This is a genomic window from Kitasatospora sp. NPDC048365 (assembly GCF_043200835.1).
Lineage (GTDB): Bacteria > Actinomycetota > Actinomycetes > Streptomycetales > Streptomycetaceae > Kitasatospora > Kitasatospora terrestris.
Window position 1 is genome coordinate 206,952 of sequence record NZ_JBICYJ010000009.1, and the last position, 44,754, is coordinate 251,705.

At 73.8% G+C, this 44,754-nt stretch carries 42 protein-coding genes, 3 pseudogenes and 1 riboswitch; of the genes and pseudogenes, 23 read left to right on the plus strand and 22 right to left on the minus strand.

Annotation, left to right across the window (positions count from 1 at the left end; translation table 11 throughout):
• A pseudogene (locus ACGFX4_RS12080) lies at positions 1-627 on the minus strand (hypothetical protein); the annotation flags it as partial.
• A gap of 142 nt (positions 628-769) precedes the next feature.
• Here ACGFX4_RS12080 and ACGFX4_RS12085 point away from each other — a divergent pair.
• Positions 770-2,008 carry a streptophobe family protein gene (locus ACGFX4_RS12085; protein ID WP_393072294.1) on the plus strand — a complete coding sequence of 413 codons (1,239 nt, stop codon included), beginning with the start codon at positions 770-772 and terminating at the stop codon, positions 2,006-2,008.
• Between the two features lie 33 nt (positions 2,009-2,041).
• Here ACGFX4_RS12085 and dacB read toward each other — a convergent pair whose 3' ends face one another.
• Positions 2,042-3,655 carry a D-alanyl-D-alanine carboxypeptidase/D-alanyl-D-alanine-endopeptidase gene (gene dacB / locus ACGFX4_RS12090; RefSeq protein ID WP_393072296.1) on the minus strand — a complete coding sequence of 538 codons (1,614 nt, stop codon included), beginning with the start codon at positions 3,653-3,655 and terminating at the stop codon, positions 2,042-2,044.
• A 200-nt stretch (positions 3,656-3,855) separates the two neighbouring features.
• Between dacB and ACGFX4_RS12095 the strand changes: the two genes are divergently transcribed.
• Positions 3,856-4,347, plus strand: a complete 492-nt coding sequence (locus ACGFX4_RS12095) for a hypothetical protein (protein WP_393072298.1) — start codon at positions 3,856-3,858, stop codon at positions 4,345-4,347.
• A gap of 8 nt (positions 4,348-4,355) precedes the next feature.
• Here ACGFX4_RS12095 and ACGFX4_RS12100 read toward each other — a convergent pair whose 3' ends face one another.
• Genes ACGFX4_RS12100 through ACGFX4_RS12110 form a run of 3 tightly spaced genes read right to left on the minus strand, consistent with a single transcriptional unit; the run spans position 4,356 to position 8,204 of the window.
• Positions 4,356-5,339 carry a serine/threonine-protein kinase gene (locus ACGFX4_RS12100; protein WP_393072300.1) on the minus strand — a complete coding sequence of 328 codons (984 nt, stop codon included), beginning with the start codon at positions 5,337-5,339 and terminating at the stop codon, positions 4,356-4,358.
• On the minus strand, positions 5,336-5,833 hold the full coding sequence (locus tag ACGFX4_RS12105) for a hypothetical protein (protein ID WP_393072302.1): 498 nt from the start codon (positions 5,831-5,833) through the stop codon (positions 5,336-5,338). The genes ACGFX4_RS12100 and ACGFX4_RS12105 overlap by 4 nt, the downstream gene beginning before the upstream one ends.
• Before the next feature lie 10 nt (positions 5,834-5,843).
• Complete coding sequence (locus tag ACGFX4_RS12110; RefSeq protein WP_393072304.1) at positions 5,844-8,204, minus strand: FHA domain-containing protein; 2,361 nt, start codon at positions 8,202-8,204, stop codon at positions 5,844-5,846.
• Between the two features lie 145 nt (positions 8,205-8,349).
• On the opposite strand from ACGFX4_RS12110, the gene ACGFX4_RS12115 reads away from it, so the two are divergent.
• From ACGFX4_RS12115 to ACGFX4_RS12125, 3 genes are all read left to right on the plus strand, one after another.
• Complete coding sequence (locus ACGFX4_RS12115) at positions 8,350-8,628, plus strand: hypothetical protein (RefSeq protein ID WP_393072379.1); 279 nt, start codon at positions 8,350-8,352, stop codon at positions 8,626-8,628.
• On the plus strand, positions 8,600-10,024 hold the full coding sequence (locus tag ACGFX4_RS12120; RefSeq protein ID WP_393072306.1) for a PQQ-binding-like beta-propeller repeat protein: 1,425 nt from the start codon (positions 8,600-8,602) through the stop codon (positions 10,022-10,024). Before ACGFX4_RS12115 ends, ACGFX4_RS12120 begins: the two co-directional genes overlap by 29 nt.
• Before the next feature lie 78 nt (positions 10,025-10,102).
• Positions 10,103-10,837: a CHAP domain-containing protein gene (locus ACGFX4_RS12125; protein ID WP_393072308.1), complete on the plus strand. Its 735-nt coding sequence runs from the start codon at positions 10,103-10,105 to the stop codon at positions 10,835-10,837.
• Positions 10,838-10,892: 55 nt separating this feature from the next.
• Here the strand turns inward: ACGFX4_RS12125 and ACGFX4_RS12130 are convergent, their stop codons facing one another.
• From ACGFX4_RS12130 to ACGFX4_RS12150, 5 genes are all read right to left on the minus strand, one after another.
• Entirely contained in the window at positions 10,893-11,987 is a 1,095-nt protein-coding gene (locus ACGFX4_RS12130; protein ID WP_393072310.1) for a hypothetical protein, read from the minus strand.
• 17 nt (positions 11,988-12,004) lie between these two features.
• On the minus strand, positions 12,005-13,672 hold the full coding sequence (locus tag ACGFX4_RS12135) for a serine/threonine-protein kinase (protein ID WP_393072312.1): 1,668 nt from the start codon (positions 13,670-13,672) through the stop codon (positions 12,005-12,007).
• Positions 13,673-13,865: 193 nt separating this feature from the next.
• Positions 13,866-14,153, minus strand: coding sequence for a dsRBD fold-containing protein (locus ACGFX4_RS12140; protein WP_393072314.1), 288 nt, complete (start codon positions 14,151-14,153; stop codon positions 13,866-13,868).
• The gene (locus ACGFX4_RS12145) at positions 14,150-14,323 is read right to left on the minus strand and encodes a hypothetical protein (protein ID WP_393072316.1); all 174 of its coding nucleotides are present in this window, start codon (positions 14,321-14,323) and stop codon (positions 14,150-14,152) included. The genes ACGFX4_RS12140 and ACGFX4_RS12145 overlap by 4 nt, the downstream gene beginning before the upstream one ends.
• A gap of 122 nt (positions 14,324-14,445) precedes the next feature.
• Complete coding sequence (locus tag ACGFX4_RS12150) at positions 14,446-14,952, minus strand: phosphohydrolase (RefSeq protein ID WP_393072318.1); 507 nt, start codon at positions 14,950-14,952, stop codon at positions 14,446-14,448.
• A gap of 71 nt (positions 14,953-15,023) precedes the next feature.
• Here ACGFX4_RS12150 and ACGFX4_RS12155 point away from each other — a divergent pair, with 71 nt between their 5' ends.
• Both ACGFX4_RS12155 and ACGFX4_RS12160 read left to right on the plus strand, forming a co-directional pair.
• The gene (locus ACGFX4_RS12155; RefSeq protein WP_393072320.1) at positions 15,024-15,665 is read left to right on the plus strand and encodes a uridine kinase; all 642 of its coding nucleotides are present in this window, start codon (positions 15,024-15,026) and stop codon (positions 15,663-15,665) included.
• A 248-nt stretch (positions 15,666-15,913) separates the two neighbouring features.
• The gene (locus ACGFX4_RS12160; protein WP_393072322.1) at positions 15,914-16,447 is read left to right on the plus strand and encodes a GNAT family N-acetyltransferase; all 534 of its coding nucleotides are present in this window, start codon (positions 15,914-15,916) and stop codon (positions 16,445-16,447) included.
• 100 nt (positions 16,448-16,547) lie between these two features.
• Here ACGFX4_RS12160 and ACGFX4_RS12165 read toward each other — a convergent pair whose 3' ends face one another.
• Together ACGFX4_RS12165 and ACGFX4_RS12170 are read right to left on the minus strand one after the other, a co-directional pair.
• On the minus strand, positions 16,548-18,122 hold the full coding sequence (locus ACGFX4_RS12165) for an asparagine synthase-related protein (protein ID WP_393072324.1): 1,575 nt from the start codon (positions 18,120-18,122) through the stop codon (positions 16,548-16,550).
• 93 nt (positions 18,123-18,215) lie between these two features.
• Positions 18,216-18,374, minus strand: a complete 159-nt coding sequence (locus ACGFX4_RS12170; protein WP_393072326.1) for a hypothetical protein — start codon at positions 18,372-18,374, stop codon at positions 18,216-18,218.
• Positions 18,375-18,590: 216 nt separating this feature from the next.
• On the opposite strand from ACGFX4_RS12170, the gene ACGFX4_RS12175 reads away from it, so the two are divergent.
• A complete protein-coding gene (locus ACGFX4_RS12175; RefSeq protein WP_393072328.1) occupies positions 18,591-19,946 on the plus strand; it encodes a tetratricopeptide repeat protein in 1,356 nt (451 codons plus the stop codon).
• Between the two features lie 13 nt (positions 19,947-19,959).
• Here ACGFX4_RS12175 and ACGFX4_RS12180 read toward each other — a convergent pair whose 3' ends face one another.
• Entirely contained in the window at positions 19,960-20,763 is an 804-nt protein-coding gene (locus ACGFX4_RS12180; RefSeq protein WP_393072330.1) for a DNA-formamidopyrimidine glycosylase family protein, read from the minus strand.
• 78 nt (positions 20,764-20,841) lie between these two features.
• On the opposite strand from ACGFX4_RS12180, the gene ACGFX4_RS12185 reads away from it, so the two are divergent.
• The 10 genes from ACGFX4_RS12185 to ACGFX4_RS12230 all read left to right on the plus strand — a co-directional run bounded on the left by ACGFX4_RS12185 (position 20,842) and on the right by ACGFX4_RS12230 (position 31,700).
• A complete protein-coding gene (locus ACGFX4_RS12185) occupies positions 20,842-21,609 on the plus strand; it encodes an alpha/beta fold hydrolase (protein WP_393072332.1) in 768 nt (255 codons plus the stop codon).
• 54 nt (positions 21,610-21,663) lie between these two features.
• Positions 21,664-21,752: riboswitch (ZMP/ZTP riboswitch) on the plus strand.
• 50 nt (positions 21,753-21,802) lie between these two features.
• Entirely contained in the window at positions 21,803-22,654 is an 852-nt protein-coding gene (locus ACGFX4_RS12190) for a bifunctional 5,10-methylenetetrahydrofolate dehydrogenase/5,10-methenyltetrahydrofolate cyclohydrolase (RefSeq protein WP_393072381.1), read from the plus strand.
• Between the two features lie 66 nt (positions 22,655-22,720).
• Positions 22,721-23,323: a GNAT family N-acetyltransferase gene (locus ACGFX4_RS12195; protein ID WP_393072334.1), complete on the plus strand. Its 603-nt coding sequence runs from the start codon at positions 22,721-22,723 to the stop codon at positions 23,321-23,323.
• 160 nt (positions 23,324-23,483) lie between these two features.
• Positions 23,484-25,358 carry a M6 family metalloprotease domain-containing protein gene (locus ACGFX4_RS12200; protein ID WP_393072336.1) on the plus strand — a complete coding sequence of 625 codons (1,875 nt, stop codon included), beginning with the start codon at positions 23,484-23,486 and terminating at the stop codon, positions 25,356-25,358.
• Positions 25,355-26,158, plus strand: coding sequence for a hypothetical protein (locus ACGFX4_RS12205; protein ID WP_393072338.1), 804 nt, complete (start codon positions 25,355-25,357; stop codon positions 26,156-26,158). Before ACGFX4_RS12200 ends, ACGFX4_RS12205 begins: the two co-directional genes overlap by 4 nt.
• Positions 26,159-27,082, plus strand: coding sequence for a RimK family alpha-L-glutamate ligase (locus ACGFX4_RS12210; RefSeq protein ID WP_393072340.1), 924 nt, complete (start codon positions 26,159-26,161; stop codon positions 27,080-27,082).
• Positions 27,083-27,088: 6 nt separating this feature from the next.
• Complete coding sequence (locus tag ACGFX4_RS12215; protein ID WP_345701183.1) at positions 27,089-27,391, plus strand: hypothetical protein; 303 nt, start codon at positions 27,089-27,091, stop codon at positions 27,389-27,391.
• Between the two features lie 57 nt (positions 27,392-27,448).
• Positions 27,449-28,288 (plus strand): GNAT family N-acetyltransferase, encoded by an 840-nt coding sequence (locus ACGFX4_RS12220; protein ID WP_393072342.1) that lies wholly within the window; start codon positions 27,449-27,451, stop codon positions 28,286-28,288.
• A 470-nt stretch (positions 28,289-28,758) separates the two neighbouring features.
• Positions 28,759-30,114 (plus strand): alpha/beta fold hydrolase, encoded by a 1,356-nt coding sequence (locus ACGFX4_RS12225; protein ID WP_393072344.1) that lies wholly within the window; start codon positions 28,759-28,761, stop codon positions 30,112-30,114.
• The gene (locus ACGFX4_RS12230; protein ID WP_393072346.1) at positions 30,111-31,700 is read left to right on the plus strand and encodes an alpha/beta fold hydrolase; all 1,590 of its coding nucleotides are present in this window, start codon (positions 30,111-30,113) and stop codon (positions 31,698-31,700) included. Before ACGFX4_RS12225 ends, ACGFX4_RS12230 begins: the two co-directional genes overlap by 4 nt.
• 3 nt (positions 31,701-31,703) lie before the next feature.
• On the opposite strand, the gene ligD is transcribed toward ACGFX4_RS12230, so the two are convergent.
• Positions 31,704-32,597, minus strand: a complete 894-nt coding sequence (ligD, locus tag ACGFX4_RS12235; RefSeq protein WP_393072348.1) for a non-homologous end-joining DNA ligase — start codon at positions 32,595-32,597, stop codon at positions 31,704-31,706.
• A 32-nt stretch (positions 32,598-32,629) separates the two neighbouring features.
• Between ligD and ACGFX4_RS12240 the strand changes: the two genes are divergently transcribed.
• On the plus strand, positions 32,630-32,824 hold the full coding sequence (locus tag ACGFX4_RS12240) for a hypothetical protein (RefSeq protein ID WP_393072349.1): 195 nt from the start codon (positions 32,630-32,632) through the stop codon (positions 32,822-32,824).
• Here ACGFX4_RS12240 and ACGFX4_RS12245 read toward each other — a convergent pair.
• Together ACGFX4_RS12245 and ACGFX4_RS12250 are read right to left on the minus strand one after the other, a co-directional pair.
• A complete protein-coding gene (locus ACGFX4_RS12245; RefSeq protein WP_393072351.1) occupies positions 32,821-33,282 on the minus strand; it encodes a VOC family protein in 462 nt (153 codons plus the stop codon). The two genes, ACGFX4_RS12240 and ACGFX4_RS12245, sit on opposite strands and share 4 nt — an antisense overlap.
• Positions 33,283-33,407: 125 nt before the next feature.
• Positions 33,408-34,358, minus strand: coding sequence for a serine/threonine dehydratase (locus tag ACGFX4_RS12250; RefSeq protein ID WP_393072353.1), 951 nt, complete (start codon positions 34,356-34,358; stop codon positions 33,408-33,410).
• A 92-nt stretch (positions 34,359-34,450) separates the two neighbouring features.
• Here ACGFX4_RS12250 and ACGFX4_RS12255 point away from each other — a divergent pair, with 92 nt between their 5' ends.
• Positions 34,451-35,791 carry a PQQ-binding-like beta-propeller repeat protein gene (locus tag ACGFX4_RS12255; protein WP_393072355.1) on the plus strand — a complete coding sequence of 447 codons (1,341 nt, stop codon included), beginning with the start codon at positions 34,451-34,453 and terminating at the stop codon, positions 35,789-35,791.
• Here ACGFX4_RS12255 and ACGFX4_RS12260 read toward each other — a convergent pair.
• The 4 genes from ACGFX4_RS12260 to ACGFX4_RS12275 form a co-directional block, all read right to left on the minus strand.
• Positions 35,767-36,213, minus strand: coding sequence for a luciferase family protein (locus ACGFX4_RS12260; protein WP_393072357.1), 447 nt, complete (start codon positions 36,211-36,213; stop codon positions 35,767-35,769). The two genes, ACGFX4_RS12255 and ACGFX4_RS12260, sit on opposite strands and share 25 nt — an antisense overlap.
• A 101-nt stretch (positions 36,214-36,314) precedes the next feature.
• The gene (locus tag ACGFX4_RS12265; protein WP_393072359.1) at positions 36,315-40,154 is read right to left on the minus strand and encodes an amino acid adenylation domain-containing protein; all 3,840 of its coding nucleotides are present in this window, start codon (positions 40,152-40,154) and stop codon (positions 36,315-36,317) included.
• Between the two features lie 29 nt (positions 40,155-40,183).
• Positions 40,184-41,119, minus strand: coding sequence for an EamA family transporter (locus ACGFX4_RS12270; RefSeq protein ID WP_393072383.1), 936 nt, complete (start codon positions 41,117-41,119; stop codon positions 40,184-40,186).
• On the minus strand, positions 41,116-41,661 hold the full coding sequence (locus ACGFX4_RS12275; protein WP_393072361.1) for a nuclear transport factor 2 family protein: 546 nt from the start codon (positions 41,659-41,661) through the stop codon (positions 41,116-41,118). Before ACGFX4_RS12275 ends, ACGFX4_RS12270 begins: the two co-directional genes overlap by 4 nt.
• 226 nt (positions 41,662-41,887) lie before the next feature.
• Between ACGFX4_RS12275 and ACGFX4_RS12280 the strand changes: the two genes are divergently transcribed.
• Positions 41,888-42,175 (plus strand): DUF3040 domain-containing protein, encoded by a 288-nt coding sequence (locus ACGFX4_RS12280; RefSeq protein ID WP_393072363.1) that lies wholly within the window; start codon positions 41,888-41,890, stop codon positions 42,173-42,175.
• Positions 42,176-42,230: 55 nt separating this feature from the next.
• Here ACGFX4_RS12280 and ACGFX4_RS12285 read toward each other — a convergent pair whose 3' ends face one another.
• Positions 42,231-43,082 (minus strand): S-methyl-5'-thioadenosine phosphorylase, encoded by an 852-nt coding sequence (locus ACGFX4_RS12285; protein WP_393072365.1) that lies wholly within the window; start codon positions 43,080-43,082, stop codon positions 42,231-42,233.
• A 215-nt stretch (positions 43,083-43,297) separates the two neighbouring features.
• Between ACGFX4_RS12285 and ACGFX4_RS12290 the strand changes: the two genes are divergently transcribed.
• Entirely contained in the window at positions 43,298-44,011 is a 714-nt protein-coding gene (locus tag ACGFX4_RS12290; protein ID WP_393072367.1) for an alpha/beta hydrolase, read from the plus strand.
• Between the two features lie 59 nt (positions 44,012-44,070).
• Positions 44,071-44,621: pseudogene (locus ACGFX4_RS12295) on the plus strand (sugar nucleotide-binding protein).
• A 49-nt stretch (positions 44,622-44,670) separates the two neighbouring features.
• Here ACGFX4_RS12295 and ACGFX4_RS12300 read toward each other — a convergent pair.
• Positions 44,671-44,754 (minus strand): annotated as a pseudogene (locus tag ACGFX4_RS12300) (transposase); the annotation flags it as partial.

A 44,754-nucleotide genomic window follows, 5' to 3' on the forward strand; every position in this document is an offset into this window, starting at 1 on the left:
CGGCGGCTCGGCCGCAAACTCCGTCTCCTCGCCCGGCCCACCCGACGGCGAAGCAGCCAGCTCCGTCGGCTCGTGCCCGACCACCGGCCCACCGGCCCCCGGCTCCGACGGCGGCTCGGCCGCAAACTCCGTCGGCTCACCGCCGGCCACCTGTGTCTCCCCGTGCCCGGCCGCGGGCCCACCGCCCGGCACGTCCGCCACCGCGGTCGGCTCGGCTACCGGTGGCGTCCCCACCACCTCGGTCGTCCCGGTCCTCGACCCTGGCCCCGGTACGTCCGGCGGCTCGCTGTCCGCCACCTGCGTGGCCTCGCGCTCCGGCGGTCGCGCCTCCGCTGCCGCCACCACCGGTGTCACGGCCGTGCCCTCGTCGCCCTCGTCGCGTTCGTCCCGCTCGTCGGGCTCGTCGGCGTCGTCGCCCACCGCGTCCGCAGGTCGGCCGACCACCTCGGTGGTGCCGGTCTCGCCGTCCTCGTCGGGTGGCACGTCGGCGACCTCGGTCGGCTGTCCGCTCGCGACGACGCGGGTGGCGTCGTGCTCGGGTCGCGGCGTGGCCGCGCGCCGGGTCGGGTCGCCGTCCGGCTGTTCGGGCGGTTCGGGTGTCTGGTCGGTCGGCGGCTGGGAACTCACCGGACTTCCTCCCGATCGGGGACTCCCCCGCGGGCCCGCGGGTGCGGTCCCGTCTCAATTGTCTGCGCCGATCCGGCCGCCCCTGCAACTCGCCGACGCCCTGCAACTCGCCGACGTCGATCGTCCGGTGGAAGCTGGAAGGGTGCCCGAGAGCTCCCCGGTCGCGCTGCGCGGCTGGTTGTCCGCGCTGCTGGTGACCGTCGCCGCGTTCGCCGCGATGCTGCTTGTCGCGTCGGTCGGCCTCTGGCTGGCCCATGCCGCGGATCTGCCGGGCGGCGGATTCGGTGCGGTGGTGTGCGCGACCGTGCTGATGGCGATGGGTGCGCCGTTGCGGTTGGACGGCGGCGCGGCGTTCGTCGCGTCGGCGCAGGGCGGGGTGACCGCGCTGCCGCTCTCGGTCGGTCTGACGGGCGCGCTGGTGGCGGGTGCGCTGTTCCTGCGGCCGCTGCGCTCGCATGCCGTGGTCACCGCCCGTGAGCTGGGCTTACGCGCCGCGCAGACCGCCGTGGTCTGGACGGTCGCCGTCCTGCTGCTGTCGCTCGCCGCCGGTCACACGTTCACGGTGTCGACGGGTGACCCGCTGCTGGACGAGATCGGCGGTGCGTTCGACGCCGAGCCGGTGGTCGGGTTCAAGGTCGATCCCGGTCCGGCGATCGGCTGGGGTCTGCTGTGGCTGGCGGTGGTGCTGCTGATCGCCCTGGCGGTCTCCCGGCGGGCGCCGCTCCCGGCGCGCCTGGTGCGGTTCCACGTGGGGGTCCGTCCGGCGGCGCACGCGGTGCTGACGCTGGCGCTGGTGTACGTGGTGCTGGGTCTGGTGGCCGGCGTGGTGGCGCTGGTGGTCGGCAGTCAGCCGCGGGAGACCTTGGCGGTGGTCCTGCTGGGCCTGCCGAACGTGGCGTGGCTGGCGCTGGGGGTGGGCCTGGGCGGGTCGTGGCACGGGCATCTGCCGGGCAGTCTGGGGTTGCCGTTCCCGGAGGCCCTGTCGGGTGTGCTGCGTTCCCGCGAGAACGTGACGCTCGATCTGTCGACGCTCGCGGCCCAGGACGCCCGGGCGTGGCTGCTGCTTCCGCTGGCGGGTGTGCTGGTGCTGCTGGCGGGTGCGGCGGTGGCGTGGCGTACGCCGGTCCGGCTGCCGGCCTGGCGGCATGCGGTCCACCTGGCGGTCGCCATGGCGCTGGCGCTGCTCCTGATCAGCGTCGCGACCCGGATCTCGGCGGTGTACGGGCTGTCACTGCTCGGCCTGGTGGGCAGCGACGGCGCGGCGGATCTGACGCCGGACCTGTGGCGGACGGTCCCGCTGGCCGCCGCGTGGGGGGCGGCCGCCGGCTTCGCGGGCGGCGCCCTCGCCAACCGCTTCCGCCGCCCGCCCACCACCGACTGAGCGGCCCCGCGCGCGACGGCGCGGGGCCGACTGTCACTTCCCTGCCCGTGCTCCCCTCGTCCGCTCGCGCTGCGAGGCCTGTTCCTGCAGCAGGGCGGAGATCTGGTTGACGTCGTCGAAGATGCCGATGAAGCTCTGCAGGTCGGCGCTGGTTGCGCCGTTGACGCCGATGTAGAACAGGTGCAGGCAGCCGTCGTCGGTCTGCAGGTAACCGGCCTCCTCCTGGGCGCCGACCTGGATCCGCTGGTTCAGCCGGTCGAGGCCGAGGATCGTGCCGGGTTTGGCGAAGACCTTGCCCTTGGCCGGGCAGTCGGTGGTGCAGGAGATCCCGTTGCTGCCGTCGACGCCGAGGATCGGCAGGGAGAGCCGGAAGGCGTCCGCGTCGGGGGTGCCCAGCCAGTAGCCGAGGATCTGGGTGAGACCGATCGGGGTGGCCCGGTCGGAGGCCACCCCGCCGCGTCCGTCGGCGACGGTGAACTGGGTCGGGTCGACGTGGGCGACGTCGGCGAGGAATTCGTGCTCGATCGGGAAGGCGTCGAAGCAGTCCTTGCTGCCGTGCAGCACGGCCATGTTGCACAGCGCCAGGTTGGCGCCGAGGTTGTGGCTGACCTTGAGGATCAGCTTGGCGTACTGGCTGTACGGCGGGGAGACGTACGCGGCCACCCGCGGGTCGCCGTCGTACGAGGCGGGCAGGGCGCCCTCCGGGTTGGGGCCGGTCGGGGCGGCCGCGACCGTGACGCCGGCCCGGCCGAGGGCCTCGATCAGCGCGGTACGGGCGAAGGCGTTGGGGTCCTGGATCGCGGAGACCTTCAGCAGCGGCTGGGCGTCGGCGGCGATGGTGCCGGTCAGGCTGATCTGGGTGCCGTCGGGGGACGTGGCGACCTGGATGTCGGTCGGCCCACCGGGGGCGACCGTCTGCACGGTGGAGGTGACCTGGTAGGGCGCGACCTGGGGGCGCCACAGCAGCTGGGCGGGCTGCCCGGGCGTGGTGGGGGTGGAGAGCAGGTCGATCAGGTTGTCGTTGACGATCATCGGGACGGGCTGCGGGTCCAGCGCCGGCGGGGTGAACAGCCGGGGGTCGACGATCACGTCCCCCTCGACCCGGGTGAGCCCGGCGTCGCGCACCTGCCGGGCGATCTGGTCCAGGCCGGCGAGCGGGTTCTCGGGGGTGAGGGAGGCACCGGGCAGGCTGGCCTCGGTGTGGTCGATGTCCGTGTAGTCGACCGAGCCGTCGGGCTTGGTGCGGCCGCCCATGGTCAGGTCGCCCTGGGCGACCATCGCGAGGTTCCCGTCGAGCGTCGAGCCGCTGCGGGTGCCGGTGGCGAAGACCGGGGTGGTGAAGCGGTGGTCGGGGCCGAGGGTGTGCCAGGCGGAGGAGATGGTGACCAGCTTGGTGGTCGAGCCGGGGACGAAGAACTGGTTCGCGTAGCGGGAGTGGATCACCTCGCCGGTCGTGGTGTCGATCTCCAGGACGCCCCACTGCGCGTGTTCGTAGCCGGGCTTGTGCATGATCGCCTCGATGGCGGGGCCGAGGTCGTCCTCCTCGTGCGCCGACGCCGGGGCGCCGGAGGCGGCACCGGTCACCGTGAGGAGTGCGGCTGCGACAGCGGCCCAGGCGCGCAGCCGGCCGCGGTTCGTCGGTCTCATGCGTTCCGCCGTTCTCGGATCGGGGCCCGTCGCACGCTGCGCACCGGGCGCTCTCGGCGGCATCGTAGGGACCCTCACCTGCGGATTCCGGCTGCCCGACGGCAAGCTGACGGTGTCCGGCCCGAATGTCATCCGATCGGTCGACCGTCCCGCCGTTGGTTAGGGTGGGCCGTCGAGATCATGAACGGAAGGCGGTCACGATGGCCGAGCACCGGTGGCCGGTGGACGAGACGCCCTGGCCCGAGCAGGCCGCGCTGGCCTACGGCGAGCTGGTGGAACTGACCACGCCGGACCCGCCGGATCCGCGGCTCGGTTGGCTCGGGCCGGACATCGTGGGCACCCGCGGCGTGGTCGTCGGGTGCGTCGTCGACCGGGACGAGCACGACGGCACCGTCGGCCCGCGCTACTCGGTGGAGACCGAGGACGGCAGTCCCTGGGGGCTGCGGCCGGAGTTCCTGGTCTCCCGGGGCGGGCTGCGGCCCGGCATGCCGCCCCGCTACCGCAGCGACCTGCCGGACGGCACCCGGGTCCGCGTCCGCCTGGAGCCGGACGCGGCGGGTGGGCCGACCGAGGCGGTCGGGGAGGTCACCGGCCTCTGGTGGACGGCCTCCCTGGAGCCCCCCAAGGGCTACACCGTGCAGGTCGGCGATTACTCCTACTGCGTCACCCCGGAGCAGACCGAGGTCCTCTGACGGGGCGCTCAGCCCGTCACGCCGAAGACCGGCCAGGCCCAGGGCGGCGGGGGCGGTGGCCCTTCGGGCTCCGGGACCTCGCGGACCACGGCGGTGGGCTCGGGTGCGGCGGTCGCGGCGGCGGGCGACGGGGCGGAGGCCTCGCCGAGGCGCAGCGCGCCGATGAACTCCAGGCAGCTGCCGTAGCGGTCGTCGGGCGCCTTGGCGAGTGCCTTGGCGAGGGCCGTGTCGACGGCCTCCGGCAGGTCGGGGCGGCGTTCGACGAGCCGGGGCGGCGGGTCGTTGAGGTGGGCCCAGAGCAGGGCCAGGTCGTCGTCGCGCTGGTAGGGCGGCCCGCCGGCCATCATCTCGAAGACCACGCAGCCGAGGCTGTAGACGTCGCACCGCCCGTCGACCGGTTTGCCGGAGATCTGCTCGGGGGCGACGTAGTCCAGGGTGCCGACGAACTGGCCGACGCTGGTCAGGCCGGTCAGCGAGAGCGACTTCTTGGTCAGGCCGAAGTCGGTGAGGTAGGCGTGCTCGGGGTGGTCGCTGTCGGTGCCCTCGGCGATCAGGATGTTGCCGGGTTTGACGTCGCGGTGGACCAGTTCGCGGGCGTGCGCGGCGTCCAGGGCGCTGGCCACCTGCATGGCGATCCGCACGGTCTGCCGCACCGACAGCGGGCCCTCCCGGTCGAGCAGGGCGCGCAGGTCGCGGCCGCGGACGTACCGCATGGCGATGTAGAGCACGCCCTCGGCCTCGCCGGCCTCGTACACGGGGACGATGTTGGGGTGGTCGATGGCGGCGGCGATCCGGGACTCGCGGGCGAAGCGCTTGCGGAAGACGTCGTTGCGGGCCAGTTCGGGGGCGAGCAGTTTGACGGCGACGATCCGGCCGAGCCGCAGGTCCTCGGCGCGGTAGACGACGGCCATGCCGCCGCGGCCGATCAGCTTCTCCAGCCGGTAGCCCGCCAGCTGGTGGCCGGTGAGGTCGGTGCGGGCTGCGGTGGTCATGCCGCGCCGTCCTTGTCGACGGTGGCGTAGGTCTGCAGCCGGGTGCCGTCGCAGTAGTACCAGCGGCCCTGGTCGAGGTCGAGGAGCCAGGCGGAGGCGCCGTCCAGGACGGCGCCCAGCCGCAGGTTGCGGGTGCCGTCGCGGAAGGTCTCCAGGTCGATCCGGCCGGCCGCCCAGTCGTCGAGCAGCCGGCGGTAGGAGGCGAGGGAGCGTTCCAGGGCGGCGAGCAGCGGCCGGGGGTCCTCGCCGGTGCCGAGCGCTTCGCCGGTGCCGGGCGGGTGCTGCGGGAGGGCGACCAGGAGCCGGCCGTCGACCCAGGCGGACCAGCCGTTGGAGCACAGGATCCGGGCCCAGTTGCCGCTGGTGGACAGGAGTTGCAGGGGCAGCAGCGGGTCGAGCCGCACCGAGGGGCGGGACGGGTCGGGGCCGGTCCAGGTCTGCAGGCCGTCGCCGGGGGCGACGTGGGTGGGCCGGAACTCGAAGGGTGCGGTCATCCGCCACTCCCTACTGCTTCCGCATCACGGCGGGCTCGTGCCGGCGCAGCAGCCGGGCGACGACCAGGCCGTACACCACGGCCAGGGCCAGCAGCATGCCCATGTCGAGCAGCCAGACGCCACTGGTGTGCCGGAACAGCGGGTCGTCGGTGAGGGTGCCGGGGACGACGCTGGGCAGGTCGATGGTGGAGGCCATGGCGCCCAGTGCCCAGCGGGAGGGGATCAGCCAGGACAGCTGGTTGAGGCCGGGCACGCCGTTGAGCTCCAGCAGCGCGCCGCAGAACACCACCTGGACGATGGCGACCAGGACCAGCAGCGGCATGGTCACCTCTTCCTTCTTGACCAGCGCGGAGATGACCAGGCCGAGCATCATCGCGGTGACCGACAGCAGCGCCACGGCGAGGGTGATCTCCAGCAGCGGCGGCATGAAGTTGCCGCTGGTGCCGGGTGGGAACTTCACGCCGGCGAGGGCGACCATGGTGAGCACCACGGACTGCACCACGGTGACCGTGCCCAGCACGATGATCTTCGAGCAGAGGTACGCCGATCTGGACAGGCCGACGGCTCTCTCGCGCTGGTAGATGGTGCGTTCCTTGACCAGCTCGCGGACCGCGTTGGCGGCGCCGGTGAGCACGCCGCCGACGCACAGGATCAGCAGCGCGTTGAGCGCGGTGGACTCGTCCAGTTTGGAGCCGGCCAGCGCGTGCGCCATGGCGCCCATGACGAACGGCAGGGCGATCATCACGGCGAGGAAGGTCCGGTCGGCGGAGAGCGCGCTGGCGTACCGCCGGCAGAGCGTGCCGACCTGCTTGCGCCAGCGGCGCGGCTTGGGCTTGGCCGGGGCGGGCACGGCGGCCTGCGGGTCGGGTTCGGGCACCGGGATCGCGGCGGGGCGTTCGGTGACGCCCGCGATGTAGCGGCGGTAGGGCGGGGAGGAACGGAACTGGCCGGACCAGTCGCGGTCGCGCTCGTTCTCGAACGCCTCGAACGCCTCCGGCCAGTGCCGGTAGCCGAAGTGCTCCAGGGTCTCGCCGGGCGGCCCGTACCAGGCGATCTTGCCGCCGGGGGCGAGCAGCAGCAGCCGGTCGCAGAGGTCCAGGCTGAGCACGCTGTGGGTGACCACGATGACGGTGCGTCCGTCGTCGGCGAGGTTGCGCAGCATCTGCATCACCGAGCGGTCCATGCCCGGGTCGAGACCGCTGGTCGGCTCGTCGAGGAAGAGCAGCGAGGGCTTGGTGAGCAGCTCCAGGGCGACGCTGACGCGCTTGCGCTGGCCGCCGGAGAGGCTGGAGATCACCTGGTCGGCGCGCTGGGTGAGGCCGAGTTCGTCGATCACCTCCTCCACCCGGGCGGCCCGCTCGGCGGGCGCGGTGTCGCCGGGGAAGCGCAGTTCGGCGGCGTAGGCGAGGGCGCGGCGCACCGGCAGCTGGGTGTGCAGGATGTCGTCCTGCGGCACCAGGCCGATCCGGCTGCGCAGCTCCGCGTAGTCGCGGTAGAGGTCGCGGCCGTCGTAGCGGACGGTGCCGTGGTCGGCGGGGCGCAGGCCGGTCAGCGCGTTCAGCAGGGTGGACTTGCCGGCGCCGCTCGGTCCGGCGACCGCCAGCAGGGACTTCTGGCCGACCGGGAAGGTCACCTGGTCGAGCAGCGTCTTCCCGCCCGCCACCTGGACGACCAGGCCCTCCACGTCGAGGTCGATGTCGCCGGTGTCGACGAACTCCTGCAGTTGGTCGCCGACCAGGGCGAACACCGAGTGTCCGATGCCCACCAGGTCGCCGGGCCCGACCAGGGCCTGGAGTACCGGCTGTCCGTTGACGAAGGTGCCGTTGTGCGACTCCAGGTCGGCGATCTCGTACCGCCCGTCGGCCCGCGCGCGAAGCTCGGCGTGGTGCCGGGAGACCGACAGGTCGCCCACCACCAGGTCGTTGTCCGGCGCACGGCCGATCCGCACCACCTTGGCGGGCAGCGGCCGCACCGTGGTCGGTGGCCGGAACGAGCCGGTGATGGCGGTCAGCGCGGACGGCTGCCGGGGGGCGGACAGCGCCGTGGGCTCGGGCAGCGCGGCCAGCCGGCAGCACGGTCCGTCGGCCGGGCTGCCGAACCACAGGACGGTGCCGGGCCCCACGTCCAGGTGCGCGACCCGGTGCCCCTCGCAGAACGTCCCGTTGGTGGAGCCGTCGTCGTCCAGCACCCAGTGACCGTCCCCGACGTGCAGGACGGCGTGGTGCCAGGAGACCCGTGGGTCGGTGAACACGATGTCACTCGCCGGATCCCGCCCGACGGCGTAGCTGCGACTCGGGCTCATCACCTGTGAGTCGCCGTCGGTCTCGAGTACGAGCTGCGGAGCGGTGAGCGCGAACTCTCGCTCTCCCATACGACGATGCTAGACCCGCCCGTCGGCACCCGCCCGGGGGGCGCTTTTCAGCCGTCCGGGTGACAGCGGGAGCCGCTGCGGCGAGGCTGGGTACCTGTGGGGTCGGTGACCGACGACGCCGAACGGCACGATGGGAGCGGTGCTGGTGAACACTTGGGCGACGTGGACGACGCAGGGCATCCATGCCGGGACCGGCGGGGTGAAGACCGTGGAGATCGGTGTGATCACCGGCGATCTGACGCTGCACACCACCTGGATCGAGGGCGAGGCGCGACTGACCGTCCAGTACAGCGGGGCACTGGACTGGTTCACGGTGGAGGGCAGTCCGGTGCCCGCCACCGACGAGCACACGGCGCGGGAGGTCCACCAGCGGATGGTGGAGGGCATGAAGGCCGGTGGCGGTGCCACGGCGCCGCTGGGCTGAGCCGCTGTCGGCGGGCGTCTGCGCGCTCGCACTGCTGCTCGGCGGCTGCGCCTCCGGCTCCGGCGGCCCGCCCGGGACGTCGAACGGCGGGACGGGCACCTCGCCCGGCCCGTCGGAGCTCACCGCCGGGCCGCGCGGCCCGACGCCCGCCGCGCCGGGCGACTGGACGCAGTACCACCGGGACGCGCTGCGCACCGGCACCGTGCCCGACCTGCCGGCCGCCGGCGCGCCCGTCCGCACCTGGGCCGCCCGCCTGGACGGCGCCGTCTACGGCCAGCCGCTGCTGGTCGGCGGCCGGGTGCTCGCCGCCACCGAGAACAACACCGTGTACGCGCTCGACCCGTCCGGCGGCACGGTCCTGTGGAGCCGGAACCTCGGCGCCCCCGCCCGGGAGTCCGAGCTGCCCTGCGGCAACATCGACCCGCTCGGCATCACCTCCACCCCGGTGTACGACCCGGCGACCGGCCTGCTCTTCGTCCTCGCCGAACTCGCCGGCGGCCGGCATCAGCTCACCGGCCTGGACGCCGCCACCGGCGAGGTGGTGGTCCGCCGCGACGCCGAACCGCCGGTCGGCGACCGGCTCGCCCACCAGCAGCGCGCCGCGCTCGCCCTCTGGGAGGGCAGGGTGGTGATCGCGTACGGCGGCCTGTACGGCGACTGCGGGGACTACCGCGGCACGGTGCTGTCGGTGCCCGCGACGGGCGCCGGGGAGATCCGCGCGTACACCGTGCCCACCGGCCGCGAGGGCGGCATCTGGGCGACCGGCGGACCCGTCGTCGACGGCGGGCGGCTGCTGGTCTCCGTCGGCAACGGCGAGTCCACCGGCGGCGGCTACGACGGCTCCGACTCGGTGCTCTCGCTCACCCCCGAGCTGACCCGCGCCGACTTCTTCGCACCCGCCACCTGGGCCGAGGACAACGCCGCCGACCTCGACCTCGGCTCGCTCGCCCCGGTCCGCGTCGGCCCGTACGTGCTCGCCGTCGGCAAGCGCGGCACGGCGTACCTGCTCGACGCCGCGAACCTCGGCGGGATCGGCGGCGAGAAGGCCCGGGCCGACATCTGCCCCGCGTTCGGCGGCGCCGCGGTCGACGGCTCGACCGTCTACCTGCCCTGCGAGAACGGCCTGGTCCGGCTCACCGTCGGCGCCGACGCGAGCCTGCACGTCGACTGGCGGCTGCCGCTCGGCCGCGGCGGATCGCCCGTGGTCGGCGGCGGCGCGGTGTGGGTCCTCGACTGGCGGGCCGCGACGCTCGACACCGTCGACCCGGCGAGCGGGCAGGTCCTGCACACGGTGGACGTCGGCGCGAAAGTGCCCAACTTCGCCTCGCCCGTCCTGGTCGGCGACCAGGTGCTGGTCGGCACCGCGGACGGCGTCACCGCCTTCCGCACCCGCTGAGCCGTTACTCCAAGTCGGTGTCGTTCGTTCGCAGGGAAACCGCCACACGGCGGAGTCCCCTCGGAACACTCGGAGGACATGGTGAGCGCGCGAGCGATGATCAACCGGGCAGAACACTGGATCGGCTACCGCGAGGGAGCCGGCAACGCCAACCGCTTCTCCGCCGAAGTCGGGCGGCCCGCCGAGAGCTGGTGCGCCGACTTCGTCAGCGCCGTCGCCCGGGAGAGCGGCAACGCCGCGTACTTCCCCGACACCGCGTCCTGCGCCGTCGGCCGCGACTGGTTCCGCCGGCACGGCCGGCTCTCCGTCTACCCCGCCGTCGGCGCCCAGGTCTTCTTCGGCGCCGACGGCAACCCCTGGGGCCCCGGCGGCGAACACACCGGCGTGGTCACCGCCTACACCGCCACCACCATCACCGTCGTCGCCGGCAACACCAACGCCGACGGCTCCCCGCAGGGCGACGGCGTCTACCGCCGCACCTACCGGCGCCGCTCCGACTACGTCGAGTCCTACGGCTACCCCGCCTACCCCGAAGGACTCGTCTGCGCCGACCCCGCCTGGCGCGGCCGCCCCGGCATCACCTACTTCGGCCAGCAGGCCGACATCCGCGACCTGCCCGGCACCCCGTCCCGCACCACCGACCTGCCCGCCCCGGCCCGACCCGCGGACGCCCAGGCGGCCGAGGCCACGACCACGGCCGACGGGCCGCCCGCCCAGCCCACCCCGCCCACCGCCGAGCCCGGCACCACCGACCTGCCCGCTACCGACCTGCCCGGGCCGCGCCGCGACACCAGCCCCGACCACACGGCCTGACGACATGCCGGTGCCCCGCCGCGAGGAGCTTCCTCGCGACGGGGCACCGGTTCGGTCAGCGGCAGGTGTACGTGAAGGTGGTGGCAGCCGAACGGCTCGACGGCGACAGCACCTCCAGGGTGGCGGTCGCCTGCATCTCGCCCTTGCCCTGGAAGGTCCAGCGGAGCACCACGTCCGTACGGTGCCGACCGGCCGACACCTGCTGGCGCAGCGTCCCCGAGTCCGTGCCGTCGCTGCGCACCCAGCGGTACTCCACCACGCCCTGGCCACCGTCGGTCTCCACCGTTCCGGTGATCACCGCGGTCCCGTCGCACGCCGGCCCGGCATCGTCCGTGCGGACCTCGACCGCGGACACCGTGACCGGCTTGCCGTAGCGGTCCCAGCCCAGCCAGCCCAGCACACCCAGCAGCAGCACCAGCGGCAGGATCAGCCACCGGCCGCGGCGCCGCTTCGGCTCCACCGGCTCGGTGGGGGTGTCCGTGCCGTGCCACGCCGCCGCGGCGAGCGGCGGGACGCCGGGGCCGAAGCGGTGCAACTCCTCCTCGGCGGCGGCCGGCGCTGGGGTCGGCGTCGGCGTCGGCTCCGCAACGGGGGTGGTCCACACCTCGGGGTCGAGGTGGGTGGCGCTCTCGAAACCGGCCACGGCGGCCACACCCGCGGCCACCGCACCCGGGTCGAGCCGGACCGTCCCCGCCTCCGAGGCGTCCACGGACCCGGCGGGCGGCAGCTTCACCGTGGCATCGCCGTCCACCGGAACGGCCGGCGGCAGCTTCACGGTCGCCGCCGGGTCACCGAGCTTGACGGTCGCCTCGGGGTCGGAACCGCCGAGCTTGACGGTCGCCTCCGGGTCGGCCCCGCTCAGGCGGACGGTCGACTCGACGTCAACGGGCTTGCCGCCCAAACGGACGGTGGACTCAGGGTCGGTCCCGCCCAGGCGGACGGTCGACTCGACGTCAGCGGGCTTGCCACCCAGCTGAACGGTGTGGTCCGCCTCCGGCACCGGCTTGCCGCCGAGACGGACGGTCTGGTCGGCGGCTTCGGCGGCAGTGAGCTGCGGCGGGACGGCCGGTTCGGCTTCCGGCTTGCGGACCGGACCGAGCGTCAGTCCGGGCGGCGTCGTGCCCTCGGGCCCGGTCGGGGTGGTGCTCATCAGTGGGTCCGTCCCTCTCAGCGGATGACTGTGCAGCTGTTGGTGGTGGAGGCGTTCTGCCCCTTCGTCGCTGCGGCGACACTGGCGCCCCAGGTGTAGCCGACGTAGTCGGAGAACGACCATTCGGCAGTCGCCGTGAACCGGCCGCCGCGGATCGCGGTGAGGGTCACGGGCGTGACGTGGAGGACCTTCTGGCCCGCGCCCAGCGGGACGTAGAAGGTGATGTTGGCGGGAACGCTCCCGGCCGGGGTGATGCTACCGGTGACCGTCGCGACCAGCGTGTACCCCTTGCAGGTGGTGCTGATCGCGATGCTGGTCACGGCCGGCGTGGGCGGCGGCGCCGTGGTGGTGGGCGGGGTCGTGGTCGGCGGGGCGGGCGGGGTCGTGGTGGGGGCGCTGGTGGTGGGCGGGGCCTTCGGGGAGGCGGACGGCAGGCTGGTCGGGCTCGTCGACGCGGAGGCGGACGGCGAGGCGGAGGCCGAGTCGGACGGGGACGCCGACGCCGAGGGGGAAGGGGCGGCGGAGTCGGTCGCGGTCGGGGAGTCCGTCGGGAGGGGGGCGCCGAAGGTGGTGGTGAGTTCGGGGGCGGCGACCTTGGTGGTGCTGTCGGAGGCGTGGCTGCCGGCGACGGCGACGCCAGCGATGCCGCCGGCGATCAGGACGAGGGCGACGCCCGCGCCGATCAGGGGGACGCGGCGGCCGACCCGCGGGAGGCCGGTGCCGCCGCCGGGGCCCGGCTGGGCGCCGGGGGGAAGGACGGTGGTGGCGAAGGAGGTGCCGCCGGCGGCGGGTTCGCCGCCCGCGCCGGGCAGCAGCAGGGGCAGGACGGCGACGAGCGCGGCGAGCTTGCGGCGTCCGCGCTCCTCCCAGTCCTCGCCGTACGCGGCGCCGGCGACGGCCTCCAGCTGGGCGACGAGCGCCTCGGCGCCCTCGGGGCGCTGCTCGGCGGCCTTGGCGAGGCCGGCCCGGATGAGGGGCCGGAGGGCTTCGGGCGCCTCGGTGTCGGGGATCTCCGCCTCGGTGTGCTGGACGGCGAGTTCGAGCACGGTGGTGCCGGCGTACGGCTTGGCGCCGGTGAGGCATTCGAAGAAGGTGGCGGTGGCGGCGTACACGTCGGTGGCGGGCGAGGCGGGCTGTCCGGCCCACTGCTCGGGGGCCATGTAGGCGGGGGTGCCGGCGACGACGGTGTCCTTCTCGCCGCTGCGGACGGCGATGCCGAAGTCGACGAGCTTGGATTCGCCGTCGACGGTGACCAGGACGTTGCCGGGCTTGTAGTCGCGGTGGACGACGCCGGCGCTGTGCGCGGCGGCGAGGCCGAGCAGGGAGCCCTTGAGGACGGTGAGGGCGGCCTCCGGGCCGGTGGCGCCCTCGGCGTTGAGCAGGTCGCGCAGCGAGATGCCGTCGACGAGTTCCATCACGATGGCGGCGCCGTGCGGGCCCTCGACGTACTCGTAGAGCCGTGTGACGTGCGGCGAGTCGAGGGTGGCGAGGAGCTGGGCCTCGGTGCGGAAGGCGGCGTGCTCGGAGCCGGCGGCGGTGAGGTACTTGATGGCGACGGGGGTGCCGGTCGCCAGGTGGCGGGCGAGGACGACGCGGCCGGAGGCGCCTGCGCCGAGCTCCCGCTCGTGGGCGTAGTCGGGCAGCTCCCAGCGGGCGTCCTGGGGTGTCGGCTGGGTCGGGGGCATGTCCTGGTTCACCTGTCTGTCCACCCTGGGCGGCGTCGCGTGGTCCGCACGGGCGCGCGGTCACCGGCAGTGACGCTATCGCGGTCCGGGGGGTTCCGACCCCGCCGGGGTGGCAGGTCACGATTCAGTTGTTTCGCACACTACTTGTCCGCCCGCGGGCAGTCCTTGCCGCGGGCGGATGGGACGTACACGGTCACCCTGTGTCGCGGCGGCGGGCCGTGTCGGCGGCCTCGGCGGCGACGGATCCGGCGCGCAGCAGCTGGTGGCCGAGGTCCATCAGGGCGCGTCCGGCGGCGAGCTCGTCGCCGATCGCGGGGTCGGCGGGGTCGAGCGGGCTGCGGCGCGCCTCGGCGTCGGACTCGACCGTGCCGGCCCCGGTGTCCAGGGCGGCGTGGGCGCGGGTGAGGTCGCCGTCCTCGGTGACCCTCAGCCGGACCGCCCACTCGGTGACGTGCGGTTGGTGGGCGGCGGAGCCGCTCATCGCGCGCCGTCTTCGGCCTGCGGCTCGTCCCACGGCTCGCCCTCGGCGAGCGACTCCTCCTGGGCGTGCAGGTTCTGGTACGAGGTGATGCCCTCTTCGGGGTCGGCCGCGCGGACGTCGTCCTCGTCGCGGTCGGCCTTGCCGTTCATCCGGTCGGACAGGTCGGACATGGTCGGCTCCCGGTGTTCGCGGTTCTGCCGGTCCGGGGGCCGGCCCGCCGCTGGGCGGCATATCCGGCCCGCCGGACGCGTTGCTCCCTACCAGCGTGCTCCCGCGCCGCCCGCGCGGCCACCTACCGGGGCAGTTCCGCCAGCAGTGCGGGGTTGACCCGCCCGACCACGGCCCGGACGTCCTCCACGGCGACCGCCGGCCAGAGCACCGCGCGGGCGGCCCGGTAGCGCTCGGCGAGGCGCAGCCGGTCGGCCTCGGGCAGGTGCGCGGCGCGGTCGGGGTGGGAGTTGTGGGCGTTGTCGGAGATCTTGAGGAGGGTGGCGGAGTGGTCGCGGACGACCTCGCGCAGCATCTCCTCGTACCCCGTGCCGGACACCCGGGTCACCCGGACGACGGTCGTCACCACCGCCGCCGGCACACCCGCGCGCAGCAGGTCGTCGGCGGTCAGCGCGGTGTCCTCCAGGACGTCGTGCAGCAGCGCCGCCATCCGCAGCCCGGTGCCGAACGGGGCGACCCCGTCCGCCACCGCGCGGACGTGCTCGACGTACGGCACGCCGATCCGGTCGGTCTGCCCGGCGTGGGCCTCGGCGGCGAGGGCGTCCACCTCGGCAAGGGTCAGCGTGGTCACGTGGCTCTCCTGGACGGGTCTTCAGCTTCCCCGCAATATAGTCGACTTGACGACAAGGAGTGGATTCCAGCGTGCCCGACGTCCAGGTGACCCCGATCTCGCCCGAACGCCTCGCCGAGCTGCTCGCCGACCGCATCGACGCCCTCGACCCCGGTGACCGGCGGCTGCGGGTGGCGATCGACGGCGCGCCCGCGGCCCGGCCCGGCGAGCTCGCCGACGCGCTCGTCGAGCCGCTGCGACTGCGCGGCCGACCGGTGCTGCGGGTCTCCGCGGCGGACTTCCTGCGGCCCGCCTCCGTCCGCCTGGAGTACGGGAAGCACGACGCCGACGCCTACCACGACCTGTGGCTCGACGACGGAGCGCTGCTCCGCGAGGTCCTCGACCCGCTGGAACCCGGCGGCAGCGGACGCGTCCTGCCCACCTTCCGGGACGCCGCCGCGGACCGCGCCAGCCGCGCCCGGTACGTCGAGCTGGCGCCGCGCGGCGTCCTGCTGCTCGACGGCCCGCTCCTGCTCGGCCGCTGGTTCCCGCTCGAACTGGCCGTCCACCTCTCCCTCTCCCCCGGCGCCCTCGCCCGCCGCACCCCCGAGGACGAGCGCTGGACCCTCCCCGCCTTCGCCCGCTACGCCGACGAGACCGGCCCCACCGACCTCGCCGACCTCACCGTCCGCACCGACGACCTCCGCCACCCCGCCCTGGTCGAACGCACCTGACCGGGATCTCCGCCGTCCGACGCCCCCGCCCGCCTCCGCGGTGAGTACGGCGCGGATGCTCGGGCTGAGGGTGAAGGCCCGGTCGGCGCCGGCGACGGCCAGGAGCGACCGCAACCCCGAGATCGAAGCAATCCACCCGCGCACAGCGCAGAAGCGAAATCCTCGCGATCGGCTGTCCGCGCGAGCCTCGGACTTGATCTTGCGGAAAACCCTAGGCTGCCCTCGGGTGTGCCGAAGGAGACACGATCATGTACGAAATGCGGGCAGCGACGGCCGCGGACAGCACGGCCGTGGCCGAGGTGGTGTGCGAGAGGTCGGCCTGGCTGTCCGAGCGCGGGCTCGGGGAATGCGCGGACCTCGCCGACTTCTTCGCCGCACAGGCCGCCGATCCCGGCCAACCGGTGTGGGTTCTCGAGCACCGGACCGAGGGCGTCGTCGGATTCACCACGGTCCTAGGCACCGACGGTCTCCCGGACTGGGGATTCACCGAGACGGAGCGAGCCGAGTCGTCCCTGTTCCTGGTCACGACCTTCACTCGGCCGAACCCGCACCGGCTCGGTCGGCTGATCGCCTGGTGGGCCCTGGACCGGGCAGCGAGGGACGGAGTTCAGTGGGTGCGCCGGGGAACCGGTCAGGAGCAGTTGTCCCGGTACTACCAAGTGGCCCAGGGCTGGGATCTGCTACGGGTGGCGGACCTGCGCGGGGACAAGGTCTTCATGCTCCAGCGCCGCGCCACCCGCATGCCTGGGCTTCCTGAACTGATGACGGGTCGCGGTCTGTAGCTCCCACGGCGCCGAGGTCAGGTCTTCCATGTTCGTTCGGAAGGCCTGACCGCTGCCCGTGACTCCATGAACAGTCACGGTTCAGGGCCGATCAGGCACGTCAGCGTCTCGTGAGGGCCGAGTCCGCGAGGAGAACAAAGGCCACCTCGTGGTCGGAGGGGAGCAGGAGCCCCCCGCTCTCCAGCCTCGCGGCGACGCCCGACAGCCCGCCCGGATCGAGCAGCCCGGCATCGATCAGGGGAGAACCGTCTGCCAGGATCCTACGGATTCGCGGGGCCCCGTAGCGGCGCATGGCCGGAACAATGACGCCCTCGAAGTTCTCCGGCAGGGGCGGCCGTGCGACGAGAGACGACATGCCCGTACGACTGATGATCTCGCGCATCAATCGCTTGCGGCCACGCCATTCCTTCGGTAGCCACTCGCAGAGCCGAACCAGGGTGGGGTCGGTGAGGGGATGCATCGGCCAGATTCCGCGTCGCAGGAGCGAGGAAGCGGCGACAGACTTCGCCATCAGGGCGGTCTCTGGGACAACTGAGGCAGGAGTGATCCCGGTGTCCACGTCAGGGAGCAAGTCACGGGCCACAGGGCCGAGCCACGGCGGCACGGCCACCCCAGTCCATCCCCAGCCTCCGGGCTCCTCGGCGGAAGTGACAGCCATCAGCTCGTCACCACCGATCCCGGTGAACACGGTGTCGACACCATTGTCCACGAAGTGCCCTGACAAGGCATCGAGTGCGTCCACGTAGATATCTCCGTGCGGAGACTCCAGATGACCCCGCGAGTAACAGGACGCCGCGCCGTACGGCAGGTGGTCCAGTGCGTCCACGGTCACGTCGGACCATCCGGAGCCGATGTAATCGAGGATCATCCGCCGGCGTCTCCGCTGCTGACTGCCCACCTCCCCGTCGAGCGTAACTGCCCCGGCCGTCACGCCTGCACCCTGAACAGCCGTGCGCAAAGCCAGCGCGACCACGGTGGAATCCATTCCTCCGGAGAGTTGGACACCGGTACTCGAGCCCTCCCATGGCAACTTGGCCACTGCCATGTCGAGCAGATCGAGGAACACCGGCACCGGGTCGGCGCCCTCGCTCAGTTCCCGTGCGCGGGTATGGGGTGCAGGTTCCGGGAACCGGAAAACGGTCTTGCCGTCCGGAGTGAAGTGGGCCGTGGCCCGCTCGGTCAGCAGTCGGACGTCTTCCCAGAACGTGGTGTGGGAGTACCTGGTGCGCAGCGCGAGGTGTCGGGTGACGGCCAGCGGGTCCAGCCTGTCCGGGCTCTGCTGATCGCGCAGGCCGACCAAATCCCACGAGCCGTGGAGGACACCACCGACGGCTGCAAGGTACTGCGGGACGGTACACGCGGTGCCGGTGGTGATCATCACCGAACCATCGCGACACGTCTGCACCACCACCCAGTCATCACGGTCCTCGACGAGAGCAGCCACGACCTTGTCGAAGCCCTCTCCGATGACCCCGACCTCGGGACTTCTGCGCGAAGTACCTGTCGTGCGAGTCGCCGAGACGAGCGCGGTGCGCTCACCGTCGGTGAAAGCGACCTGGTCGGTCAGCGGGTGACGGTAAGGAACGATCCAGGAACTGCCACAACTCCATCGGCCGGCCGACCAGTTCCAGGTGTCGCGGGCCAGGTCGGCAGGATTGATCCGAAGGTTGAACATCCGCCTTGCTCCCCTCAGGGACGACGATTCAGGGGACAGCACCTACCGCAGCGGGGGCGGTTCACCTCCGCTGCGGCAGGACCTTCGAGAAGGTCAGACCCGTGTGCTGTCGTACGTCTGGTTGGTGTCGCTGGACCCGGCGATCTTCTTGTACGAGTACCGGTCGGTGGTGTCGACGATGTCGTAGACCGGCTCGTCCCCGAAGAGCCGGCCGGCTGCGTCGAGGAGCATGCGCTCGTCGGTGATGTTCACTCAGATCTCCGTCGCTCGGTCAACGTCGGCCTGTCCGAGTGCACAAGTCACCCGGACAGGCCCAGTACCGGGGTTCCGGCACTGGCTGCGACCCGGCAGGGTGTGCCTCTCATTCGGTCGCCGCACGATCAGTGAACATCCGGTTACTCTTCGCAGGCATGGCAATGAGCCCTCAAGCCCGTTCAATTCGTTCAAGATCGCCTCCGGGGGACGAAGTTGACTGACCACAGGACGCCCAACAGCGCGCTCGCCGGCGTGATCGCCGAAGCTGAATGCACGTACGTCTCCCTCGCCCGGGAGGTTCGCGCGGTGGCCGCCGAAGCCGGAGAGTCCCTGGCCACAGCCCCGTCGGCCATCGCGTACTGGGTATCCGGTGGAACGCCGACCGGACGCACGTCCGGGTTCCTCGCGGAAGCCCTGAGCAGGAAGGCCAGGCGCAAGGTCACGGCCGCGGAGATCGGACTAGGGTCGGAGGAAACCGGGGAGGCCATGTCCGCCGACCCGCTGGCCAGCGCCGCCGACCTCGGGAGAGCAATGATGCAGAGCCGTCGTGACTTCCTTGCCGCCGCTTTTGCCACTGCAGCTGTTGGCCTTCCCCTGACCTACGATCACGAGGCCGTCGCGGCCACGCTGAGGGCGGCCCGGACGGGGGGCCGGGTCGGCGCCGATGAGATCTCCACTGTCCGTCACATCACCGGTGTGTTCACCGCAGCCGATGAACGTCTTGGCGGCGGCCACGGGCTGAGTACGGTGACGACATATCTGACCGACACCGTGGTGCCCATGCTTCAGGGGTCGTACCCGTCGGATTCCGTGAGGCGGGACGCGTACGGTGCAGCGGCAGAGCTGGCCTACCTGGCCGCATGGAAGTACCACGACCTCGGCCGTGAGGGTGTGGCCCAGCGCTACTACCTTCTCGGCTACCAGTTGGCATGCGAATCCGATCCCACAGGTCACGGGGCGTGGATGATGCGGGCCCTGGCGCACCAGGCGCTGAACCTCAACCAACCCGCGTACTGCGTGGAGCTGGCCGAAGAGTCGTTGCGGCGCGCTTCCGGAAAGGTGGACCGGCAGACCGAGGCACTTCTGCTGATCACCAGCGCACGCGCGTACGGCGCCACCGGCCAGGGCGAGAAAGCCGCGCAGGCCCTCCTGGCCGCCGAGAGCGCCGCATCGGACACCTCTGCCCCTGCAGCCACCTTCACGGCCGCCACGGGCCCGGTGGCAGCCACAGTGGCGTCCCACACAGCCAAGACGCTGAGCGAGTTGCGAGACCACAGGGCTGCCGAGCAGCACCACCGCGCCGCGCTCGCAGGACGTGATCCCGAGGCGTACCGCCGCATCCACGCTCTCACCCTCGGGAACCTGGCATTCGCTGTTGCAGCGCAGCGACGGCACGACGAAGCCGTAGTCCTCTGGGGCAGGTCGCTGGACTTCATGGACGGCGTTACCTCGGATCGCCACACGAAGGACCTGAAGAAGATTCGGTCCACGATGGCGACCTGGCAACGCCGCGGCATCCCTGGAGCGGCCGACCTGGCACAACGGGCAACGGAGCTCAGCCTGGGCTGAGGCACAGGGCCGGTCAGCGGCGGGGTGCGGGCGACGGGGTGGGGCCCTGCTGGCAGTGGGGGCACCAGTAGGCGGGGCGGTCGCGGTCGTGGGGGGCGGTGCGGATGCGGGTGCCGCAGCGGCGGCAGGTGTCGCGGGCGCGGCCGTAGACCCAGTGCGTGCGGCCGGGGCGGAGGTCGCCGGTGGTGATGTGGCCGTGGCGCATCCGGTTGAAGTCGAGGAGTTGGTGGGCGCGGGCCACCAGGCGGGGCAGGACGGTGAGGTCGCCGACCGGGGTCCACGGGGTGACGGCGGCGAGGAAGCAGAGCTCGTTGGCGTACACGTTGCCGATGCCGGCGAGGTTGCGCTGGTCGAGGAGGGCCTCGCCGAGCGGCCGCGCGGGGTCGGCGGCGAGCCGGCGGCAGGCCTCGTCGGCATCCCAGTCGGCGCCGAGCAGGTCGGGTCCGAGGTGGCCGACGACGCCGGACTCGTCGGCGGTGCGCAGCAGTTCGACGACGGGCAGCCGGTAGCCGACGGCGGTGTGCTCCTCGGTGGCGAGGACGGCGCGGATCTGGAAGGCCGGGCCGCCGCTCCACTTCTCCCCCGCGCGGAACACCTGCCAGCGCCCGTCCATCCGCAGGTGGGTGTGGAGGGTCAGCCCGCCGTCGAACCGGGTCAGCAGGTGCTTGCCGCGCGGGACGGTCTCCAGCACCAGCCGTCCGGCGAGGTCGGCGGTGGCGTGTGCGGGCACCCGCAGGTCGGCGGCGGTCAGCACCCGCCCGGCCAGCACCTCGTGCAGCCGCGCGGCCACCTGGTACACGCTGTCACCCTCGGGCACGCCCCCATCATGCCCCGGCGGCCGGACACACGGGGATATTCGACGGACGGTCGGGGATCGGTCGTTTAAGGTGCGTCGGTGACTCTTTCTCATGACGTGGCTGGTCAGGGCCCTGCGATTGTGCTGCTCCACTCCTCGGTGTGCGACCGGAGGATGTGGGAGCCGCAGTGGGCGGCGTTGGTGGATGCCGGGTACCGGGTGGTGCGGTGCGACTTCCGCGGGTTCGGCGAGACGCCGATGCCGGACGGGCCGTACGCCGAGCACGAGGACGTGGCCGACCTGCTGGACGGGCTCGGGATCGAGCGGGCCGCGGTGGTCGGCTCCTCGTACGGCGGGCGGATCGCGCTGAACCTGGCCGCGCTGCGGCCCGAGCGGGTGGCGGCGCTGGCGCTGCTGTGCCCGGCGGTGCCGGGGCACGAGCCGAGCGCGAAGCTGCGCGAGTTCGGCGCCCGGGAGGACGAGCTGCTGGAGGCCGGTGACGTCGCGGGCGCGGTGGAGCTGAACCTGGAGACGTGGCTCGGCCCGGAGGTGGACGGGGAGACCCGCGAGCTGGTGCGCACCATGCAGCGGCACTCCTTCGACGTGCAGCTGGCCGGCCCGCAGGACGTCGGCCCGACCCGGCCCGAGGTGGACCTGGCGGACGTGCAGGCCCCGGCCCTGGTGGTCGGCGGCGCGTTCGACCACCCGGACTTCGTGGAGATCGCGCGCGAGCTGCCGGGCCGGCTCGGCGGCGGGAGCCGGCCCGTGCTGCTGGACTGGGCGGGCCACCTGCCGAGCCTGGAGCGCCCGGCGGAGGTCACCGAGCTGCTCCTGGCGTACCTGGCGGAGGCCCACCCGGCGCGGTGAGCGTCGGCGCACCCGGCGCAGGCCCACCCGGCGCGGTGAGCGTTGGGTAAGGTGGGCACGGGCCGTGACTGGCGCTGAGGTGGGCCACCACCGGGGAGCGGCCCGGCGGAGCCACGCCGTTGCCGCGCGCCTGGGCGATCCACGTCGACCAGGGAGTCCGCCCGTGTCCACGCACCCCACCACCGCCCGCCTGATGGACGGCACCGCGCGCGCCGCCGAGCTGACGGCCCGTACGGCCGCCGGCGCCGCCGAACTGACCCGCCGCACCGGGACGGCCCCGTGCCTGGCCACCGTGCTGGTGGGCGAGGACCCGGCGTCGGTCACCTACGTACGGATGAAGGCCCGCCGCTGCGAGCTCAACGGGATCCGCTCCCGGCAGGTCGTCCTTCCGGCCGACATCAGCACCGACCGGCTGGTGGAGGTGGTGTCCGGCCTGTCGGCCGATCCGGGGGTGCACGGCATCCTGCTGCAGCACCCGGTGGGCGCGCACATCGACGAGCGCGCCGCGTTCGAGGCGATTGCGCCCGGCAAGGACGTCGACGGCGTGACCATGCACTCCTTCGCCGCGATGGGCTTCGGCCTGCCCGGGTTCGTCTCCTGCACACCGGGCGGCATCATGCGCCTGCTCGACGCGTACGGCGTCGACCCGGCGGGGCGGCACGCCGTGGTGGTCGGCCGCTCGGCGATCCTCGGCCGGCCCGCCGGGATGCTGCTGCTCGCCCGCGACGCCACCGTGACGTACTGCCACTCGCGGACGGTCGACCTGCCGGCCCGGGTCGCCGAGGCGGACATCGTGGTGGCGGCGGTCGGGCGGCCCGAGTTGATCCGCGGCGAGTGGATCAAGCCGGGCGCAGTGGTGGTGGACGCGGGCTACAACCCGGGCAACGTCGGCGACGTGGACTTCGCCGGCGCCTCGGCCCGCGCGTCGCTGATCACGCCGGTGCCGGGCGGGGTCGGGCCGATGACCATCGCGGTGCTGCTGGAGCAGACGGTCCTGGCCGCGGCCGCGCAGCTCGGCGAGGACCCGGCGACCCTCGGCCTCTGAGCGGCCCGCGCGGGGCGGTGGGTGCGCGGGGCAGTGGGCGGGCGGGGCGGTGAGTAGGGTGGGGCCGTGATCAGGCTTGAGCGGTTGCGGGCGGACCACGCCGACGCGGTGCTCCGTTTCGAGCGGGAGAACCGGGAGTTCTTCGCGCGGAGCGTGCCGGACCGCGGCGACGCGTACTTCGCGGAGTTCGCGGCCCGGCACCTGATGCTGCTCGCCGAGCAGGACGCCGGGATCTGCCACTTCCACCTCGTCCTGGACGGGCAGGGCGTGCTGCTGGGCCGGGTGAACCTGGTGGACGTCGAGCACGGCTCGGCGGAACTCGGCTACCGGGTCGGCGAGTCCGCGGCCGGCCGGGGCGTGGCCACGGCGGCGGTCCGCGCGGTCTGCGCGCTGGCCGCCGGGCCGTACGGCCTGACCGAGCTCACCGCGATGGCCTCGCTCGACAACCCGGCCTCGCTCGCCGTCCTGCACCGCACGGGCTTCACCGCGACCGGCGAGACGGTGATCGGCGAGAAGCCCGCCCGCTGCTTCCGCCGCCCCCTCGATGCCACCGAGCACCCGACCGGGCACCCGGCCGAGCACCCGACCGGGCACCCGGCCGATCACCCGGCCGATCACCCGGCCGATCACCCGGCCGATCACCCGGCCGAGCGTCCCGCGACGGGCTGATCGGCGGCGGGCGGCGGCTCCGCCAAGTGCCGTGCGCACAGAGGAAGATCACCAAGGATCGAGCACGCACGAGCGCCCGGCGCGCCTGTCGACGCACAGGCACGACGTCACTACGATCTGTTAGCGGGGTCGTCGCCGAACGCTGTCCGAGGGAGTCGCCATGCCCGAACAGGTCTCGCAGCACCACACCACCACCCGCGCCGTCTGGTCGGACTTCTGCGCGGTGGCGCCCAGCCCGGAGCTGCGGCAGAAACTTCAGGAGCAGCTGGAGCGGGCCCGGTCGGGCGCCGACGAACTGGCGTCGCAGCTGGGGGTGTCGCGCGGTCCGCGGCAGCTCGGCTTCGACGACGGCACGATCTTCCCGCCGGACGAGTTCCCGCTGGGCACGCCGTACGCGACCATCCAGGCCGCCGCGGCGGAGCGGGCTCCGCTGCGCGGCACGGTGCGGGTGGTCGTGGTGCTGGCGGACTTCTCGGACAAGGCGATGACGGCGACCCGGGAGCACTTCGAGGAGCTGTTCTTCTCGCTCGGGGCGCTGCCGCACGGCAGCGTCCGGGAGTACTACCGCGAGGTGACGCACGGCCTGGTGGACATCGTCGGCGAGGTGGTCGGCCCGCTGCGGCTGCCGCAGACCCTCGCCTGGTACGCCAACGGCAACTTCGGCATCGGCCGGCCGACCGGCGAGGCGCGGGCCAACGTGATGGCCCGGGACGCCGCGCAGGCGGCGGACCCGGCGGTGGACTTCGGCCCGTACGACAACGACGGCAACGGCTACGTGGACGCGTTCATCGTGGTGCACGCCGGGTCGGGCGGCGAGGCGAGCGGCAACTCGGGCGACATCTGGTCGCACAAGTGGACGCTGCCGGCGGAGCTGAACGCGGACGGCACCAAGATCTTCGCCTACCTGACCATCCCGGAGGACGCCAAGATCGGCGTCTGCGCGCACGAGCTGGGGCACCTGCTCTTCGGCTTCCCCGACCTGTACGACATCGACGGCACCTCGGAGGGCGTCGGCAACTGGTGCCTGATGGGCGCCGGTTCGTGGGGCGGGGGCGGTGACATCCCGGTGCACCCGTCCGCGTGGTGCAAGGTGAACCAGGGCTGGGCCTCGGCGACCGCGGTGACCAGCGGCGGGACGGTGTCGTTCGAGGACGTGAAGTCCAGCCACACGGTGCACCGGCTGTGGAAGGACGGCGGCGGGGGCAGCGAGTACTTCCTGGTGGAGAACCGGCAGCAGACCGGCTACGACCAGTCGCTGCCCGGCTCGGGCCTGCTGATCTGGCACATCGACGACGCCAAGCCGACCAACAGCGACGAGAACCACTACAAGGTGGGTCTGCTGCAGGCGGACGCCCGGCGCGACCTGGAGCTCGCCGGCAACCGCGGCGACGGCGGCGACCCGTACCCGGGCAGCGCCGGCAACACCGCGATCAGCGGCTCCACCACGCCGAGCACCAAGTCCTACGCGGGCGCCGACACCTGCGTGTCGCTCTCCGCGATCTCCGCGCCGGGCCTGACCATGACGGCAACCGTCTCGGTCTCCTGCGGCAAGCCGCTGGCGAAGGAGTTCAAGGACGGCGGCAAGGAGCTGAAGGACACCACCAAGGAGCGCAAGGACGGCCTGAAGGACCTCAAGGAGGTGCGGAAGGAGCTCCACAAGGAGCTGAAGGAGCCGTTCAAGGAGCGCAAGGACATCAAGGACCGCACCGAGACCAAGCCCTTCGACCGGCCCGGCCGGCCGCCGGTCCGCGCGGCCGGCGAGGACTCGGTGGCCGCCGCCCTGGCCGAGCTGCAGGCCCGGCTGGAGGCGGTCGAGGAGGTGCTGGCCGGCCAGTACGGCCCGGATGGCGGCGACACCGGCGGCGAGGCCGGCGACGGCGGCACGGGCGGCGGTGAGCCGTTCATCGGCTCCTCGCTCCGCCCGGACCTGGCCGGCGGCCCGGCGTACGACGACGGCACGGCCGAGCTCCGCCGGGCGATGGCGGAGGGCGACGCCCACGCCAAGCGCGCCTTCGACACCCTGCCGCCGCAGTGACCGGCGCGGTCGCCGTCCTGGCCGGGCCCGGGGACGCGGGTGCCGAGGCGGTCGCCGGCGCGCTCGCGGCCCGCCTGGGCGGCGACCGCGTGCACCGGCTCACCCCGGCCCGGCTCGCCCGGGCACGGTGGAGCCACCGGGTCGGCCCGGACGGCCGGGCCCGCACCCGGATCTCGCTGCCCGACGGGACGGTCCTGGACTCCGCCGAGCCCGGCGCCGTCCTGCACCGCCTCACCCACCTGCCGGTCCCGGGCCTGGCCCGGGCCGGCGCCAAGGACCGGGACTACGCGCGCACCGAGATCCTCGCCCTGCTGGCGAGTTGGCTGCTCTCGCTCGGCGGGCGGGTGCTCGGCACGGTCAGCGCGTACGGCACCGTCCAGGGCCCGGTCTCGCCGGAGGCCGCGCTCGCCCACGCGGCCCGCCGCGGGCTGCCGGTGGCGCGGCGCGGCGGCGCGACCCGGGCGGGGCTGCTCGGCCGGCCCGGTCCCGCCGAGCGCGTGCTGCCGCACCTGGCCTGGCCGGGCGGCGCCTCGGCGCCCGTGCCGGCCGACCTGCTGCCCGCGCTGCGACCCGATCCGGACGGCCGGCTGCTGCTCTGCGGCGACGGCCTGGTCGGGCCGCTCGCCGCCCGGTACGGCCCGCAGGCCCGCGAGCTGGGCGCCGCGCTCGGCACCGGTCTGCTCGAACTCCGGTTCGCTGAGGGCCGGTTGACGGACGTCGACACCTGCCCGCCGCTGGACCTGCCGGCGCAGCGCGCCGCCGTCGTCCGGGCGCTGGCCGAACTCGCGGGCGAGGTCTGAGTGCTGCTCTTCTACGGCTGCCCCGACGACGAGCCGCTCGCCCGCGCGGTCACCGCCGCCCGCGCGGGCGGGCTCGACCACCTGCTGGTCGACCAGACCCGCCTGGCCCGCTACGACCTGGTCTGCGGCCCCGGCCTGGACGCCCGACTCGCCGCCGAGGGGCGGGAGTTGCCGCTGGCGGGGATCACCGCGGTGTACGCGCGTCCGCTGGAGCCGCCGCTCCCCCGGGACGACGCGGCGGCCCGGGCCCGGGCCGCCGCCTTCCACCGCTGGTTCACCGACTGGCTGGACGGCGCCGACGCCTTCGTGGTCAACCGGCCGCGGGCGATGGAGTCCAACTCCTCCAAGCCGTACCAGGCGCAGCTGATCGCCCGGGCGGGCTTCGCCGTCCCGGACACCCTGGTCAGCGACGACCCGGAGGAGGTGCTGGAGTTCCGCCGGCAGCACGGCCGGGTGGTGTACAAGTCGGTGAGCGGGATCCGGTCCGTCGTCCGGGAGTTGCAGCCCGCGGACGAGGCGCGGCTGCCGCTGCTGCGGGCCCTGCCGACCCAGTTCCAGGCGTACGTGCCGGGGCGGGACGTACGGGTCCACGTGGTCGGCGAGCGGGTCTTCGCCGCCTCGGTGGACTCCCCCGCCATCGACTACCGCTACGCGCAGCGGGACGGGCTGAGCGCCGAGCTGGCGCCGTACGAGCTGCCGGCCGAGGTCGCGCGGCGGGCAGTCGCACTGGCGGCGGCGCTCGGGCTGCCGCTCGCCGGGATCGACCTGCGGGTGCGGCCGGACGGCGGATGGGTGTGCTTCGAGGTCAACCCGATGCCCGCCTACAGTTACTACGAGTCGCACACCGGGCTGCCGATCGCGGCGGCCCTGGTCGAACTGCTGGCCGCCGCCCGCACGGGCCCGGCCGTACGGGCGGAGGTCTGAAGCACAGTGGTCGCGCCGGTCGAGAACCTCACCACCCTGCACGTGCGGGTCGCCTCGCTCGGCCCGCACCCGCGCCTGGGCGACTGGGACCTCGCCTCCGCCGAGGTGCTGTCGGCCGAGCCGGTGTCCGGGCGCGCCGACCTGCTCTCCCAGTACGTGGGCCGCACGGTGCAGCTCGGCATCCCGCGCCGCCTCACCGGCGGTCTGCACCCCGGCTCCGGGCTCACCCTCCGGGCCCGCCTGGCGACCGGCGACATCCTCGCCGAGCCCAACCCCGGGCCGGGCGACTTCACCGTCGACGCCGGCTGAGGCGGCCGGAGCGGGAAAACCGGATGCGGCCGTGCGGCGGCGGTGCTTGGATGCTCCGTGATCATTTCCCCTGACGCCCCGAACGCCGCCCTGCTCGAACGGATCGAGCGCTTCTACGACGCCGTCCCGCGCTCCGGCGCCCGGGCCGAGGACTTCGGCCCGCTCAGCCTCTTCGTCCGCGAGGGCGCCGGCTGGCCCTACTACGCCCGGCCCGCGCTCGGCGCGAGCGCCGGCGTCACCGCCGCCGACGTCGACCGGGTCCGCGCCCGGCAGCGCGAGCTCGGCGCGCCCGAGGCCTTCGAGTGGACCGCCGAGACCGCCCCCGCGCTGCGCGCCGCCGTGGAGGAGAGCGGCCTCACGGTGAACGAGCACCCGCTGATGGTCCTCGACACCGACGCGGTGCCGGCCGCCGAGGAGGGCCCGGACGGTGTCGAGGTCCGGCTGCTCCCCGGTGGGGACCCGCTGCTGGCCGCCTCGATGGCGGTGGCGCACCTCGCGTTCGGCGAGCCCGGCACGGCGATCGGGTCGGCCGGCGCGAGCGAGCTCGCCGCGGCGGTCGAGGCGGCGGAGGCCGACGGCGCGGCGCAGCGGCTGACCGGGCGGATCGAGGCCGGGCTGTCCGCGGTCGCGGTGGCCCTGGCCGCGGACGGCTCGCTGCTCGGCTCCGGCCAGCACCAGTGGGTCGGCGAGGTCAGCGAGCTCGTCGGCATCGGCACCCTGCCCGTCGCCCGCCGCCGCGGGGTCGGCCGCGCGCTGACCGCCCGCCTGGCCGCGGACGCCCGCGCCAAGGGCGCCACCACGGTCTTCCTCACCGCGAGCGACGAGGCGGTGGCCCGGGTCTACGCCTCCGCCGGCTTCCGCCGCATCGCCACCGCCCTCATCGCCGAACCCGCCTGAGCCCCCTCGCACTGCTCCTGAGCCCGTTCCGATCCGGTCTGCTCCAACTGGAGTCCACCGGTGGTGCCCGTCCCTTCGTCCCCGCACGCTGGCCATGGCCCGCCCGCACCAGGCGGCGGGCACCTCCACGCGGCGTCCCCCGATCGGGGGCGGACGGGGCGTCAGAGAGACGGAACCACATGGTGGAGCAGGGCAGTCAGCAGGGTTGCCCGCCGCCCGTTCGCGGGGCCGGCAGGTCGGTACGACGGTGGGTGCAGCACCGGTACGCGCGCAGGCGCCCCCGGGGCGCGCCCGCCGGGGCGGCGGTGCTCGCGGGCGCCCTGGTGCTGCTGGGCGCGGCGGGTCCGGCTCCGGCCTCGGCTGCGGCTCCGCCCGCGTACGGCGGCGGGTCGGGGCACCCGGCGCGGTTCGTGCCCGGCCCCTGCCCGCCGACACCGGAGCCGGTGCCGGGGCGGTGCGGGTTCCTGAAGGTGCCCGAGAGCCGTGAGCACCCCGGCGGGCGGACCCTGCGGCTGGCCGTCGCGATCGTCCCGGCCGCATCGGAGCGGCCCGCGCCGGACCCGGTGGTGTTCATGGAGGGCGGCCCGGGCGGCGACGCGTTCGGGTCCATTCCGTTCCTGATCGCCTCCGGGGTGAACCGGGACCGCGAGCTGATCGTCATGGCGCAGCGCGGCACGCTCCACTCGGAGCCGAACCTGGCCTGTCCGGAGGTCGACCGGTTCAACGCGGCGGCCGTCGGCCTGCGCTACGGCACGCCCGAGACCGGCCGGCTGCTGGTGCGGGCGACGCAGGAGTGCCGGGACCGTCTGGCGGCCGACGGCGTCGAGCTGGGCGCGTACAACACCTTCGAGAACGCCGCCGACTTCGCCGACCTGCGCGAGGCCCTGGGCGTCGCGCGGTGGAACGTCTACGGCTACTCCTACGGCACCGACCTGGCCCTCACCTACCTGCGTCTGCACCCCGAGGGGATCCGCTCGGTAGCGATCGACTCGGTCGCCCCTCCGCAGGTGATCACCCTGCCGTGGACCTGGGACAGCGCCCGCGAGGGGCTGGACGCGGTGTTCGCGGCCTGCGAGGCCCAGCCGGCCTGCGCCGACCGCTACCCGCACCTGGAGCGGATCCTGGGCGAGCAGGTCCGGCGGCTGGAGGAGAACCCGCTGACGCTGACGGCGCAGCCGCCCGCCGGGGGCGACCCGGTGCGGGTCGTCCTGGACGGCGGCGCGCTGGTGGACCTGCTGGTCGCCAAGGCCGTCCCGTTCGCCGACCTCCCCGCGGCGATCGACGAGCTGGCGCACGGGAACCCGGAGCGCTTCGCCCGGGCCCGCGCCGCCGGTGCTACCCCGGTCGTCGGCGAGTTCGCCCAGGGCCTGAAGGAGTCGGTGGCCTGCGCGGAGTGGGTGCCGGGCCACTCGGCGGACGAGGTGCTGGCGGCCGGGCGGCGGGCCTTCCCCGACTGGCCGGACACCGTCCTCGCCCAGGCGCCGCAGCTCCCCTTCCAGTACGACGTGTGCGAGGTCTGGAACGTGCCGGACCGCACCGCCGCCCAGCGGGTGCCTGCCGTCAGTGACCGGCCGGCGCTCGTCCTGTCCGGCACCTTCGACTCGAAGACCGGCTCCAGTTGGGGCGCGTACGCGGCCCGGACGCTGTCCCGTTCGACGGTCGTGCGGATCCCCGGGATCGGCCACTGGGTGGTCCCCCAGTCGTGCTGCGCGGCGGACGTCCTCGTCTCCTTCCTCGCCGACCCGGCCGCACCCGACACCCACTGCGTGGCCGACCTCGCGCCCGCCCCGTTCACCATCACCCCCGAGCCGGAGACCACCCGATGACCGTCCGCCCTCCCCACCACCGCCGCGCCGCCCGCCGGCTGCGGACCGCGCTGGCCGGCGCCACCACCGGCGCCCTGCTGGTCGGCCTCGCCGCCCTTCCCGCGCACGCCCGGGGCGACGCCCCGGGGCCGCTCGGCACCGTCGCCGGGGCCTGGGGCCACGCCCGCTTCGAGCCGGGCCCCTGCCCGCGGACCGCGGACCCCACCCCCGGGCTCGACGACGCCCGCTGCGGCACCCTCACCGTGCCCGAGGACCGCTCCCGGCCCACCGGGCAGACGATCGCCCTCGCGGTCGCCGTGGTGCCCGCCGAGGCCCACCGGCCCGCGCCCGACCCGATCGTGTGGCTCGCCGGCGGCCCCGGCGACGACGCCAACTCCGAGATCGGGATGGCCCTGGCCGGCGGCCTGAACCGGGACCGGGACCTGATCTTCATGTCCCAGCGCGGCACCTACTCGGCCGACCCCGCGCTCACCTGCCCGAACATCGACGCGTTCAACGCCCGCGCGCTGAACCTCGTCTGGGGCGCGCCGTCCACCGGCGTCCTGCACGTCGAGGCCACCCGCGCCTGCCGCGACCGGCTGACCGGCCTGGGCGCCGACCTCGGCGCGTACAACAGCACCGAGAGCGCCGCCGACTACGCGGACCTGCGCCGCGCGCTCGGCATCCGGGAGTGGAACGTCTTCGGCATCTCGTACGGCACCGACCTGGCGCTGCTCTACCAGCGCCTGCACCCGGAGGGCCTGCGCTCGGTCGGCATCGACGGCGTCCTGCCGCCCTCGCTGGCCGGCGGCGCGGTCACCTGGAAGGCCGCCCGCGAGGGCTTCGACGGCATCTTCGCGGCCTGCGCGGCGCAGCCCGCCTGCGACAGCCGCTACCCGGACCTGAAGGGCACCTTCGAACGGCTCGTCGTCGAGCTGGAGGCCCACCCGGTCACCACCGAGGTCACCGTCCCGGACCGCCCCGACCCGGTGGAGGTCGTACTGGACGGCGGGGTCCTGGTGAACTGGCTGACCTTCGCCAGCCACCTGGCGGCCGGGGTGCCCCGCTCGCTGGACGAGCTGGCGCACGGCGACCCGCGGCGGATCGCCGAGCAGTGGGCGGGCGGCAAACTCGCCCCGCAGGCCATGGGGCGGCTCTCGCACGGCCTCGCCTACGGCGTGTTCTGCAGCGAGTGGACGCCGTTCGAGACCGAGGCGGACGTGCTCCGGGCCGGGCGGGAGGCGTTCCCCTCCTTCCCCGAGTCGGTGCAGGCGCAGGCTCCCGGGCTCGCCTGGCTGCACGACGACTGCCGGGCCTGGGACGTCCCCGCGGCGCCGGACTCGGTCCGCGACCTGACGGTCAGTGACATCCCCACCCTGGTCCTGTCGGGCGGCTTCGACGCCCAGACCGCGCCCAGCAGCGGCCCGTACGCCGCCCGCACGCTGAGCCGGTCGACGGTCGTCACCGTCCCGTACGTCGCGCACGTGGTCTTCGCCGACTCGCCCTGCGCGCAGTCCGTCACCCGGTCGTTCTTCGACACCCCGACCGCGCCGGACCTCGCGTGCCTGGCCTGCCTGGAGCCGCCCGCCTTCGAGATCGCGCCGTAAGCCTCAGCTGTGCGGCAGCTCGCCGGCGTCCGTGAGGAGGCCGGCGAGCAGGTCGCCCCGGTCGGCGACGCGCTCCAGGACCTGGTCCGGCGTGAAGGCCAGCTGCTCGGGCGACTCGCAGCCCTCCACCTCCGCCCAGGAGAGCGGGGCCGAGACGCCCGGCACGGCGGTGGCGCGCAGGGTGTAGGGCGCGGCGGTGGTCTTGGCGGTGGCGTTCTGCGACCAGTCGACGAGGACCCGCTCCCGCCGCAGGGCCTTGGTCATCCGCGCCACCACCAGCCCCGGCAGCTCCCGGGCCAGCCGCTCGGCGAGCGCCTTCGCGTACGCGCCGACCTCCCGCGCGGGCGCCGGTCGCAGCGCGGCGTACAGGTGCAGCCCCTTCGCCCCCGAGGTCTTCGGGTGGGCGGTCAGCCCGTCGGCGGCCAGCAGCTCGCGGATCAGCATCGCCACCCGGCAGCAGTCGGTGAGGTCCGTGCCCGGCCCGGGGTCCAGGTCGACCACCAGGCGGTCGTGGTGGTCCGGGCCGCTGTCCGCCGTCCACTGCGGGACGTGCAGCTCCAGCGCGTACCCGTTGGCGACCGTCATCAGGGTGGCCAGGTCGTCGACGGCGACCCGCTCCTTGGGACCCTCGTGGCTCGGGTCGGTCACCGTGCGCACCCAGGCGGGCAGGCCGGGCGGCGGGTTCTTGGCGAAGAAGCCCTCCTCGCCGATGCCCTGCGGGAAGCGCAGGAAGGTCGCCGGCCGCCCGCGCAGGTGCGGGAGCATCGCCGGCGCGACCTGGGCGTAGTAGTAGAGGGCCTCGCCCTTCGTCCATCCGGTGGCGGGCCACAGCACCTTGTCGAGGTGCGAGAGGACCAGCCGGCGGCCGTCGACTTCCGTGACCTGGCGCTCGGGCATACCGTGGTGGATCCCCGCGAAAGGGACGGGATATGCCACAGGTCACCTGGAAAGGCGTCATCACGTTCGACCTGGTCGGCGTGCCGGTCCAGCTGTACGCCGCCACGAGGAGCACAGCGGTCCGTCGCTCCACCAGGTGCACGCGGAGGACGGCCGCGCCCGCGAAGAAGGCGGCCCCGGCGAAGAAGACCGCGGCGAAGCGGGCGGCCCCCCGCAAGGCCTCCTAGACCACGCAGAACTCGTTGCCCTCGGGGTCCTGGAGGACCACGGCGTAGTACGCCATCTCCGGCTCGTCCATCACCCGCAGCACGGTGGCGCCGGCTGCGGTGAGGCGGTCGACCTTCGCGGTGACCCGGCGGGTGCGCTCCTCCAGCGGGACGCCGCGGCCGCCGCCCACCTTGAGGTCGAGGTGCAGCCGGTTCTTCACCGTCTTCGCCTCGGGAACGGCCTGGAACCACACCCGGGGCCCCTTCCCCGCCGGGTCGACGATCGACTCCGGTGTCTCCCCCGCCCCCGGCGGCAGCTCCTCGTCCGGAACGCCCATCTCCGCCCAGTACTCCCGCCAGGTGGCGTGCCCGCCGGGCGCCGGCTCCGGCACGTACCCGAGCGCCTCCACCCAGAACCGCACCAACCGCACCGGGTCGGCGCAGTCGATCACCAACTGCAGCTCCATCTCCGTCTCCATAGCGGGAGCATGGCAGCCCCCACCGACATCCCCGCCCGGCGCGCGCGAACGGGCCGTGCGGCAGCGTACGAGGGCCACTCCGCCGGAGGCGAAGGACGCCGCAGGCGGGGGTGCCGGACGGGGGATCAGGTGGCCTGCAGGTCCACCGGGTCGGTGTTGGCGCCGCAGAGGACGACGACGACGGTCTCGCCGGGTTCGGGGCGGTAGCCGGTGGGGGCGAGGAGGCCGGCGAGGGCGGCGGCGGCCGCGTGTTCGACGGCGGAGCGGCGCTGGTCCCAGAGCAGGCGGCGGGCGCGGACGATCTCCTCGTCCGGGACGAGGACGGAGCGGACGTCGGCGCGCCGGGCGGCGGCCACGGCGAGGGCGGTGGCCCGGCGGGCGCCGAGTGCGTCGGCGGCGACGGAGTCGACCGGGACGTCGACGGGCTTGCCCGCCTCCAGTGCGGCGTTGAGTGCCCGGCAGTTCTCCGGCTCGACCGCGACGGTGCGTACGCCGTGGTACCGGGCGGCGGTGGCGACCCCGGCGAAGAGTCCGCCGCCGCCGACCGAGACCACCACCGTCTCCACCTCCGGGACGGTGGCGCGGATCTCGTCGACCAGGGTGCCCGCGCCCGCGGCGATCAGCGGGTGGTCGTAGGCGTGCGAGGCGAGCGCGCCGGAGGCGTGGGCGAACTCCTCGCAGGCGGCCAGCGCGTCCGCGTACTCACGCCCCGCCAGCACCACCTCGGCGCCGTACCCGCGCAGCTTGGCGATCTTGACCTCGGGGGCGTTGGCGGGCAGGAAGACAGTGGCGCGGACGCCCTGCTCCTGGGCGGCCCAGGCGCAGGCCAGGCCCGCGTTGCCGCCGGAGGCGATGGTGACGCCGGCGTCGGGCAGGGTGCCGGCCTCGCGGTGAGCGGTGAGGAAGTTCTGCGCACCGCGGGCCTTGAAACTGCCGGTGTGCTGGAGGTATTCGAGCGCGAGGTGCAGCCGCCCGCTGCCGACCGCGAATCCGGCGGGCACCACGGCGACCGGCCGGACCCGTCCGGCGATCCGCTCGGCCGCCTGCCGCACGTCCGGGTAGTCGAGCTCGTCCACGCCGCCTCCGCACTCGCCGGGTTCCGGGGCCACTGTACGGCGGGGCGGTTCGCGGGAGATCATTCTGTGTGCACTCGACCGGAGGAAGCCCTGTGCCCAACGACGCCGTCCCACTGACCGTCACCCGCGATGCGGCCGCCGCGCTGTGGAGCGTCTCGACGCGCCGTCATCTGCTGGGCGTGCCGCTGGTGGACGGCGAGGAGGTGCTGCTCCTGGTGGACGGTCACCTGACCTGCCTCGCCGCGGCGGACGGCCGGCAGGTGTGGCGCAGTCCGGACTGGGTCGGGGAGATCGAGTACCCGCGCTCGACGCCGCTGACCGTGGCCGGGGACTACGTGCTGGTGCCCAGTGGGACGACGGCGCGGTACAGCGCGCAGCCGGTGGCGCTGGTCTGCCTGCGGCGCGCGGACGGCGGGCTCGCCTGGCGCAGCGACACGGTGCCGCTGTCCGGCTACCAGGCGGACGGACAGACGCTGGTCCGCTGGCAGCGCGACAAGGAGGTCGACGGGCCGCGGTACATCGAGGCGGTGGACCTCGCGGACGGCCGGGTCCTGTGGCGGCACGAGCACGACCTGATCGACGACGTGCTGGTGGCGCACGGGCGGGTGTTCGCCCGTACCGGCAACACCGTGACCCTCGCCGCGCTCGACGCCCGGACCGGCACCCGGCTGTGGCGGCGCACGGGCGAGCAGGCCCGCGGCGGGCTCGCGGCGGTCCGCGGGGCGGGCATCCGCAAGACGGTGCTGCTCGCCGTGTCACCGCGCTCGGGCGTGGTCACCCGGATCGATCCGGTGACCGGCGCCGACCTGGTGTCCCGGCGGCTGAGCGGGGCGAGCCGCTACGGCGCAAGGTGGAACGGCAAGCGGCTGACCGGTCCGGACGCGTGGGTCGGCTTCGGGCGTCTGCGGGTGCGCCGTCTCGGGCCGCTGGACTCGCTACGCAAGCAGACCTTCTACGCGCCGCTGCAGGAGCTGTACTGGTACGAGGACGACGCGGTGGCGGAGGTCACGGACCGGCTGTACGCGGTGGCGAAGGTGGACCTGGGGGATCCGGACTACCGGCGGGCGCGCGGCAAGCGCATCGTCTCGGCCCGGGTCGGCGGCCTCGGGCCGCGTCTGCTGACCGGGCTGCGCTGGCCGCGGGGGGTGCCGCGCCGCGAGCGCCGGGGCTCGTTCGTCGAGCTCACGCCCGGCCCGCGCCATCTGTTCGCGGTGCTGCACCGGTTGGACGGGCAGGGGTTGATATCCGTCCGGGACAACCGGGTCCGCTGGCGGCGCCCGGCGCACCCGGGGCTGCCGGTGCCGCTGGGCGGCGACCGCGTCCTGGTCTTCGACGACTGCGGCGCGCACGACCACCTGCGGGTGCTCGACGCCGAGACGGGTCTCGGCGCCGAGCCGCAGGTCTGCGATCAGCCGAGTTCGCCGACCGCGTAGGCGTAGGAGAGCTGGACGAGCGCCCAGACCACTTCCAGCTCGCCGCGCTCGCGCGGGCCGTAGACCAGGATGGTGTCCTGCTCGGGGTGGCGCACGCCCCAACCGGCCTTCTCCACCTCGTCCTTGAGCGGGTCGGGCAGGGTGAGGTGCAGGCTGCCGTCGTGGTGCGGGTGGATGTGCGCCCACTCGCGGCCGCGCTGGAAGGCGGCGACCGGGCCGGCGCCGATGCCCTCGGGGATGAACAGCGAGCGGGCGTGCGACACCGAGACCAGGGTCGGGGCCATGTAGGTGAACGGCAGGGCCCGCATCCGCTCCCACAGCTCCTCCTGGAGCATCACGGGGGAAATCTGGGAGCGCTGGGCGTGCGGCGCGGGGCCGTAGACCTCGGGTGCCGGTCCGGGGCGGCTGGGCAGGTCGAGCATGGGCGGTCCCTTCGGTGGAGCTCGATGACGGTCGATCAGACACGGCTCTGGGGCGGCCTGTTGAATGGACAGGCCGCCCCGGAACCCTAACCCGCCGTCCGCTATCCGCGGTCGCGGTCACGGATGGCGGTCACCAGTTCGGTGATGCCGGCCTCGCGCAGCACGCTGTAGTGGTCGCCCTCCAGGGTCACCACGGTCGGCGGGACGGCGGAGTAGCCGGAGCTGCCCTCGATGAAGGAGTAGTCGTCGCCGGTGGCCTTCAGGATGGTCACCGGGGCACTCAGCTGCCGCTCGGCGAGCTCGCGGAAGCTGTACTCGAACTCGTAGGTCTCCTGGACGATCCGGGTGATCCGGCGGATCACCGGCTCGCCGAGGGCGGGCAGCAGGCCGTGCACGAAGGCGACGAAGCTGTCCTCGTCCTTGGCGACCTCCAGGCAGCGCTGCAGGTCCGGGCCGCTGATGCCGCCGGCGAACACCGAGAACAGGATGGTGACGTACGCCGGGTTGCGGTACGAGGACTCGCGTCCCCACTGCTCGCCGTCGGCCTGCCGGACCTTCGGGTTGCCGGGGCAGATCAGCAGCAGGTCGTCGACCAGCTCGCCGGCCTGCTCCAGCTGCCAGGCCGCCTCGAAGGCCACCCGGGCGCCGAAGGAGTAGCCCCACAGCGTGTACGGGCCCTCCGGCTGGGTGCGCCGCAGCTCGGCGACGTCGGCGGCGGCCATCTCCTTGATGGTCGGGTAGGGGATCTCCGACTCGTTGATGCCGTAGGCCTGGACGCCGTAGAACGGGCGGGCGACGCCGGACTCCTGGCCGAGCAGCCGCAGGTTCATCGGGTAGCCGCCGAGGCCGGGCCAGCAGTACACCGGGCGGTCGGCGCCGCCGTTGTGCAGCAGCACCAGCCGGGAGACCGGCTCGGCGCCGTCGTTCTCGATCCGCGCCACCAGGTCGGCGAGCTTGGGCGCCTCGAAGACCACCTGGAGCGGCAGCTTGGTGCCCTTGGCCTTGTTGATCCGGTTGACCAGCGAGACCGCGATCAGCGAGTTGCCGCCGGAGGAGAAGAACTCGTCCTCCATCGACACGTTCTCGTACTTGAGGGCCTGGCCCCACAGTTCGGCCAGCCAGCGCTCGGTCTCGGTGGCCGGCGGGACGTACTCGGTGCCCGCGTTGGCGTTCCTGACCTCCTCGGAGGCGGCCAGCGCCTTGCCGTCGACCTTGCCGTTGGCGGTCAGCGGCAGCGAGTCGAGCACCAGCACCCGGTTGGGCAGCATGTAGTCGGGCAGCAGGTGGGAGAGCTCGTCACGGACCATCTCGGCCGGGCCGCGCATGTGCACGGTGTCCTCGTACATGCCCTCGCTGAGGATCTGCTCCTCGGTCACCTTGCCGCCGAGGAAGAAGTACGAGGGGCCGGTGGCGATGGAGCGCGAGGTGAGGATGTCGTCGATCCGGCGCGCGGCGGGCAGCGGGTTGCCGGTCTTGGAGCTGTAGCCGGAGGACATGAAGCCCAGCGACAGGCCGTTGCGCTGCAGGTGGTGCAGCTTGGTGCCGAGCGCGATGTAGTGCAGCCAGTCCTGGTCGGCGCGGCTGACCGCGCTGATCCCGAAGCTGGCCCGGTCGTAGACCTGCTGGTTGATCGCGATCACGTGCCGGGGCTGGACCAGCTCGGGCGAGATCGGCTGCAACTCGCCGTCCAGGTAGCGGTACTGGCCGGCCGAGAGGCCGTCCACCCGGCCCGGGTGGGCCTGCACGTAGAGCTCGGTCGGGTCGGGGCGGCGCTTGCCGTCGTTGGCGCAGACCTCGAAGGTGCCGAGGTAGTAGTCCTCGTCGGCGACGTCCAGGCTGGCCTTGACCGCCGGGTGGTACGAGGACGGCCGGACGGTCAGGCCGTACTCGGGCAGGATCTCCTCGAAGACGCCCAGCATGTGGCCGGTCTCGAACTCCAGCACTTCCTGGATGTTGTTCTTGTAGACCGGCTCGATGGCCCGCTTCTTGCCGAGGAAGTGCAGCTCCAGGTACTTGCCGGCGCCGCCGGTGGCACCGCCGACCCGCACCAGCGAGTGGTCGAGCGGGTGGTAGTAGTAGATGCCGGCGTCCAGCCCGGGCAGGCCGCCGGTCTCCAGGTAGAGCTGGGTGGCGTAGAGCGCGCCGGGCGAGGCGTAGGAGTACTTCGGCAGCAGCCGCTCCTCGCTGCGGTACTGGCCGAACCAGCGCAGCAGCTCGCCGAGTTCCTCGAAGGAGAGCTCGTCCAGCGGGCGGGAGAAGGTGTTCACCTGGCTGGGGGCGAGCAGTTCGAGCAGGTCGTCCCGGCTGACCTTGCCGCCGTCGTAGAAGCGGTAGGTCTTGCGGGCGAAGGTCTCGCGGCGCTGCCGCTCGCTCTCCTCCTTGCCCGGCAGCACCAGGGTGGGCCGACCGGCCAGCTCCTCCGGCTCGCGCAGGCCCGGGTCGGACAGCTGCGCCTTCACCTGGAGCTTGCTGCTCTTGGACTGGTGGTGGGAGCCGGCCACGCCCTGGTCCATCAGGGCGGCTTCCTTGGGGTTGAGCTCGATGCAGGCGACCAGGTTCTGGAAGCCGGTGCGCGGGTCGTCGGTGACGATCGCGGCGGCCCGCTTGACCCAGGTGTGCTCCTCGATGGCGAGGGCGATCTCGTCCAGCTCGACCCGGTAGCCGCGCAGCTTGATCTGGTTGTCGACCCGGCCGAAGAACTGGATGGTGCCGTCCGGGTTCCACTGCGCGAGGTCGCCGGTCTTGTACAGCCGCTCGGTGGGGATGAACGGCGAGGGCACGAAGCGCTCCGCGGTCTGCTCCTCGCGGTGCAGGTAGCCGCGGGCCAACTGGACGCCGCCGATGTACAGTTCACCGGTCTCGCCGATGCCGACCGGGGCCCGGTTCTCGTCCAGGATGTAGCACTGGGTGTTGTCGACGGGCACGCCGATCGGGATGGTGCCGGGGCCCTCGGCGATCTCGTCCGGGTCGACCAGGTGCGCGGTGGCGTTGATGGTGCACTCGGTGGGGCCGTACAGGTTGACCAGCGAGACCCACGGCAGCTCGTCCGCCAGGGCGCGGGCGAGGCTGCGGGAGAGCGCCTCGCCGCCGGAGAAGACCCGGCGCAGCGACAGGCAGAGGTGGAAATCCTCGGTGTCGATCAGCGCCTGCAGCAGGGTGGGCACGCACTGCAGCGTGGTCACCTCGTGCTTCATGATGGTGGAGATCAGCGCCTCGGGGTCGCGGAAGATGCCGGGGGTGCCCATCACCACGCGGCCGCCGAGCGCGGGCGCGAGGATCTCCCACTGCGCCGCGTCGAAGCTCATCGGGGTCTTCTGCAGGATCGCGGTCTCGGGGCCGAGGTGGCCGCAGTCGGCGAGCCAGCGCATCTGCGACATGATGCTGCGGTGCTCGATCATCACGCCCTTGGGGCGGCCGGTGGAGCCCGAGGTGTAGATCACGTAGGCGAGCGCGTCCGGCGGGACGGAGATCCGCTCGACGTCGGAGCAGCCGCCGTCCTCGCAGGTCTGGGCGTCGGCGAGGGTGATCACCCGGGTGCCGGCCGGGGCGAGTTCGGCGAGCTTGGCGACCAGGTGGTCCTGGGTGACCACGACCCGGGTGCGGCTGTCCTCCAGCATGTAGCGCAGCCGGTCCTCCGGGTACTCCGGGGAGAGCGGCAGGTAGGCGGCGCCGGCCAGCAGGATGCCCCAGGCGCCGATCATCAGGTCGAGCGAGGGTTCGACGTACAGGCCGACGCAGTCGTCGTTGCCGACGCCCTGCCGGTGCAGGTAGCAGGCGAGCCGGCCGGCCGTCTGCTCCAGGTCCCGGAAGGTGAGGTCCTGGTCCTCGAAGCTGACCGCGACGGCGTCCGGCCGGGTCTCGGCCTGGTCCCGCAGCAACTCGGGCAGGCATCTGCCCAGACGGCTGTCCTGAAGTCGGGACTTGTACCGGGTGGTGTCCAACGCCTACTCCTCTTCACGCCGTTGATGGGTCATAAGGCTTTGACAAGGGGTGCCTCGGCCGGGGCCGGGGCGGTACTGCGGGGGCGCAGCTGGGCGAGCACGACCGCGGTCACCACGGCGGCGGCGCCCGCGAGTTGGAGCGGGGTGAGGGTCTGGTCGAGGACCAGGTAGCCGAGCACCGTGGCGGACAGCGGGCTGCCGAAGCCGAGCATCGAGACGGCGAGCGCGGGCAGCCGGGCGATGCCGCGGAACCAGATCGCGTACGCGAACAGCGCGCCGATCAGGCTGAGGTAGGCGAACCCGCCGAGGTTGCCGGCGGTGACCGTGCCGGGCAGCCCCTCGGCGAGCAGCGTCGCCGGGACGAGCACCAGCCCGCCGACCGTCAACTGCCAGCCGGTGAAGGTGAGGACGCCGACCCCCTCGGGCCGGCCCCAGCGTTTGGTGAGCACGATGCCGCTGGCCATGCAGACCGCGCCGGCCAGGCCCGCGACCACCCCGATCGCGTCCATCCCGGCCTGCGGCTTGAGCACCAGCAGGGCCACCCCGGCGACGCCCAGAAGGCAGGACACCACCTGGAGCGGCCGGATCCGCTCGCGCAGCAGCAGCGCGCCGAGGACCAGCACCATCATCGGCTGCGCGGCCACCACCAGCGCCGCCACCCCGCCGGGCAGGTGGTAGGCGGCGACGAACAGCAGGTAGAAGAACGCGCCGATGTTGAGCACGCCGAGGACGGCGGCCCGCCACCACCACGCGCCGCGCGGCAGCGTCCGGCCGATCGCCAGCAGCACCAGGCCGGCCGGCAGCGCCCGGACGGTGGAGGCCAGCAGCGGCCGGTCGGGCGGCAGCCACTCGGTGGTGACCAGGTAGGTGGTTCCCCAGATCGCCGGCGCGAGGACGGTCAGGGCCGAGTCGGCGGCCAGTCGGCCGCCGGCCGGTCCCGACCGTCCGGCCGGGGCTGCGTTCAGCGCCGGCCCCAGCCGGCCGGCGGGTCGACCCGGCCGTCCAGGATCCGGTTGTACTCGATGTTGCGGGAGACCAGCGCCGGGGAGACGAAGGTCAGCACGTTGGTCTCGATCAGGGTGACCCACTGCAGGGTGCCGTCGGTCTCGGACGGCTGCTGGAAGTACACCCAGATCTCCAGGTCGGCCTGGTTGCCGTTGACCAGCGGGGTGCCCTGGAGGTAGGTCATGCCGGCCTGCGGCGCGGTGACCGAGGTCCAGTAGTCGTGGATCTCCTGGCGGCCGTGGAACATCTGGTCCGGCAGGCCGGGGACGGCCTGGTAGATCGCGTCCCGGGTGAAGAGCTGGACGACCCCGTCCGCGTCCTTGGTCTGCCACGCCTTCAGGTAGGCCGTCATCCAGCGGGACACGTCCTGCGGGCGCAGCGTGAACGGGCGGGCCTCGGCCGGGCCGGCCGCGGCGGTGGTGGCGGCGGTCGCGAGCGCGGCGGTGCCGGCGGTGGCCAGCCCCGCGCGCAGCACGGAACGGCGGTCGGGCAGAGCGGACATGGTGGTGTTCCTCCTGACAGGGAGCGCGTGACTGGTGGATTGACTGGTAGTCAAATCACGCCGCAGGCAGGCTATGTCAGCGCTGTTCGAACGGAGAAGCCCGACATCGAACAGTGTCGACGCGCGTTCCCGACGGTCCGTCGGCCGGTTTCGCGGTGTCGGAACCTTCCGCACCGGGCAGCAGAGGTGTACGTCATCGCGAACGCGTCGTGCGGAGGTGGGGCCGGTGGACGAACCCGTACTGTCCGGACGCGAACGGCGCATCCTCGCCCAGATCGAGGCCAGGCTGCGCAGCGACTCCCGACTGCTCGACCGGGAGCTGCGCACCATGCGGCTCTACCGGCCGCGCCGGCCCCGGCTCACGGCACAGCTCGTCCTCGGCGGGCTGGGCGTCCTGGTCGCCGTCTCCGGGGTGATGCTGGCCGCCGGCGTGGTACTGGCCCGACCGCTGCTGATCGGCTCGGTGATCGGCTTCTGGGCCGGCGGGCTGGTCATCCTGCTCCGGCACCGCTGAGCGCGGCGCCGCACGGGTCAACTCCGGTCCGGCCTGCTCCGGTCCGTTGTTCCGGTCAGGCGGGCGGCAGGCCGGTGTCGACCCCGTCCAGGGCGTGCGAGCAGATGCAGTCCCGGGTGGCGGGCAGCGACTCCAGGGCCTTGAACAGCACCGTGCGCAGCCGGTCCACGTTGCGGGCGAACTCCTTCAGCACCTCCGCGTGGGTCACCCCCTCGCCCGTCCCCACCCCCGCGTCCAGGTCGGTGACCAGCGCCAACGACGTGTAGCAGATCGCCAGTTCACGGGCCAGCACCGCCTCCGGGTGGCCCGTCATGCCGACCACCGACCAGCCGTTCGCGGTGAACCAGCGGGACTCCGCGCGGGTCGAGAACCGCGGCCCCTCGATCACCACCAGCGTGCCGCCGTCCACCGGCTCCCAGGCGTGGTCCCGGGCCGCGGCGAGAGCGGCCGCGCGGCCCTCCGGGCAGTACGGGTCCGCCACCGAGACGTGCACCACCTCCGGCAGCGAACCGTCCGGCAGCGGCAGACCGTCGTAGAACGTCTGCACCCGGGCCGCCGTCCGGTCCACCAGCTGGTCCGGCACCACCAGCGTGCCCGGACCGAACTCCCGCCGCAGACCGCCCACCGCGCACGGCCCCAGCACCTGGTGCACGCCCAGCGAACGCAGCGCCCACAGGTTCGCCCGGTAGTTGATCCGGTGCGGCGGCAGGCTGTGCCCCCGCCCGTGCCGCGGCAGGAACGCCACCCGGCGCCCCGCCACCTCCCCCAGGAACACCGAGTCGCTCGGCTGCCCGTACGGCGTCTGCACCGACACCTCGGTGACGTCGTCCAGCAGCGCGTACAGCCCCGAACCCCCGATCACCCCGAGCTCGGCGGCCGGGTGGGCGGCGGCGGTGCGATCGGTCATGGCGCGCTCCCCAGGGTCCGGCGGTCCTCGTCCCCACCCTACGGTCCGCACCGCCCCCGCGGCAGCCCGCGGCGCGTCCGGCAGCACGGGGGCGCCCGCGGGGCGGCGGGTGGCGCGCGGGAAGGTGCGGTGCGCGTCCCGGTTCGACTCCGGGGCCACGGGGCACGGGCGCTCCGCGTACAGTGACAACCTCGGCGGACGGGAGTGACAGAGGGATGAACGCGAGAGCGGGAGCGCACCGGGCACTGCAGTGGCGGACCCGGCCGGCGTCGCCCCGGGCGGCGGTACTGGTGCTGCACGGCGGCCAGGAGTACGGCGAGCACGCCCCCGGGCTCCTCAACCTTCCCGGCCTGCGGATGGTCGGCTTCGCCCGGTCCGTGGAACGGGTCACCGCCGACGCGGGCATCGCCGTCGGCGTGGTGCGCTACCGCTGCAAGGGCTGGAACGGCGACCGCGCCGACGCCGCCCGTGACGCGCTCGCCGCACTCGGCGACCTCGCCGAGGAGCTCGGCCCCGTACCCACCGTCCTGATCGGCCACTCCATGGGCGGACGCGCCGCACTGCGGGCCGGCGGCCACCCCTGCGTCACCGGCGTCGTCGCACTCGCGCCGTGGTGCCCGCGCGACGAACCGGTGGAGCACCTGGCGGGCCGCCGGGTCCTGATGCTGCACGGCGACCGCGACAAGGTCACCTCCCCCGCCGACACCGACCTGTTCGCCGCCCGCGCCCGCACCGAGGGCGCCCACGTCGCCGGCTACCGCGTGGTCGGCAGCGGTCACACCCTGATGCGCCGCGCCGCCGACTGGCACCGCACCACCGCCGACCTCACCGGCGCCCTCCTCGGCCTCACCCCCCTCCCCGCCGACATCGCCGGCGCCCTCGCCACCCCCGCCCCGGCCGCCACCGGCCTCGCCCTCCCGCTCCACTAGGCGCCGGACTTCGGCAGTTCGGGCGGAGGTGTGCGGGCCGAACCTCTACGGTCCGAGGCATGACCGTGTTGATCGTCGGAGGCAGCGGGTTCCTGGGCGCCGAGTTGGTCCGCCAGGCGGTGTCGGCCGGGCGCGAGGTGGTCGCGACGTTCGCCACCGCGCCCGGCGACGCTCCTGCGGCCCTGTGGCGCATGCTCGACCTGCGGGAGGCCGCCGGCTTCGAGGCGCTCATGGCCGAGGTGAAGCCGCAGGTGATCGTCAACGCGACGAGCGGCGGATCCGACTGGGCCGTCACGGCGGAGGGCCCGGTCCGGCTGGCGCTGGCTGCGGAACGGCACCGCGTCCGACTGGTGCACGTGTCCAGCGACGCGGTGTTCTCCGGTGCCCGCGTGCACTACGACGAGTCCAGCCTCCCGGACCCGCTCACCCCGTACGGCGCGGCGAAGGCGGCCGCGGAGACAGGCTCGACCCGCGTCGCGTCCCGACTGGCCTGCGGGCGGACACCCCGCTCCCGGGTCCGCTCGACGTCCGCCTCGACAGTCGCGCCACCCAGCACCGACTCCGCACCAGGCTGCGCGGCGCGCGCGAGTTCCTCGCCGAGCCGGCGTGAACCGCGACGCACCGCGCCCCGGGCTGCCGTGAACGGAGCTAGTGCCGCATCAGGCAACGTTTGCCCTGGTGACGACCTCGCGCAGGCGTTCGTCGGCGGCGTGCTTGTTCCGCCAGGTGATGTAGCGGCGGAT

Bases quoted from the DNA above. Each gene is read 5' to 3' on its own strand.
- ACGFX4_RS12095 (WP_393072298.1), top strand. From the start codon at position 3,856: ATGGCCGAGCACCGGTGGCCGGTGGACGAGACGCCCTGGCCCGAGCAG.
- ACGFX4_RS12105 (WP_393072302.1), bottom strand. From the start codon at position 5,833: ATGACCGCACCCTTCGAGTTCCGGCCCACCCACGTCGCCCCCGGCGAC.
- ACGFX4_RS12200 (WP_393072336.1), top strand. From the start codon at position 23,484: ATGCCCGAACAGGTCTCGCAGCACCACACCACCACCCGCGCCGTCTGG.
- ACGFX4_RS12285 (WP_393072365.1), bottom strand. From the start codon at position 43,082: ATGACCGATCGCACCGCCGCCGCCCACCCGGCCGCCGAGCTCGGGGTG.
- ACGFX4_RS12240 (WP_393072349.1), top strand. From the start codon at position 32,630: ATGCCACAGGTCACCTGGAAAGGCGTCATCACGTTCGACCTGGTCGGC.
- ACGFX4_RS12290 (WP_393072367.1), top strand. From the start codon at position 43,298: ATGAACGCGAGAGCGGGAGCGCACCGGGCACTGCAGTGGCGGACCCGG.
- ligD (WP_393072348.1), bottom strand. From the start codon at position 32,597: ATGCCCGAGCGCCAGGTCACGGAAGTCGACGGCCGCCGGCTGGTCCTC.
- ACGFX4_RS12190 (WP_393072381.1), top strand. From the start codon at position 21,803: ATGGACGGCACCGCGCGCGCCGCCGAGCTGACGGCCCGTACGGCCGCC.
- ACGFX4_RS12275 (WP_393072361.1), bottom strand. From the start codon at position 41,661: ATGTCCGCTCTGCCCGACCGCCGTTCCGTGCTGCGCGCGGGGCTGGCC.
- ACGFX4_RS12135 (WP_393072312.1), bottom strand. From the start codon at position 13,672: ATGCCCCCGACCCAGCCGACACCCCAGGACGCCCGCTGGGAGCTGCCC.
- ACGFX4_RS12145 (WP_393072316.1), bottom strand. From the start codon at position 14,323: ATGTCCGACCTGTCCGACCGGATGAACGGCAAGGCCGACCGCGACGAG.
- dacB (WP_393072296.1), bottom strand. From the start codon at position 3,655: ATGAGACCGACGAACCGCGGCCGGCTGCGCGCCTGGGCCGCTGTCGCA.
- ACGFX4_RS12245 (WP_393072351.1), bottom strand. From the start codon at position 33,282: ATGGAGACGGAGATGGAGCTGCAGTTGGTGATCGACTGCGCCGACCCG.
- ACGFX4_RS12100 (WP_393072300.1), bottom strand. From the start codon at position 5,339: ATGACCACCGCAGCCCGCACCGACCTCACCGGCCACCAGCTGGCGGGC.
- ACGFX4_RS12165 (WP_393072324.1), bottom strand. From the start codon at position 18,122: ATGTTCAACCTTCGGATCAATCCTGCCGACCTGGCCCGCGACACCTGG.
- ACGFX4_RS12125 (WP_393072308.1), top strand. From the start codon at position 10,103: ATGGTGAGCGCGCGAGCGATGATCAACCGGGCAGAACACTGGATCGGC.
- ACGFX4_RS12110 (WP_393072304.1), bottom strand. From the start codon at position 8,204: ATGGGAGAGCGAGAGTTCGCGCTCACCGCTCCGCAGCTCGTACTCGAG.
- ACGFX4_RS12230 (WP_393072346.1), top strand. From the start codon at position 30,111: ATGACCGTCCGCCCTCCCCACCACCGCCGCGCCGCCCGCCGGCTGCGG.
- ACGFX4_RS12140 (WP_393072314.1), bottom strand. From the start codon at position 14,153: ATGAGCGGCTCCGCCGCCCACCAACCGCACGTCACCGAGTGGGCGGTC.
- ACGFX4_RS12160 (WP_393072322.1), top strand. From the start codon at position 15,914: ATGTACGAAATGCGGGCAGCGACGGCCGCGGACAGCACGGCCGTGGCC.
- ACGFX4_RS12260 (WP_393072357.1), bottom strand. From the start codon at position 36,213: ATGCTCGACCTGCCCAGCCGCCCCGGACCGGCACCCGAGGTCTACGGC.
- ACGFX4_RS12130 (WP_393072310.1), bottom strand. From the start codon at position 11,987: ATGAGCACCACCCCGACCGGGCCCGAGGGCACGACGCCGCCCGGACTG.